56 protein-coding genes and 1 other RNA gene (2 of these 57 running past the window's edge) are annotated in these 55,765 nt (G+C 66.4%); 41 read left to right on the top strand and 16 right to left on the bottom strand.

What is annotated here, in order from left to right; genetic code table 11:
• The 3 genes from H1343_RS05905 to H1343_RS05915 all read left to right on the top strand — a co-directional run.
• Positions 1-76, top strand: the 3' portion of a protein-coding gene (locus tag H1343_RS05905) for an N-acetylmuramic acid 6-phosphate etherase (RefSeq protein WP_185984983.1). The gene continues 779 nt to the left of window position 1, outside the view; 76 of the gene's 855 nt are visible here — the last part of the coding sequence; its start codon lies off the left edge, out of view; its stop codon occupies positions 74-76.
• Positions 77-288: 212 nt separating this feature from the next.
• Positions 289-1,044, top strand: a complete 756-nt coding sequence (locus tag H1343_RS05910) for a cytochrome c oxidase assembly protein (protein WP_185984984.1) — start codon at positions 289-291, stop codon at positions 1,042-1,044.
• Between the two features lie 13 nt (positions 1,045-1,057).
• A complete protein-coding gene (locus tag H1343_RS05915) occupies positions 1,058-1,579 on the top strand; it encodes a CopD family protein (protein ID WP_185984985.1) in 522 nt (173 codons plus the stop codon).
• Here the strand turns inward: H1343_RS05915 and H1343_RS05920 are convergent.
• Positions 1,543-2,046 carry a DUF2231 domain-containing protein gene (locus tag H1343_RS05920; RefSeq protein ID WP_185984986.1) on the bottom strand — a complete coding sequence of 168 codons (504 nt, stop codon included), beginning with the start codon at positions 2,044-2,046 and terminating at the stop codon, positions 1,543-1,545. The genes H1343_RS05915 and H1343_RS05920 overlap by 37 nt on opposite strands.
• Before the next feature lie 15 nt (positions 2,047-2,061).
• On the opposite strand from H1343_RS05920, the gene coxB reads away from it, so the two are divergent.
• Genes coxB through H1343_RS05935 form a run of 3 tightly spaced genes read left to right on the top strand, consistent with a single transcriptional unit; the run spans position 2,062 to position 5,689 of the window.
• Entirely contained in the window at positions 2,062-2,784 is a 723-nt protein-coding gene (gene coxB / locus H1343_RS05925; protein ID WP_246333366.1) for a cytochrome c oxidase subunit II, read from the top strand.
• 5 nt (positions 2,785-2,789) lie between these two features.
• Complete coding sequence (ctaD, locus tag H1343_RS05930; RefSeq protein ID WP_185985513.1) at positions 2,790-5,339, top strand: cytochrome c oxidase subunit I; 2,550 nt, start codon at positions 2,790-2,792, stop codon at positions 5,337-5,339.
• Positions 5,336-5,689: a hypothetical protein gene (locus H1343_RS05935; protein ID WP_185984988.1), complete on the top strand. Its 354-nt coding sequence runs from the start codon at positions 5,336-5,338 to the stop codon at positions 5,687-5,689. The genes ctaD and H1343_RS05935 overlap by 4 nt, the downstream gene beginning before the upstream one ends.
• A gap of 39 nt (positions 5,690-5,728) precedes the next feature.
• On the opposite strand, the gene H1343_RS05940 is transcribed toward H1343_RS05935, so the two are convergent.
• A complete protein-coding gene (locus H1343_RS05940; protein WP_185984989.1) occupies positions 5,729-6,682 on the bottom strand; it encodes a choline ABC transporter substrate-binding protein in 954 nt (317 codons plus the stop codon).
• A gap of 224 nt (positions 6,683-6,906) precedes the next feature.
• Here H1343_RS05940 and betB point away from each other — a divergent pair, with 224 nt between their 5' ends.
• The 4 genes from betB to H1343_RS05960 all read left to right on the top strand — a co-directional run bounded on the left by betB (position 6,907) and on the right by H1343_RS05960 (position 14,175).
• Positions 6,907-9,030 carry a betaine-aldehyde dehydrogenase gene (gene betB / locus H1343_RS05945; protein ID WP_185984990.1) on the top strand — a complete coding sequence of 708 codons (2,124 nt, stop codon included), beginning with the start codon at positions 6,907-6,909 and terminating at the stop codon, positions 9,028-9,030.
• An 11-nt stretch (positions 9,031-9,041) separates the two neighbouring features.
• Entirely contained in the window at positions 9,042-10,703 is a 1,662-nt protein-coding gene (betA, locus tag H1343_RS05950; RefSeq protein WP_185984991.1) for a choline dehydrogenase, read from the top strand.
• A 102-nt stretch (positions 10,704-10,805) separates the two neighbouring features.
• On the top strand, positions 10,806-13,367 hold the full coding sequence (locus tag H1343_RS05955; protein ID WP_185984992.1) for a GcvT family protein: 2,562 nt from the start codon (positions 10,806-10,808) through the stop codon (positions 13,365-13,367).
• A 238-nt stretch (positions 13,368-13,605) separates the two neighbouring features.
• A complete protein-coding gene (locus H1343_RS05960; RefSeq protein WP_185984993.1) occupies positions 13,606-14,175 on the top strand; it encodes a hypothetical protein in 570 nt (189 codons plus the stop codon).
• 203 nt (positions 14,176-14,378) lie between these two features.
• Here H1343_RS05960 and H1343_RS05965 read toward each other — a convergent pair whose 3' ends face one another.
• Positions 14,379-15,119: an SDR family NAD(P)-dependent oxidoreductase gene (locus H1343_RS05965; RefSeq protein ID WP_185984994.1), complete on the bottom strand. Its 741-nt coding sequence runs from the start codon at positions 15,117-15,119 to the stop codon at positions 14,379-14,381.
• 83 nt (positions 15,120-15,202) lie between these two features.
• On the opposite strand from H1343_RS05965, the gene H1343_RS05970 reads away from it, so the two are divergent.
• Entirely contained in the window at positions 15,203-15,853 is a 651-nt protein-coding gene (locus H1343_RS05970) for a TetR/AcrR family transcriptional regulator (protein ID WP_185985514.1), read from the top strand.
• A gap of 13 nt (positions 15,854-15,866) precedes the next feature.
• On the opposite strand, the gene H1343_RS05975 is transcribed toward H1343_RS05970, so the two are convergent.
• The 6 genes from H1343_RS05975 to H1343_RS06000 all read right to left on the bottom strand — a co-directional run bounded on the left by H1343_RS05975 (position 15,867) and on the right by H1343_RS06000 (position 23,566).
• Complete coding sequence (locus tag H1343_RS05975; protein ID WP_185984995.1) at positions 15,867-16,973, bottom strand: FAD-binding oxidoreductase; 1,107 nt, start codon at positions 16,971-16,973, stop codon at positions 15,867-15,869.
• Between the two features lie 22 nt (positions 16,974-16,995).
• The gene (locus H1343_RS05980; RefSeq protein WP_185984996.1) at positions 16,996-18,279 is read right to left on the bottom strand and encodes an aromatic ring-hydroxylating oxygenase subunit alpha; all 1,284 of its coding nucleotides are present in this window, start codon (positions 18,277-18,279) and stop codon (positions 16,996-16,998) included.
• A 120-nt stretch (positions 18,280-18,399) separates the two neighbouring features.
• A complete protein-coding gene (locus H1343_RS05985; protein WP_185984997.1) occupies positions 18,400-18,969 on the bottom strand; it encodes a sarcosine oxidase subunit gamma in 570 nt (189 codons plus the stop codon).
• Positions 18,962-21,949: a sarcosine oxidase subunit alpha family protein gene (locus tag H1343_RS05990; RefSeq protein WP_185984998.1), complete on the bottom strand. Its 2,988-nt coding sequence runs from the start codon at positions 21,947-21,949 to the stop codon at positions 18,962-18,964. Before H1343_RS05990 ends, H1343_RS05985 begins: the two co-directional genes overlap by 8 nt.
• Positions 21,946-22,299 (bottom strand): sarcosine oxidase subunit delta, encoded by a 354-nt coding sequence (locus H1343_RS05995; protein WP_185984999.1) that lies wholly within the window; start codon positions 22,297-22,299, stop codon positions 21,946-21,948. Before H1343_RS05995 ends, H1343_RS05990 begins: the two co-directional genes overlap by 4 nt.
• 10 nt (positions 22,300-22,309) lie before the next feature.
• Positions 22,310-23,566 (bottom strand): sarcosine oxidase subunit beta family protein, encoded by a 1,257-nt coding sequence (locus H1343_RS06000; RefSeq protein ID WP_185985000.1) that lies wholly within the window; start codon positions 23,564-23,566, stop codon positions 22,310-22,312.
• 196 nt (positions 23,567-23,762) lie between these two features.
• On the opposite strand from H1343_RS06000, the gene H1343_RS06005 reads away from it, so the two are divergent.
• The 6 genes from H1343_RS06005 to H1343_RS06030 all read left to right on the top strand — a co-directional run bounded on the left by H1343_RS06005 (position 23,763) and on the right by H1343_RS06030 (position 29,647).
• Positions 23,763-24,503 (top strand): CoA transferase subunit A, encoded by a 741-nt coding sequence (locus H1343_RS06005; RefSeq protein ID WP_185985001.1) that lies wholly within the window; start codon positions 23,763-23,765, stop codon positions 24,501-24,503.
• Positions 24,503-25,165 carry a 3-oxoacid CoA-transferase subunit B gene (locus H1343_RS06010; protein ID WP_185985002.1) on the top strand — a complete coding sequence of 221 codons (663 nt, stop codon included), beginning with the start codon at positions 24,503-24,505 and terminating at the stop codon, positions 25,163-25,165. The genes H1343_RS06005 and H1343_RS06010 overlap by 1 nt, the downstream gene beginning before the upstream one ends.
• A gap of 42 nt (positions 25,166-25,207) precedes the next feature.
• On the top strand, positions 25,208-26,428 hold the full coding sequence (locus H1343_RS06015) for an MFS transporter (RefSeq protein WP_185985003.1): 1,221 nt from the start codon (positions 25,208-25,210) through the stop codon (positions 26,426-26,428).
• A gap of 145 nt (positions 26,429-26,573) precedes the next feature.
• Positions 26,574-27,290 carry a GntR family transcriptional regulator gene (locus H1343_RS06020; RefSeq protein ID WP_185985004.1) on the top strand — a complete coding sequence of 239 codons (717 nt, stop codon included), beginning with the start codon at positions 26,574-26,576 and terminating at the stop codon, positions 27,288-27,290.
• A gap of 116 nt (positions 27,291-27,406) precedes the next feature.
• Positions 27,407-28,741, top strand: coding sequence for a hypothetical protein (locus H1343_RS06025; protein ID WP_185985005.1), 1,335 nt, complete (start codon positions 27,407-27,409; stop codon positions 28,739-28,741).
• A gap of 21 nt (positions 28,742-28,762) precedes the next feature.
• The gene (locus tag H1343_RS06030) at positions 28,763-29,647 is read left to right on the top strand and encodes a COG3904 family protein (protein WP_185985006.1); all 885 of its coding nucleotides are present in this window, start codon (positions 28,763-28,765) and stop codon (positions 29,645-29,647) included.
• On the opposite strand, the gene H1343_RS06035 is transcribed toward H1343_RS06030, so the two are convergent.
• Positions 29,545-30,543, bottom strand: a complete 999-nt coding sequence (locus H1343_RS06035) for an alpha/beta fold hydrolase (RefSeq protein ID WP_185985007.1) — start codon at positions 30,541-30,543, stop codon at positions 29,545-29,547. The two genes, H1343_RS06030 and H1343_RS06035, sit on opposite strands and share 103 nt — an antisense overlap.
• Positions 30,544-30,757: 214 nt before the next feature.
• Here H1343_RS06035 and H1343_RS06040 point away from each other — a divergent pair, with 214 nt between their 5' ends.
• The 4 genes from H1343_RS06040 to H1343_RS06055 are packed head-to-tail and all read left to right on the top strand — an operon-like array spanning position 30,758 to position 34,442.
• Entirely contained in the window at positions 30,758-31,786 is a 1,029-nt protein-coding gene (locus H1343_RS06040) for an ABC transporter substrate-binding protein (RefSeq protein WP_185985008.1), read from the top strand.
• Positions 31,787-31,797: 11 nt separating this feature from the next.
• Complete coding sequence (locus H1343_RS06045) at positions 31,798-32,583, top strand: ABC transporter ATP-binding protein (RefSeq protein ID WP_185985009.1); 786 nt, start codon at positions 31,798-31,800, stop codon at positions 32,581-32,583.
• Positions 32,580-33,407: an ABC transporter permease gene (locus H1343_RS06050; RefSeq protein WP_185985010.1), complete on the top strand. Its 828-nt coding sequence runs from the start codon at positions 32,580-32,582 to the stop codon at positions 33,405-33,407. The genes H1343_RS06045 and H1343_RS06050 overlap by 4 nt, the downstream gene beginning before the upstream one ends.
• 39 nt (positions 33,408-33,446) lie before the next feature.
• Positions 33,447-34,442, top strand: coding sequence for a ribonuclease T2 family protein (locus H1343_RS06055; RefSeq protein WP_185985011.1), 996 nt, complete (start codon positions 33,447-33,449; stop codon positions 34,440-34,442).
• Here H1343_RS06055 and H1343_RS06060 read toward each other — a convergent pair whose 3' ends face one another.
• A complete protein-coding gene (locus tag H1343_RS06060) occupies positions 34,443-34,733 on the bottom strand; it encodes a Dabb family protein (RefSeq protein ID WP_185985012.1) in 291 nt (96 codons plus the stop codon).
• A gap of 185 nt (positions 34,734-34,918) precedes the next feature.
• Here H1343_RS06060 and ettA point away from each other — a divergent pair, with 185 nt between their 5' ends.
• The 6 genes from ettA (at position 34,919) to H1343_RS17080 (ending at position 40,059) form a co-directional block, all read left to right on the top strand.
• Entirely contained in the window at positions 34,919-36,568 is a 1,650-nt protein-coding gene (gene ettA, locus H1343_RS06065; RefSeq protein ID WP_185985013.1) for an energy-dependent translational throttle protein EttA, read from the top strand.
• A 152-nt stretch (positions 36,569-36,720) separates the two neighbouring features.
• On the top strand, positions 36,721-38,196 hold the full coding sequence (locus H1343_RS06070; RefSeq protein WP_185985014.1) for an HWE histidine kinase domain-containing protein: 1,476 nt from the start codon (positions 36,721-36,723) through the stop codon (positions 38,194-38,196).
• Positions 38,186-38,578 carry a response regulator gene (locus H1343_RS06075; protein ID WP_185985015.1) on the top strand — a complete coding sequence of 131 codons (393 nt, stop codon included), beginning with the start codon at positions 38,186-38,188 and terminating at the stop codon, positions 38,576-38,578. Before H1343_RS06070 ends, H1343_RS06075 begins: the two co-directional genes overlap by 11 nt.
• Positions 38,579-38,625: 47 nt before the next feature.
• Positions 38,626-39,246, top strand: a complete 621-nt coding sequence (locus tag H1343_RS06080) for a DedA family protein (protein ID WP_185985016.1) — start codon at positions 38,626-38,628, stop codon at positions 39,244-39,246.
• Positions 39,239-39,832 carry an MOSC domain-containing protein gene (locus H1343_RS06085; RefSeq protein ID WP_185985017.1) on the top strand — a complete coding sequence of 198 codons (594 nt, stop codon included), beginning with the start codon at positions 39,239-39,241 and terminating at the stop codon, positions 39,830-39,832. The genes H1343_RS06080 and H1343_RS06085 overlap by 8 nt, the downstream gene beginning before the upstream one ends.
• Positions 39,833-39,924: 92 nt before the next feature.
• Positions 39,925-40,059 carry a hypothetical protein gene (locus tag H1343_RS17080; protein ID WP_281374787.1) on the top strand — a complete coding sequence of 45 codons (135 nt, stop codon included), beginning with the start codon at positions 39,925-39,927 and terminating at the stop codon, positions 40,057-40,059.
• 106 nt (positions 40,060-40,165) lie between these two features.
• Here H1343_RS17080 and H1343_RS06090 read toward each other — a convergent pair whose 3' ends face one another.
• Positions 40,166-40,492, bottom strand: a complete 327-nt coding sequence (locus H1343_RS06090) for a DUF2293 domain-containing protein (RefSeq protein WP_185985018.1) — start codon at positions 40,490-40,492, stop codon at positions 40,166-40,168.
• Between the two features lie 82 nt (positions 40,493-40,574).
• Between H1343_RS06090 and H1343_RS06095 the strand changes: the two genes are divergently transcribed.
• The 4 genes from H1343_RS06095 to H1343_RS06110 all read left to right on the top strand — a co-directional run bounded on the left by H1343_RS06095 (position 40,575) and on the right by H1343_RS06110 (position 44,848).
• Positions 40,575-41,573 carry an ArsR/SmtB family transcription factor gene (locus H1343_RS06095; RefSeq protein ID WP_246333367.1) on the top strand — a complete coding sequence of 333 codons (999 nt, stop codon included), beginning with the start codon at positions 40,575-40,577 and terminating at the stop codon, positions 41,571-41,573.
• A 13-nt stretch (positions 41,574-41,586) separates the two neighbouring features.
• Positions 41,587-42,495, top strand: coding sequence for a methylenetetrahydrofolate reductase [NAD(P)H] (metF, locus tag H1343_RS06100; protein WP_185985020.1), 909 nt, complete (start codon positions 41,587-41,589; stop codon positions 42,493-42,495).
• 515 nt (positions 42,496-43,010) lie between these two features.
• Complete coding sequence (locus H1343_RS06105) at positions 43,011-44,231, top strand: alanine racemase (RefSeq protein WP_185985021.1); 1,221 nt, start codon at positions 43,011-43,013, stop codon at positions 44,229-44,231.
• 158 nt (positions 44,232-44,389) lie between these two features.
• Positions 44,390-44,848: a methyltransferase family protein gene (locus tag H1343_RS06110; protein ID WP_185985022.1), complete on the top strand. Its 459-nt coding sequence runs from the start codon at positions 44,390-44,392 to the stop codon at positions 44,846-44,848.
• A 1-nt stretch (position 44,849) separates the two neighbouring features.
• Here the strand turns inward: H1343_RS06110 and H1343_RS06115 are convergent, their stop codons facing one another.
• The 4 genes from H1343_RS06115 to H1343_RS06130 form a co-directional block, all read right to left on the bottom strand.
• The gene (locus H1343_RS06115) at positions 44,850-45,377 is read right to left on the bottom strand and encodes a cytochrome b (RefSeq protein WP_185985023.1); all 528 of its coding nucleotides are present in this window, start codon (positions 45,375-45,377) and stop codon (positions 44,850-44,852) included.
• Between the two features lie 64 nt (positions 45,378-45,441).
• A complete protein-coding gene (locus H1343_RS06120; RefSeq protein ID WP_185985024.1) occupies positions 45,442-45,882 on the bottom strand; it encodes a DUF4112 domain-containing protein in 441 nt (146 codons plus the stop codon).
• 131 nt (positions 45,883-46,013) lie between these two features.
• A complete protein-coding gene (locus H1343_RS06125; RefSeq protein WP_185985025.1) occupies positions 46,014-47,192 on the bottom strand; it encodes a lytic murein transglycosylase in 1,179 nt (392 codons plus the stop codon).
• Positions 47,193-47,263: 71 nt separating this feature from the next.
• Positions 47,264-48,106, bottom strand: a complete 843-nt coding sequence (locus H1343_RS06130) for a glycoside hydrolase family 25 protein (RefSeq protein WP_185985026.1) — start codon at positions 48,104-48,106, stop codon at positions 47,264-47,266.
• Between the two features lie 167 nt (positions 48,107-48,273).
• Here H1343_RS06130 and H1343_RS06135 point away from each other — a divergent pair, with 167 nt between their 5' ends.
• From H1343_RS06135 to H1343_RS06180, 10 genes are all read left to right on the top strand, one after another.
• Entirely contained in the window at positions 48,274-48,474 is a 201-nt protein-coding gene (locus H1343_RS06135) for a hypothetical protein (protein WP_185985027.1), read from the top strand.
• Between the two features lie 185 nt (positions 48,475-48,659).
• On the top strand, positions 48,660-49,376 hold the full coding sequence (locus tag H1343_RS06140) for a molecular chaperone DjiA (RefSeq protein WP_185985028.1): 717 nt from the start codon (positions 48,660-48,662) through the stop codon (positions 49,374-49,376).
• Entirely contained in the window at positions 49,373-50,140 is a 768-nt protein-coding gene (locus H1343_RS06145; RefSeq protein ID WP_185985029.1) for an N-acetylmuramoyl-L-alanine amidase, read from the top strand. Before H1343_RS06140 ends, H1343_RS06145 begins: the two co-directional genes overlap by 4 nt.
• A gap of 183 nt (positions 50,141-50,323) precedes the next feature.
• A complete protein-coding gene (locus H1343_RS06150) occupies positions 50,324-50,836 on the top strand; it encodes a lytic transglycosylase domain-containing protein (protein WP_185985030.1) in 513 nt (170 codons plus the stop codon).
• 69 nt (positions 50,837-50,905) lie between these two features.
• An RNA gene (rnpB, locus tag H1343_RS06155) (RNase P RNA component class A) lies at positions 50,906-51,311 on the top strand.
• Between the two features lie 519 nt (positions 51,312-51,830).
• Complete coding sequence (gene mraZ, locus H1343_RS06160; RefSeq protein ID WP_185985031.1) at positions 51,831-52,292, top strand: division/cell wall cluster transcriptional repressor MraZ; 462 nt, start codon at positions 51,831-51,833, stop codon at positions 52,290-52,292.
• Positions 52,289-53,332, top strand: a complete 1,044-nt coding sequence (gene rsmH / locus H1343_RS06165) for a 16S rRNA (cytosine(1402)-N(4))-methyltransferase RsmH (RefSeq protein WP_185985032.1) — start codon at positions 52,289-52,291, stop codon at positions 53,330-53,332. Before mraZ ends, rsmH begins: the two co-directional genes overlap by 4 nt.
• Positions 53,332-53,691: a cell division protein FtsL gene (gene ftsL / locus H1343_RS06170; RefSeq protein WP_185985033.1), complete on the top strand. Its 360-nt coding sequence runs from the start codon at positions 53,332-53,334 to the stop codon at positions 53,689-53,691. Before rsmH ends, ftsL begins: the two co-directional genes overlap by 1 nt.
• On the top strand, positions 53,688-55,112 hold the full coding sequence (locus tag H1343_RS06175; RefSeq protein ID WP_185985034.1) for a penicillin-binding transpeptidase domain-containing protein: 1,425 nt from the start codon (positions 53,688-53,690) through the stop codon (positions 55,110-55,112). Before ftsL ends, H1343_RS06175 begins: the two co-directional genes overlap by 4 nt.
• Before the next feature lie 177 nt (positions 55,113-55,289).
• A protein-coding gene (locus H1343_RS06180) for a UDP-N-acetylmuramoyl-L-alanyl-D-glutamate--2,6-diaminopimelate ligase (RefSeq protein WP_185985035.1) crosses the window boundary here: on the top strand, positions 55,290-55,765 show its start. The gene runs 973 nt beyond the window's last position; the window shows 476 of its 1,449 coding nt (coding positions 1-476); its start codon is at positions 55,290-55,292; its stop codon lies off the right edge, out of view.

The raw sequence follows: 55,765 nt of genomic DNA on the forward strand, positions 1-55,765 counted from the left end.
CGCGGAGAACGCACTGGCCGAATGTGGCTACGACATCGCGACCGCGCTTCACGTCGTGCGGAGCGATACACCTTAACTGCGTGGCGCTGTGGCAACACCTGGCCTGCGCCTGTCTCTCTCCACCGAGCACGATCCCGAGAAAAGCCGTGCTCTCACTATGCTTTAGCCGGGCGGCCCCTATGCTTTCCCGATGTGCGCCTCAAGGGCAACGGCAGATTCGAGCCATGATGGCCGTCGGCCGTTGGCCGCGGGGAAGTCTGCCCATCGTCGCTCTCAAGAGGAACAGCCATGGACCAGGTCGTTCTGCCCTTCTGCGGCGCCGCCCCCCTGCCGTCCGAACTGTGGACACGCTGGACGCTCGATCCCGTGCTGCTGGGGCTGCTGGCGTTCCTGCCGGCGGGCTACCATCTGGCGCTTCGCCAGGCGCCGGCCTCCGGAAGGACCGGGCGCGAGAGGCTGTTTTTCTGGCTCGGCTGGGCGACGCTCGTCGTCGCCTTTGTCTCACCGCTCTGCGCGCTTTCGGCTGCGCTCTTCTCCGCGCGTGTCGCGCATCACGTCCTGCTCGTCGCGGTCGCGGCACCTTTCTTCGCGCTTGCCAATCCGTGGCGCGAGACGCGCCCGCTGCCCTGGCCGGGCCTCTGGCTCCTCGTCCATGCGGTCGCGCTCTGGTTCTGGCACGCACCCGTCCCCTACGATGCGGCGTTGCGCTCGGACACGCTCTACTGGCTGATGCAGGGAAGCCTCCTCCTCACCGCGCTGGGCTTCTGGTCGTCCATCCTCTCCACGCGCGAGGCCGCCGTCACGGCGCCCTTGATGCTCCTTGCGGCGATGATGCAGATGGGGCTCCTGGGCGCGCTCATCACTTTCGCGCCGCGCCCGCTTTATGTGGCGCACTTCCTCTCACCTGAGCCGTTCGGCCTGACCGCGCTCTCCGACCAGCAGCTCGCTGGCCTCATCATGTGGGCGCCGGGTGCGCTGCCCTATCTCGTCGCCGCACTCGCGGTGGCTGCGGCCGCGCTGCGCAAGCCGCTGACCGCGAACTGAACGGGCGCCCGGCGTGATCATCTGGCTTAAAAGCGCTCACATCCTGGCCCTGTGCGTGTGGTGCGCGGGGCTCATCACACTGCCCCTGATGCTGGCTCGCCGCGAGGTGGGGCTCGTGGGCCGGCCGCTCTATCACCTGCAACTGACGACGCGCTTCGTCTTCGTCACGCTCGTCTCGCCTGCCGCCTTCATCGCCATCGGCACCGGTACGGCGCTGATTTTTGCGCGCGAAACCTTCACCTTCTGGTTCGCGATCAAGCTCCTGCTCGTCGGGATTCTAGCCAAGCTACACATCCGCACCGGAGCGCATGTCGTTGAGGTTTTCAAGGAAGACGGCCACTACGCCCTGTGGCGCGCCGCCCTGAGCGTTTCGCTCGCCGCCCTTGTGACGACCCTGATCCTCATCTTCGTCCTCGCCAAGCCGACCATGGCCGAACTCGGCATTCCCGCCGACCTCGTCGAGCCCGGCGGGCTTGGCCGCTGGCTCGGCTTCGACGTTCAACCGTCCTCCGAAATGACGATTCCCACGCCATGATCGAAGACGAGCTTGCCGCCGTACCAGCCCGCAAGGCCCGTGACGCCCGCCGCGACGACCGACAGGAACAGCCCGAGCGGCAGAACCTGCGCCGGATCGATCAGGCGCACGCCCCAGTTGGCGCCGGCGATCGAGATCAGCGTCATGGCGGCTACGGCATGCGTCCAGCTCGCGGCGCGCACGCGGATGCCCTTCACGAGGATGAGCTCCGCGGTGCCGACCGCGCCCGCCGCAACGCCGGAGATGAAGGCGAGGCCCGCCGTCCACACGCCGGCGCGCAGGAAGAACGCATCGCCGCCGAACCAGTAGGCGAGGTCGCAGCCGAGCGTGGCGATCACGAGAACGATGGGGAAATGGACGCTCATGGCATGCAGCGGATGACCGGCGACCGCCACGGCCGACTGGACGTCGTGCTGCGCGATGTCGGCGATCACCGGGTTGGGATTGTCGGTCTTGATGTCGGACATGGCGCGCGATCCCTCGTGGTTCAGCGCAACCTATCGCGGCCGCTCCTCTTTGGAAGCCTCGGCCTCGCGGCCGTGAATCTTGCCGGTTGTGCCGGTCCTCTTTCGACGCTCGATCCGGCGGGCCCGGCAGCGGCCTCGATCGCCGAGATCTGGTGGGTGATGCTGGCCGGCGCCGCCGTCCTCTTCGCTTTCGTGATGGGGCTCTTCGCGCTCGCCTTCCTCAAGCCCGGCTGGCGCTGGCGCGAGAGCGCAGGGCGCAACTGGATGCTCTATGGCGGGCTCGTCATGCCGGTGATGGTCCTGGCGGCGCTCCTCGTCTTTGCGCTGACGCGTGGCGAGGGTCTGCTCGCCCATCCGCGCAGCGAGGGGCTGGTGCGCGTTTCGGCGGAGGGCCAGCGCTGGCAGTGGGTGTTCCGCTACCCCGGGACCGCCTTCGAGGGGGAGACGCGTGACGTCCTCCACGTCCCGGCCGGGCGGCCGGTGGACGTCGAGATCGTCTCCGCGGACGTCATCCATTCCTTCTGGGTGCCGCGTCTCGGCGGCAAGATGGACGCCATTCCCGGGCACACCAACACGCTGCGCATCGAGGCCGACGAAGAGGGCACATATGGCGGCATCTGCTCGGAATATTGCGGTTTCGGGCACGCCGTCATGAACTTCTCGGTGATCGCACACGCGCCCGAGGCATACGAAGCGTTGCTGGCCACCGGCTTCGAGACGGCGGAGGGCGGACAGTGAGCGAGATGGACCTTCCCGGCCGGATCCCGACCACCGCGCCGCCGCCGCGCCCGGATCCGATCGCCCTGCACCGCGAGCTGCACGAGATCTGGAAGACCGACAAGGGTTTCGGGCGGCTCGCCGCCGTCAACCACACGATCATCGGCCGCCGCTTCATCGTCGCCGCCTTCGTGTTCTTCGCGATCGGCGGCATTCTCTCGATGCTGATCCGCGCGCAGCTCGCGACGCCCGGAAGCGCGTTCCTCGGGCCGGACGTCTACAACCAGATCTTCACCATGCACGGCACGGTGATGATGTTCCTCTTCGCGATTCCGATGTTCGAGGGCATCGCGATCTATCTCCTGCCCAAGCTCCTTGGCGCACGCGATCTCGCCTTCCCGCGGCTCACGGCCTACGGCTTCTGGTGCTATGTCTTCGGCGGCTCGATCCTGATCGTCGCGCTTCTGGCGGGCGTCGCGCCGGACAGCGGCTGGTTCATGTACACCCCGCTGTCCTCGCGGGTGTTCTCGCCCGGCATCAATTCGGACGTCTGGCTCCTCGGAATCACCTTCGTGGAGATTTCGGCGGTGGCCGCGGCGGTGGAAATTGTCGTCACCATCCTGACGGTTCGCGCGCCCGGCATGTCACTCGACAAGATGCCGCTCCTGGCGTGGTACATCCTTGTCACTGCCGGGATGATGGTCGTCGGCTTCCCGCCTCTGATCCTCGGCTCGATCCTGCTCGAGGTCGAGCGCGCCTTCGACCTGCCGTTCTTCGATCCGTTGCGCGGCGGGGATTCGCTGCTGTGGCAGCATCTTTTCTGGCTGTTCGGCCACCCGGAGGTCTACATCATCTTCCTGCCCGCGGCGGGGCTGCTCTCGACCATGATCCCGGCGCTCGCGAGGCGCGAGATCGTGGGCTACACATGGATCGTCGTCGCGGTCATCGCGGTCGGGTTCCTCTCCTTCGGACTGTGGGTCCACCACATGTTCACGGTGGGCATCCCGCATCTGGCACTCGCCTTCTTCTCCGCAGCCAGCGCGATGGTCGCGATCCCGACGGCGGTGCAGATCTTCGCCTGGCTCGCGACGCTCCTCGACGGGCGGCCGCGTCTGTCGCTGCCGATGCTCTACATCTTCGGCTTCTTCTTCATCTTCGTCCTCGGCGGGCTGACCGGCGTCATGGTCGCGGTGGTGCCGTTCGACTGGCAGGTCCACGACACGCATTTCGTGGTGGCTCATCTGCACTACGTCCTTGTCGGCGGCTTCGTCTTCCCGATGCTGGCTGCGGCCTATTACTGGATGCCGCACATGACCGGGCGCGCGTCCTCGTTCGGGCTCGGTCACACGGCCTTTTGGCTGATCTTCGTCGGCTTCAACCTGACGTTCTTCATGATGCACCTGACGGGGCTGCGCGGCATGCCCCGGCGCATCGACACCTACCCGGCGGAGGCCGGCTGGACTATGCTGAACCTCCTGTCGTCCGTCGGCGGCTTTCTGATGACGATGGGCTTCGTCCTTTTCGTTGTCGACATGGTGGTGCAGATCCGTTTCGCGCGCCGCGCGCCGCGCAATCCGTGGGAGGCGAAGACGCTGGAATGGGCGATGCCGACGCCGCCGCCCTCCTACGCCTTCGCCTCGCTGCCGCATGTGCAATCGCGCGAACCGCTGCGCGAAGCGCATGATCTCGGCCGCCGGCTCGCGGCCGGGGAGGGCTATCTGGCGACACCGCGCAACGGCTGGCAGGAGACGCTGGGCGTCCACCCGGTCACCGGAGAGATCGAGCGCATTCTCGTGCTGCCGCGGCGCACCTTCCTGCCGCTCTGGACGGCGCTCGCCACTTCGACGATCTTCCTGACGCTGCTCTTCGGCCTTTACGCGCTGACGCCGATCGGCTTCCTCGTCACGCTCGGCTTCCTCCTCTCGTGGACGCGCAGCGAGGGGCAGCGCGTCGACTACGGCTTTCTGCCGATCGGACGCGGGCGCAGCGCCAAGGTCGCGGCCGAGACGAACGGCTCTCCGCCTGTCTGGGCGATGGGAGTGACGCTGATCGCCAATGCCGCTCTCTTCGCCTCGCTGATCTTCGGGGTCCTGTTCCTTTGGCTGGTCGCGCCCGCCTGGCCGCCGCCGGAGATGATGACGAGCGGGCGCCTGCTGCTCGTCGGCCTGGGTCTCGCCGCACTCTTTTCGGCGAGCGCGGGACGTCACGCGGAGGCCCTGAACCGGGCCGGCTCGCCGCGCCGGACCGTTTCGCTGATAGGAGCGATCGTCGGGCAGTGTGTCGCGCTGGCGGTGCTCGCGATCGTCATCGCCTATCATTTGCCGGACCCGACGGCGCACGCCTATGGCGCATCCACTCTGGCGCTTCTCGCCTACGCTGCGATGCAGGCCTTCGTCGGCCTCCTCCTCGCCGGGCTTTCGCTCCAGCGCTGCCGGTCCGGCAAGGTCGCCGACACGCGCGGGGCGATGATGACGATCGGGCGCTTCTGGTACGACTACACGGCCCTCACAACGCTGATCGTCGTCGCTCTGGTCATCGTCCTGCCGATGCTGGTGCGCATGGGGCCCGGCGCATGAGTCGGGTTTCGACGCGCGGCCGGCTCGCTGCTCTGCTGCTTCTCGGGGGCTTCACGGCGTGGAGCATCGCCTTCGTCGTTCTCTACGCCGTGCTGTCCGTCGGCTGCGCCTATGGTTGGGACGCGATGCAAGCAGGGCCGGTCAGTCTCAACCGTCTGGTCCTGACGCTCGTCTGGATCGGCTCCCTCGTCGCGCTCGCCATCATGCTGGCGGGGGTGGTGAGGGGTGCGGCCGGCCCCGGCCGGGTCTCTCGCTTCCTCCGCCATGCCGGCATCGCGCTGACCGCGCTCGCGCTCGCGGCGACGGCCGCGAACTTCTTCATGGTGACGACGATGTCGACCTGCCTCTGAGTGAGAAGGGCACCCAAGGGCGCCCTTTCTTCCTCGATCTCAGAGCCCGAGTTCGGCGCGCGCGGCCTCGAGCCCCGGCTCGCCGTCGGCGGTTGTGACGCCCTGCAGCCAGGCGTCGAGCGTTTCGGGATTGGCGGTCAGCCACTCGCGCGCGGCAGTCTCAGGTTCGGCGCCATCGTTGAGGATCGCACCCATGATCTCGTTCTCCGCCTGAAGCGTGAATTCGAGATTGGCAAGGAAGGCTCCGACATTCGGGCAGTCCTGCGAGAAGCCGGCGCGGGTAACGGTGTCGACACGCGCGCCGCCGAGGTCGGGGCCGAACACATCGTCGCCGCCTGGCAGATACTCGATGTCGAAGTTCGAATTCATCGGATGGGGCTCCCAGCCGAGGAATACGATCGGCTGCTCCGCGCGCTCGGCGCGCGAAACCTGCGCGAGCATGCCCTGCTCGGAGGATTCCACCACCTCGAAGCCGGCAAGCCCGAACTGGTCCGCCTCGATCATGTCGAGGATCAGCCGGTTGCCGTCGTTGCCCGGCTCGATCCCGTAGATGCGACCGCCCAGTTCTTCCCGGAAATCGTTGATCTTGGAGAAGTCGTTCAGGCCTGCCTCGAACAGGTAGCGCGGCACGGCCAGCGTGTATTTCGCGCCTTCGAGATTGGTGCGGATCACCTCGATCCGGCCATCGTCGCGATAGGCCGCGATGTCGTTCTCCATCGTCGGCATCCAGTTGCCGAGGAAGACGTCCATGTCGTCGTTGGCGAGCGACTGGAAGGTGACGGGCAGCGCGAGGATGCTCGTCTGCGGCGTGTAGCCGAGCGCCTCGAGAACGACGGAGGCCGTCGCGGTCGTCGCGGTGATGTCGGTCCAGCCGACGTCGGCGAACCGCACCGTGCCGCAGCTGTCTGCCTCCTGTGAGAGTGCGGGCGAGGCGAGAAGCGTCGTCGCAAGGAGTGCCGTGGCGGCGAGGGGGGCGGTGCGGAAGTTCGGCAAGGTTCATCGTCTCCGAGCGTTGGTTGGGTCGAGGCCAGCCGTTCTGACGGCGTCTCATCTCGCATCAGTCTTGCCATCTTGTCGTCAAAGTCAAATCGGTCGTTGAACGATCATTCACCATCAGTCATGAAGGAGAAGGTTCGTCCGAGAGGCGGGAGCTTCACTCTACCGGTTTAACGTGATCGAAGGTTGAATGATCATTCAATCATGGTTATCCTCCGGTCATGAACACGATTGATGCCAAGCTCGTCCGCCAGAACTCCGTCTCTGCCAGCGAGGAGCAGCGACGCAGGCAGCTCATCGAGGCCACCATTGCTGCGTTGGGCGAAATCGGCTTCGCCGCCTCCAGCCTGTCCGAGATCGCGGGCAGGGCCGGCGTCGCGCCCAGCCTTGTCTCGCATTACTTCGGCGACAAGGACGGGCTTCTGGAAGCAACCATGCGCTACCTCGCAAAGCGGGTGGGCGACGCGGCGCGCACGCGCCTGCGGGATGCGGACGGTCCGCGCGAGCGGATCCAGGCGATCATTGACGCCAATCTCGCGCCGGAGGAGTTCGACGCGCACACGGGCGGCGTCTGGCTCGCCTTCTGGGGGCAGGCGCTGCATTCCGCGCGCCTGCGCCGCGTGCAGGACGTTTATCAGGGCCGCACGACCTCCAATCTGCGGCAAGCGCTACGCCAGCTCGTCGGCGACGACGATGCGCGGCGCATCGCGATCGGGATCGCGTCGCTGATCGACGGGCTCTGGCTGCGGGCCTCTCTCTCGCAGGACTTTTCCGGCTCGCGGGCCGCCGAAGCACGCCGCATCGCAACGAGCTTCGCCGAACTCGAGATCGGCGCCGCCAAGCCGCGCCCGGTCGAGGCGAAGCCTGCGCGCCCGGCCGTTCGTTCCGGCGCGCCGCGCCTGACGAGCCATGTCGGCGGACGCTTCGTCGAGGCCGCGGGTGCCGAAACCTTCGAGACGATCGACCCGGCAACCGGCGAGGTGCTGGCCGAGGTTGCCATCGCAAAGGAGGCGGAGATCGACGCCGCCGTCGCCGCCGCGAAAAAGGGCCAGGCCGTCTGGGGCGCGATGACGGGCGCCAAACGCGGGCGCATTCTCCACCGCGTCGTGGCGATCATGCGTGAGCGGAACGAGGAGCTGTCGCTTCTGGAGACGCGCGACACCGGCAAGCCGATTCAGGAGACGCTGGTCGCGGACGCCGCTTCGGGCGCGGACTGCCTGGAATATTTCGCCGGTCTCGCTGCCGGACTTTCCGGCGAGCAGGTCGACCTCGGCCCCTCTGCCTTCGGCTACACGCGCCGCGAGCCGCTCGGCGTGGTCGCGGGCATCGGCGCCTGGAACTACCCGATCCAGATCGCCTGCTGGAAGGCGGCGCCAGCGCTCGCCGCCGGCAATGCGATGATCTTCAAGCCCGCCGAACTCACGCCGCTGACCGCCGCGAAGCTCGCCGAGATCATGACGGAAGCCGGCGTGCCGGACGGCGTCTTCAACGTCGTGCAGGGGCCGGCCTCGACCGGGCGCCTTCTCTCGCGGCACCCGGAGATTTCCAAGATTTCTCTGACCGGCGAGGTCGGCACGGGCAAGCGTGTGATGGCGGACGCAGCCTCCACGCTGAAGCAGGTGACGCTGGAGCTCGGCGGCAAGTCGCCGCTCGTCGTGTTCGACGACGCCAGCCTCGACGATGCGGTGGGCGCGGCGATGCTCGCCAACTTCTATTCGGCCGGCGAGATCTGCTCGAACGGCACCCGCGTCTTCGTCCACGAGGCGGTGAAGGCAGTCTTCCTCGAAAAGCTCAGCGAGCGCACGCGCGCTCTGATCGTCGGTGATCCACAGGACGCGAGGACCCAGATCGGCGCGCTGATTTCCGAGGATCACATGCGCAAGGTGCTCTCCTATCTCGACATCGCGAAGCGCGACGGTGCGCGCGCGATCGTGCAGGGCGGGCGGGTCACCGAAGGGGCGCTCGGCAAGGGCTTTTTCGTCTCGCCGACGATCTACGAGGCGGGCGACGAAATGCGCATCGCGCGCGAGGAGATCTTCGGGCCGGTGATGAGCGTCCTGTCCTTCCGCGACGAGGACGAGGTGATCGAGCGCGCCAACGCCACCGAGTTCGGCCTCGCGGCCGGCGTCTTCACCCGCGACATGGCGCGCGCACACCGCGTCATCGCCAGGCTCCACGCGGGCACGACGTGGATCAACGCCTACAATCTGACGCCGATTGAGCTGCCCTTCGGCGGCGTGAAGCGCTCCGGCATCGGGCGTGAGAACGGCCGCGCGGCACTGGAAGCGCATACGCGCGTGAAGAGCGTCTACGTCAATCTCGGTGCCGTCGACGCCCCCTACTGAGGAGACCAGCGATGAGCGAACGTGAATTCGACTACGTCATCGTCGGCGCCGGCTCGGCCGGCTGCGTCCTCGCCAACCGCCTGAGCGAAGACGGCAAGAGCACGGTGCTGGTGCTCGAATACGGCGGTTCGGACCGCTCGGTGCTGATCCAGATGCCGAGCGCGCTGTCGATCCCGATGAACATGAAGAAGTACAACTGGGGCTACACGTCTGAGCCCGAGCCGTATCTGGGCGGCCGGCGCATGAACCTGCCGCGCGGCAAGGTTCTGGGTGGTTCGTCCTCCATCAACGGCATGGTCTATGTGCGTGGCGCGCCGCAGGACTTCGACCGCTGGGAGCGCGAGGGAGCGGCCGGCTGGTCCTACGCCGACGTACTTCCCTACTTCAAGAAGGCTGAGAACCGGGCGACGGGCGGCGACGATTATCGCGGCCACGAAGGCGCGCTGCACACGAGCTACGGCACGATGCAGAACCCGCTCTATCAGGCCTTCGTCGACGCGGCGAAGGAGGCCGGCTACCCGGAGAACCCGGACTACAACGGCGCCACTCAGGAGGGCTTCGGCCGCATGGACATGACCGTCCATCGCGGGCGCCGCTGGTCCACGGCGAACGCCTATCTCAAGCCGGCGATGGATCGGCCGAACCTCGAGGTCGCCACCCAGGCCTTCGTCGAGCGCGTCGTCTTTGAGGGCAGGCGCGCTGTCGGCGTCGCCTATCGCCATGGCGGGCAGGAGGTGATCGTCAAGGCGCGGCGCGAGGTGATCCTTTCGGCCGGATCGATCAACACGCCCAAGCTCTTAAAACTGTCCGGCATCGGCCCGGCGGGCGAACTCGCCAGCCACGGCATCGAGATCGTGGCGGACCGGCCGGGCGTCGGCGAGAACCTGCAGGACCATCTGGAATTCTACTTCCAGGCCGCCTGCAAGGAGCCGATCACGCTGTTCTCGGCCCAGTCCCTCGTGCAGAAGGGGCGTATCGGCGCGCAATGGCTCCTGATGAAGAGCGGGCTCGGCGCGACCAACCATTTCGAGAGCTGCGGCTTCATCAAGTCGCGACCCGATGTCGAGCATGCCGACATCCAGTACCATTTCCTGCCGCTCGCCGTGACCTATGACGGCAAGTCGCTGGCGAGCGAGCACGGCTTCCAGGCGCATGTCGGGCCGATGCGCTCCAAGTCGCGCGGCCATGTGCGCCTCGCCTCGCCCGATCCGGCCGAGGCGCCGACGGTGCGCTTCAACTACATGAGCCACGAGGACGATTGGCGGGAGATGCGCGCCTGCGTGCGGCTGACGCGTGAAATCTTCGCGCAGCCCTCGTTCCAGCGCTGGCGTGGCCGCGAGATCGCGCCGGGCGAGGGCGTGCAGAGCGATGAGGAGATTGACGCCTTCGTGCGCGAGCACGCCGAGAGCGCCTACCACCCCTCCTGCACGGCGAAGATGGGGGCCGAGGACGATCCGATGAGTGTCGTGGACGCAAAAGCCCGCGTGTTCGGTGTCGAGGGGCTTCGCGTCGTCGATTCCTCCATCATGCCGTCGATCACCACGGGCAATCTGAACGCCCCGACGATCATGCTGGCCGAGAAGGCCGCCGACATCATCCGTGGCCGTCCAGCGCTGCGGGCGGATCTTTCCGGGCAAAAGCGCGCTCGGCAGCTGGAGGTCGCCGCCATCTGAAGCCTGTCGGTCGCGTCGCCAATCCATAATGTCGCAACAAGACTGTTTCAGGAGGTCGGCGAGTTCGTAAGCTTTAGCCGCAACATGGATCGGAGTGCAGTTTTGGCCGGCTTCCCAACCCAAGCGAAGGTCGTCATCGTCGGTGTCGGGGGGATCGTGGGCGCGTCGGTGGCGCACCATCTCGTCGAGCGCGGCTGGGACGATATCGTCGGCATCGACGCCTCCGGCATCCCGACAGACGTCGGCTCCACCGCCCACGCGTCCGACTTCTGCTACACGACCAGCCACGACTTCCTTTCCTGCTGGACGACGCTCTACTCCATCGATTTCTTCGAGAAGATGGGCCATTACGCGCGCGTCGGCGGCCTCGAGGTCGCGCGCGTCGGCGACGATGCCCGCATGGACGAGATCCGCCGCAAGGTCGCTTCGGCCAAGGCCTTCGGCACGCGCGCGCGCCTGATCGAGCCGGCGGAGATCAAGGAGAAGTTCCCGCTCATCGAGGAGGAGATGGTGCAGGGCGGCCTGTGGGACCCCGACGCGGGGCTCGTGATCCCGCGCTCACAGACCGTCGCGGGCAAACTCGTGGACGAGGCGGAGAAGTCCGGCAAGCTGCGCGCCTTCGCCAACACCGCCGCCACTTCGCTCGTCATCGAGGACGGCCGGATCAAGGGGGTCGTTACCCCGCGCGGTACGATCATGGCGGATCGAGTGGTCGTCTGTGCAGGCATCTGGGGCAGGCTGATCGCGGAGATGGCGGGCGAGGACCTTCCGGTTATGCCGGTGGACCACCCGCTGACCTTCTTCGGCCCCTATGACGAATTCGCCGGCACCGGCAAGGAGATCGGCTTCCCGCTGATGCGCGACCAGGGCAACTCGGCCTACATGCGCGACACGGGCGATCCGAAGACCGCCGAGGGCGGGCAGATCGAGTGGGGCTATTACGAGGAGGAGAACCCGCGCCTCTGCCACCCGCGCGACATCCTGTCGAAGCAGGAGGCGCGGCTTTCGCCCTCGCAGCGCGACCTCGACATAGAGGAAATTCTTGCGCCGCTCGAGCGCGCCATCGAGCTGACGCCGATCCTCGGCGAGCTCGGCTACAACGAAAGCCATTCCTTCAACGGCCTGTTGCAGGTGACGAGTGATGGCGGCCCCTCCTGCGGCGAAAGCCGCAAGGTGAAGGGCCTGTGGTACTGCGTCGCCATCTGGGTGAAGGACGGCCCGGCTTACGGCAAGCTCATCGCCGACTGGATGACGGACGGGCGCACCGAAGTCGATCATCACGCCATCGACGTCGCACGTTTCTATCCGCATCAGACCACCGAGGAGATGATCCACGAGCGCTGCACGGAAACGGCCAAGAAGATCTATAATCCGGCCGTGCATCCGCGCGAGCCGTTCTCGCTCGGCCGCAACGTGCGGCGTTCGCCGTTCCATGCGCGCGAGAAGGAGCTCGGCGGCTACTTCATGGAGCTCGGCGGTTGGGAGCGTGCCCATGGCTACGCCTCCAACGAGCATCTTCTGGAGAAGTACGGCGACCGGGTGCCCGTTCGCGAGAACGAATGGGACGCGCGGCATTTCTGGCGCGTCTCCAACGCCGAGCAACTGGCCATGAGTGAAGACGCCGGCATCATCAACCTCTCGCACTTCGCCATGCTGGAGGTCTCCGGTCCAGACCATGTCGAGCTGATGGAATGGCTGTGTGCGGCCAGGATCGGCGGCGACGCCAACATCAACAAAGGCATTTACACCCACTTCCTCGACGACGAGGGCATGGTTCGTGCGGATCTGACGGTGTTGCGTTTTGCGGATCGTGTGCGCGTCGTCGACGGCGCGGACGCGGCCCCGCGTGACTTCCACTACATCGCTCGCGTCGCGGAGGAGAAGGGCTTCGACGTCACTCTTGCGGACCGCACCGAGGAGATCGTCACCGTCGGCATCTGGGGGCCTAACGCGCGCGAAAAGCTCAAGACGATCGTCGAGGAGCCCGACGCGCTGGACGCCGCCAACTTCGCCTTCACCGCGCTCAAGCCCGTTCGCATCGCCGGCAAGGACGTGACGGCCTTCCGCATCTCCTATGTCGGCGAGCAGGGGTTCGAGCTGCATGTCGCCTACGACGACGCGCCTGCGGTCTGGGCGGCGCTGGAATCGACGGGCGCGACACCCGTCGGCGTCGAGACCTATGCGAACTCGCGCCGGCTCGAGAAGAGCCTGCGCCTGCAGAACGCCGACCTTCTGACAGAGTATAATCTCCACGAGGCGAGCCTCGCCCGACCGAAGGTCAAGGAGGCGGATTTCCGCGGCAAGGCCAAGCATGTGGAGTATCGCGCGCGGCCGCACCAGCCGGCGATGCTCTGTACGCTGGCGATGACGCAGAACGTCGATTCGAAGGGTGTAGCACGCTATCCGGTCGGCATCCTGCCAGTGATGGACCCGAAGACCGGCGAAACGCTGGTTGACGAGCTCGGCCGCCGGTCCTTCACGACCTCGATCGCCTATGGCCCGAGCGTCGGCAAGAACATCGCGCTCGCCTACCTGCCGCACGGCCATGCCGAAATCGGCAAGGTTTTCGAGGTCGAGTATTTCGACGAGCGATATCCGGTGGAAGTGGCGGCCGTCGGCATGAACGCCCTCTACGACCCGGAGAATCTTAAGCCACGGAGCTGAGGCGAGGGAGCGGGCACGCGTCGCGGTCATGCGGCGCTTCCGTTATGCCGTCACCATCGAGAGGGGACCTCGGGGTGAAGTCAGGGAAAGGGGAGTTCAGAGCTCACATTCGTGAGGCACATCGACGATTTCTTTAGATCGGCATGGCTTGCTTCCGTGCGCTGAGCATCGTGACGGCATCGGCCGGGCGCCGATACCCTCCGGAATGCTTCGCGAAAATCCTGTGCGAGGATCTCGGATGGACGCTTACGGCCACCTCAGGGTGCTAATAAGCCTAATCATCGGATTGGCGATCACCCGCCTGCTTTCGGGTCTGTCGCGTAGGCTGCAGGAGCCAGTGCAGACCGATTGGATGCATGCGCAGGTCGTATGGTCGGTCGTCGTCCTGCTCAACGCCGTTCACTTCTGGTGGTGGGAATTCTCTCTGCGTTTCATCACGGATTGGAATTTCTGGCTCTACGTTTTCATCCTATCCTACGCGTCGCTGTTCTTCCTGATGTCCACCTTGCTGTTCCCGGACAATGTTCAGGAACGAGCGGAATCGGAAGCGTTTTTCATCCGCCGCAGACAGGTTTTCTTCTCGATCTTCGCCGCCTCGTTTGCCTTTGATCTCGTGGATACTTTGATCAAGGGCGTGCAGCATTTTCAATCTCTGGGCGTCTGGTATGTTGCTCGGCTCGCGGGCGGTGCGACGATCGCCCTGATCGCGATGCGCGTGAGAAGCAGCCGGAAACTGACTTGGCTCGGCGTGCTGTGGCTGTGCGTCAACATTGTCTGGATCACCGCGCTCTACAGCGAGCTTTTGTAGAAGATCGCATCAGCGCCGGCCGACGAGCTTACTGCCTCGGCTTTGCACAAGGCCAGCGAATGGCATTGCGAACGACGTCCCCGGCGATGCCATCCATACCTCTTTCGCCATATCCCTTCGGGACGCGGCGGATTTCGATCCAGAGTGTCGCGAAGCCCTGAAACCAGGCACGCGCCTCGTCTCAGCCTGAATGTCGATCGGCCCTAGGTCAGCTGACCACCGTCGACCGTGAGAATGGTGCCGGTAATATGGCGAGCCGCCGGGCTCGCCAGGAACGCGACCGCAGCCGCGACGTCTTCGGGCATGCCGTATCGGCCGAGCGGGATGAGACTGCGCTGGAAGTCGGAGAACTCGCCATCGGCCGGGTTCATGTCCGTATCCGTCGATCCCGGCTGCACGAGGTTGACGGTGATGTCGCGGGGGCCGAGTTCACGGGCAAGGCCGCGCGTGAACGAATGCAGCGCGGACTTCGTCATGTAGTAGATCGCGCCCGTGTCGCCGACGATGCGCTCGGCTCCGCCCGAGCCGATCGTCACGACGCGTCCGCCTGCGGCCAAATGCGGAATCGCAGCCTTGGCCGCCAGAATCGGCCCGCGCACGTTCACCGCGAACATGGCGTCGATCACATCAACCTCCGCATCGGCGAAGGTCGTATAGATCGCGATCGCGGCGTTGTTGACGAGGATATCGAGACCACCCAACGACTGTACCGTCTCGTCGACGGAGCGCTTGATCGCGTCCGGATCGGCGCTGTCAGCCTGGATTGCGACGGCCCTAGGGCCCTTCGCCTCTACGGCTCGCACCACCTCGGCCGCTCGATCGGCCGAGCGCTCATAGGTGATCGCGACGTCTGCGCCCTTGTCCGCGAGAGCGAGAGCGATCGCCGCTCCGATGCCGCGCGAGCCGCCGGTGACGAGAGCGCGCTTGCCTGCCAGTTCAGTCATCTGTCTGTACCAATATCTAGTGATTGATACAAATTCAACTATGGTCGTTGTCCTGGAGTGTCAATGCCGATATATATCGATCAATGCAAAATAAGTTGCCGACAGCAGATGCGCAGGAAGCGCGCCCACGCGCGCGCGGGCGTCCGCGCGCGTTCGATCGCGACGCCGCCTTGGACAGGGCGACCCTCCTGTTCTGGAAGAAGGGCTTCGAGGCGACGTCGATCGTTGATCTGACGCACGCCATGGGCATCGGTGCGCCGAGCCTCTATGCCGCCTTCGGATCGAAGGAAGAGCTCTATGCCGAGGCGCTGCGCCATTATGCGGAGAGCAATCAGAGCTACGTCTGGGCCGGCTTCGACGCCGCCCTCACCGCGCGGGAAGCGGTTCGCTCGTTCCTGATGGAGTCAGCCATGGCGCTGACCGGCTGCGTGGCCGATATTCCGCGAGGGTGCATGGTCGTGCTGTCGTCGGTGGGCAGCGAGGATCATGCGCGGTTGAACGAGCTCTCCCGGTCGACACGAGCCGTGACCTTCGAGCGCCTTCGAAAGCGCCTCGCCCGTGCGAAGAGCGAGGGCGAGATTCCAACCGGCACCAATGTCGAAGGGCTCGCACGCTTCGTCCAGACCGTACAGAGCGGCATGTCGATCCTGGCGCGCGACGGGGCGAGCGGAGCCGACCTCGAATCCGTCGCCGATGTGGCCATGGCCGGCTATGATGCCCGCACGACGGGTTGACGACCACGCCGTCCTAGCGCTCGACGACCACGTCCGAGCGCGGCTTCGAACAGCAGATCAGCATCATACCGGCATCCACCTCGCGCTGGCGGATGCCGCCCTGGTGGTGCATCTCGACGGTGCCGGACACCTTCTTCGACTTGCAGGTGCCGCACATGCCCTTCGAGCAGGAGGAGGGCAGGCGCATGCCGGCGCGGCGCGCGGCCTCGAGGATCGTCATCGTCTCCGGGCACTCGACGACGCGCTTGGTCTTGGCGAACTCGATCTTCCAGCTCCTGACCTCGCTTTCCAGCGCGGCGGCCGCTTCCTCGACTGCGGCCTGCTCCTGAGGGGCAAGCTCCTCGAAGTTGAAGCTCTCCTCGTGATGCCGGCTCATATCGAAGCCGGCCTCCTTCAGGATGGCGCGAACGGCCGCCATGAAGGGGGAGGGGCCGCAGACGAAGATCTCGCGCTCGCGGAAGTCGGGCGCGACGGCCTCGATCGCGGCGCGCGAGATGCGCCCCCGAAAGCCGGGCCAGGCCTGGAGCGGGCTGTCGCCTTCAACGATGTGCGCCGCGCGGATCGAGCGGTTGCGCCGCGACATGACCGCGATCTCGTCGTCGAAGACGATGTCGTCCGGTGAGCGCGCGGCGTGCAGGAAGATCGTGTCGCGAATCTCGGCCAGATCGTATGCCGTCCGCGTCATCGACATCATCGGCGTGATGCCCGAGCCGCCGGAAATCAGCAGGTACTTGCCGGTGCGCGAGGGGTGATGGGTCCACGAGAAATCGCCCATCGGCCCCGCGGCCTTGAGCATCTGGCCCGGACGGAAATGGTCATGCAGCCAGTTCGAGACGGGTCCGCCGGGCACGCGCTTGACCGTGATCGAGACCGTGTCGGGCCGCGAGGGCGCTGACGAGATCGTGTAGCAACGGTGGATCGCCTCACCCTCGATCTCGAACTCGAAGGTCAGGAACTGGCCGGGTGTAAAGGCGAACCGGCGCTGGGAGCGCGGCGCGAAGATGAAGGACTTGACGTCGTGCGTCTCCTCGCGGACCGCGCGACAGATGAGGACGTCGTCCTCTTCCGGGTTCCATTCGTAGAACCCGGTCGAGGTCGGGGCAGGCGATGCGGCATCCATCAGAGCGTCGGGCTTTCTGGCTTCAGGCCGCGACCGCCGCGACCGGCGCGGGATCGAAGCGAGCACGCATGCGCTGGACGTACCAGTTGCAGAACTTGTCGACGAGCATCTCGGTGTAGGGCGAATAGGGACCCGGCTCGTAGCCGGCCGTGCGCGCGCCGTCCTGGCAGAAGCCGACGAGCTCGGAATCCTGCACGTTGGTCGTCATCCACACGTCGATGAGGTTCTGCAGATCGTAGTCCACCCCCTCGACTGCATCCTTGTGGACGAGCCAGGTGGTGCGCACGAGCGTGCGCTCGGCATCGAGCGGGATCGCCGAGAAGGTCACGGCATGGTCGCCCATGAAGTGATGCCAGGAGTTCGGCTGCGTCCAGAAGTGCAGGCCGCCCATCTTGGCGGACGGGAAGGCGCCGAGCGGGATGCGGCAGGCGGCCTTGGTGTCCATCGTGTGGCTCTCGCCCTCGCCATCGAGCGGCAGGCGTTCGGTGCGGTAGCCCGTCACCATGTCGTCGAGATGCTCGCGCATCCGGCTCGGAATGCCCGCGCGCTCCCAGTCGTCGTGGCTGTCGGTCACCAGACAGCCGTAGCGCTCGGCCTGCGCGCGCTCGGTCTCGTCGAGGTCTTCAGGCGCGAATCCGAAACCGTAGGCGAAGAGCGGGACGGTCAGCTCGGGATGGTTGGCACCGCAATGATAGCACTCGCGGTTGTTCTCCATCGTGAGCTTCCAATTGCCCGGCTCGATCAGGTCGTGCTGGTGAGCAATCTTCGCATTCTTGATGTTGTGCGGGGCGATGTAGGGCCCCATGACGGCGGCCATCTCGTCGAAGTCGGCCGGCGGCTCGTCTGCGAGGCAGATGAAGATCAGCCCCTCGAGCGAGCGGATGTGGACGGGCTTCAGTCCGTGGCACGAGGCATCGAAGCCTTCGCCCATGTGCTCGGCGTGGATCAGCGAGCCTTCGAGGTTGTAGGTCCAGGTGTGGTAGCGGCAGACGAGGTTGCCGACCGTGCCCTTCTCCTCGTGGACGAGGCGCGCGCCGCGATGGCGGCAGACATTGTGGAAGGCGCGAACCTGCATGTCGTCGTCGCGGACGATGAGGACGGCGTTGCGGCCGATGTCCACAGTCATCACGTCGCCCGGCTCGGGCACGTCCGGCTCTACAGCGACGAAGAGCCAATGCCGCTCGAAGATCGCGTCCATGTCGGCCGCGAAGATCTCCGGGCTCGTGTAGAAGGGAGCCTCGAGCGAGTAGCCCGGCCGCCGACGGCGCAACAGGCTGGTCAGCGAGGTGTCGGTGCGGTCGAGCATGACGTCCACTCCTGTGGCGGCGCCTTCAATTGGGAAAGTCTGGAGCGCCAAGGCCCTCCATTTCCTTCTTCCAAGCGACAGATTTCGTCGATTTTACGCCATCGGACGGCGCGCAAACGATCATGCCGAAAGTTCGCGCGCCGCCTCGGCCAGATAGCTTGAAACATAAGGCGCGAAGGAGCACCAGACGTCGAGCTCGAAACGCACCGCTTCCGTGCGCGAAAGCACGATTTCGCTCTTGGCGAAGACCGTGCGGGAGACGAAGCCGACCGGCGTCGCCGCAGGCGAAAGGTCGAGCGGGCAGCCGGCGGCGAGCAGCGTTTCCGCCTGCGGGCCGGACACTGCCAGCGAAACCGATCGCTCCGACACGTCCACCAGTGAATGCGGCGTGCCGTGAAGGCTGTCAGCCAGGCTCTCGCCGAGAGCGCCGGCTTCCTCGCCGGGCGCGACGAGCGTCCACTCGTCGGGCCCGAGCCAGAGCGCCCGGCGGGTGCCGTTTTCGGTGAACCGGCAGGCCTCGCGGGGCAGGGACGTCCCGAAGGCTTCCCCGACGCGCGCGATCGCGGCCTCGTCGCGGCAGCGTAGCGAGAGGCGCGAGGCGGGGCCGAGGGGTTCGATCGTGACAGCGTCGGTGCGGCGGGTCCTGAACGTGTCGAGCGGAAAGCGGCGGCGGATCGCGGTCTCAGACATTCAGTCGCTCGTTCTCTTTGTCGTGGAAGACCGGATCGACGATGGTGACGGCCACGCGACCGCCCGGCATCGGCACGTCGATCGTCTCGCCGTGTCGGGAGCGGCCGCCTTTCACGAGGGCCAGTGCAATGGAGCGACCGAGCGTCGACGAACGGTAGGAGGAGGTGACGTGGCCGAGCGCCGCGCCGGACGCCGGTGCGTTGGCCTCGGCCGTGTGCTCGACGAGCTGCGCGCCTTCTTCCAGGACGATTGTCGGGTCCTCCGTGAGAAGCCCGACCATCTGCTTGCGGCCCGCCGCGCGGAAGGCGTCGCGGTCTAGTGACCGCATGCCGACGAAGTCCCGCTTCTTTTTCGACACCGCCCAGGAGAGGCCCACATCGTCCGGGATCGCGGTTCCGTCCGTCTCCTGCCCGACGATGATGTAGCCCTTCTCGGCGCGCAGGACATGCATCGTCTCGGTGCCATAGGGCGTAATGCCGACATCCTCGCCCTCGTCCATCAGCGCCTCCCAGACGTGACGGGCGGCCGACGGCGCGACGTTGATCTCGAAGCCGAGCTCGCCAGTGAAGGAAACGCGCCAGATCCGGGCCGGAACCCCCGCGACCGTGCCGTCGCGCCAGCTCATGTGCGGCATGGCTTCCTTCGAGAGGTCGATGCCCTCGGTCAACGGCTCCAGCACTTCACGGGCCTTCGGACCCTGCAGGGCGATGACGGCCCACTGCTCGGTGGTGGAGGTCAGCCAGACGTCGAGATCGCTCCATTCGGTCTGGAGATAGTCCTCCATATGGTTGAGGACGCGCGGCGCGCCGCCGGTGGTCGTCGTCACGTGGAAGCGGTCGTCGGCGAGGCGCGCGATGACGCCGTCATCCATCACGAAACCGTCCTCGCGCAGCATGATGCCGTAGCGAAGGCCGCCCGGCTTCAATGCCAAGAACGGGTTCGTGTAGATGCGATTGACGAATTCGGCCGCGTCCGGCCCTGCCACCTCGATCTTGCCGAGAGTGGAGGCATCGAAGATACCGACAGCGCTGCGCACCGCGAGGCACTCGCGCGCCACCGCCGCGTGCATGTCCTCGCCGGCCTTCGGGAAGTAGTGCGCGCGCTTCCACAGGCCGACATTCTCGAAGGCCGCTCCCCGCTCGGCCGCCCACTCGTGTAGCGGCGCGCGGCGCACCGGGTCGAAGAGCTCTCCGCGCGAGGGGCCGGCGAAGGAGCCGAAGCTCGTCGGGGTGTAGGGCGGGCGGAAGGTCGTCAGGCCGATCTCGGGCACCGCCTTGCCGAGCGCCTTCGAGACGATCTCGAGCGCGTTGATGTTGGAGATGCGGCCCTGATCGGTCGCCATGCCGGTCGTGGTGTAGCGCTTCACATGCTCGATCGAGCGGAAGCCCTCCTGCGTGGCGAGGCGCACGTCCTTGGTCGTCACGTCGTTCTGGAAATCGACGAAGGCCTTCACGTTGTAGGACTTGCGCTCGTGCGGCGTGGCGCCGCGGAAGCCCTCGTTTCCGACCGGCGTCGCCGCGACCGTGAAACCGCGCGTCGCAGAGCCCCCGGCGGCCTCGGCTCCCCTGGCGAAGCCGTCCTCCAGCACCTCGGCGAGGTCATGAAGGCCCCGGCAGGCGCCGGCGGAGCGCTCGCGCTCGGCCGAGGTGCCCGGCAGATAGGCGCCGAGACCTTCGTCCCAAGCCAGCTTGCCGCGAGACTGCGAGAAGAGCGAGACGTTCGGCGTGAAGCCGCCGGACATAAGGAGTAGATCGCAGATCACCGTCTCGCCGCTCGTCCAGCCGAGGCGGCCAAGGATGGCGGATGCGATCCGCAGGCGCCCGCGCGTACCGATCACGGCTGTTTCGTCGTAGACGGGTATGCCGGCCGCCCGCGCCCGCTCGACATAGGGGCCGGTGGGCTTGGAGCGAAGGTCCGCGATGGCCGCGATCTGCGTGCCCGTCGCCATCACGTCGAGTGCGGCACGGTAGGCTGAGTCGTTCGTGGCGAAGACGACCGCGCGTTCGCCCGGCTTCACGCCGTAACGGTTGGCGTAGATGCGCGCGGCTTCCGCCATCATCACGCCGGGCCGGTCGTTCTCCGGGAAGACAAGCGGCCGCTCGATCGCGCCCGTCGCGATCACCACTTCGCCCGTACGCACCATCCACTGGCGCTCGCGCGGCAGGTCGGGCGAAGGGGAGGCGAGGTGGTCGGTAACGCGCTCGGCGAGGCCGATCAGATTGTGCGGATAGTAGCCGAAGGCGGTGGTCCGCGGCAGGAGAACGACGTTCCCGCGGGCGGCCAGCGTCGCCAGCGCCTCCGCCAGCCAGACGTCCGCCGGCTGGCCGTCGATCGTCACAGCATTCTCGTGGAGAAGCGAGCCGCCGAGTTCGGCCTGCTCGTCGCAGAGGATGACGCGCTTGCCGCTTTCGGCGGCCGCCAGAGCCGCCGCAATGCCGGCGGGGCCCGCGCCGATCACAAGCACCTCGCAATGGGCGAAGCGTTGCGCGTAGCGCTCCGCGTCCGGCTTCAGCGGAGCGCGGCCGAGACCAGCCGCGCGGCGGATGAAGGGCTCGTAGAGCTTGTCCCACGCGCCCTTCGGCCACATGAAAGTCTTGTAGTAGAAGCCGGCCGAGAGGAAGCGGCCGAGCCCGTCGTTGATCTCGCCGATGTCGTGGCGCAGCGAGGGCCAGCGGTTCTGGCTTTCGGCCTTGAGGCCGGCGTGCAGTTCCACCTGCGTCGCGCGAAGGTTCGGCGTGTAGTGCCCCTCGTCGCGGCCGACGCCGACCAGTGCGTTCGGCTCCTCGGAGCCCGCCGTCACGATGCCGCGCGCGCGGTGATACTTGAAGGAGCGCCCGACAAGGTGAACGCCGTTCGCCAGTAGCGCAGAGGCGAGTGTGTCGCCCTCGCAGCCGGTGAAGTCCTTGCCGTCGAAGGTGAAGGAAACCGGGCGCGCGCGGTCGATGCGGCCGCCGGTCGGCGTGCGGAACGCGCCGGTCATCGCTCGCCCTCCGTCGACCAGGTTCCGAGATTATCGCCGGACAGGGCGGGAGCCTGCGCCTCGACAGCAGCCCCCTCCAGTTGTGGCCGTGCCTCGCCGACCTTGTAGGTCGCCTTGAAGCTGTCGTCGCGCGTGTCTCGCACGGCGTTGAAGAAGCGCGCGCAGCCATGGATGTGCCGCCAGCGCTCGGCGTGCAGGCCGCGTGGATTGGAGCGATGGTAGAGGAAGTCCGTCCAGTCGTCCGTGCCGACCTCGGAGGGCGTCTCGGCGCGCACGACATGGGCCTCGCCGGCATAGCGGAACTCCAGCTCGGAGCGCGGGCCGCAATAGGGGCAGTGGATCAGCAGCATGTCGGTGGCCTCAGTGCGCGACGGCGGCCGCGGCCGCCTCGTCGATGAGCACGCCGTCACGGAAGCGCTCGATGGTGAAGGGCGCATTGATCGGATGTGGCTCGTCCCGCGCGATCGTGTGGGCGAGAAGGTTGCCCGCGCCCGGCGTCGCCTTGAAGCCTCCGGTGCCCCATCCGCAATTGACGTAAAGCCCTTTGACCGGCGTCTTGGCGATGATCGGCGAGCGGTCGGGCGTCACGTCGACGATGCCGCCCCAGTTGCGCAGCATGCGCATGCGCCGGAACTGCGGGAAGAGCTCGCAGATGGCGTCGAGCGTATGGTTTGCGATGTGGAGCCCGCCGCGCTGGGTGTAGGACGTGTAGGCGTCCGTGCCCGCGCCGATGACGAGTTCGCCCTTGTCGGACTGCGAGATGTAGGCGTGGATTGTGTTGGACATCACCACGCAGGGGAAGATCGGCTTGATCGGCTCGGAGACGAGCGCCTGCAGCGGGTAGCTCTCAAGCGGCATGCGCACGCCCGCCATCGACATGACGACGGAGGAGTTGCCCGCGGCGGAGACGCCGATCTTCCTCGTGCGGATCGGCCCGCGCGATGTCTGGACGCCCGTTACCGCGCCGGACGCATCGCGCTCGATGGCCGTCACCTCGCAGTTCTGGATGATGTCGACTCCGCGATCGGAGGCCGCGCGCGCATAGCCCCATGCGACCGCGTCGTGCCGCGCCGTGCCGCCGCGCCTCTGGAGTGCGCCGCCCAGCACCGGGTAGCGCATCGTCGATGCGTCGATGTTCAGCGGCGGGCAGAATTCCTGGCACTCCTGCGCGCTCAGCCACTCGTTGTCGACGCCGGCCAGCCGGTTGGCGTGGACGTGGCGCTTGAACACCTGCACGTCGTGGATGTTGTGGGCCAGCATCAGCACGCCGCGCGCCGAATACATGACGTTGTAGTTAAGGTCCTGCGACAGGCCCTCCCACAGCTTCACCGCGTGGTCGTAGAGCGCGGCGGACTCCTCGAACAGGTAGTTCGAGCGGATGATGGTGGTGTTGCGGCCCGTGTTGCCGCCGCCAATCCAGCCCTTCTCCAGCACCGCAACGTTGGTGATGCCGTGTTCCTTGGCGAGATAGTAGGCGGCCGCCAGCCCATGGCCGCCGCCGCCGATGATCACGGCGTCGTACTCTGCCTTGGGCGCAGCGTCCCGCCATTGCGAGCGCCACTCGCGATTGCTCTTGAGCGCCTTGGCGACGAGCTGGAAACCGGAAAATCGCTGCATCGTGATCCTGTCGCAAACCTGCGGCTGCGAGCTTTGCATTCCCGGTGCGGCGGCACGATGATCATCGCGTGCCGATTGAGTATGAATGCGACATGACGCTCGCGCAGCCACTACAATGCTGCGGGCGCGAGGGTGCCGCTTGCAAGAGGCTGCTCGTCTTAGTAGGTCGAGCGCGACAGGTTGGAGGACCCCGCTGATGAAGAAGCTGTATTCCGACGCCACTGAGGCCCTGGCGGGCCTTCTGCACGACGACATGACGATCATGGCCGGCGGCTTCGGCCTTTGCGGCATGCCGGGCGTCCTTATCGAGGCTGTTCGCGAATCGGGCGTGAAGGGCCTGACGGTCATCTCCAACAATGCCGGCATCGACGGCGCGGGTCTCGGCCTGCTCCTCGAGACACGCCAGATCCGCAAGATGATCTCGTCCTATGTCGGCGAGAACAAGCTCTTTGCCCAGCAGTATCTGGCGGGCGAGCTGGAGATCGAGTTCAACCCGCAGGGCACGATGTCGGAGCGCATCCGTGCCGGCGGCGCAGGTATTCCCGCCTTCTTCACGCGTACCGGCGCCGGCACGATGATCGCCGAGGGCAAGGAAACGCGCGAGTTCGACGGTGAGAGCTACATCATGGAGACCTGGCTGCAGGCCGATCTCGCGCTCGTCCATGCCTGGAAGGCGGACCCTGAAGGCAACCTTGTCTACCGGAAGACGGCGCGCAACTTCAATCCGATGATGGCCACGGCGGCCAAGGTGACGGTGGCGCAGGTCGAGCATTATGTCGGAGCCGGCGAGATCGACGGCGACGCGGTCCACACGCCTGGCATTTACGTGAAGCGGATGATCGATCTCGGCGAGGGCTTCGAGAAGCGCATCGAGCGCGTGACGACGCGCCCGCGCGAGACGGCCGGTGCCGCTGCCGGCGCAGGGGAGGAAATCTGATGGCCTGGACGCGTGAAGAGATGGCGGCGCGTGCCGCCAAGGAGCTGAGGGACGGCTTTTACGTCAATCTGGGCATCGGCATCCCGACGCTCGTGTCCAACTACATTCCCGAGGGCATGAGCGTGCAGCTCCAGTCCGAGAACGGCATGCTCGGCATGGGGCCGTTCCCCTATGAGGGCGAGGAGGATGCGGACCTCATCAATGCCGGCAAACAGACGGTGACGGAACTGCCCTCGACGAGCTACTTCTCCTCGTCGGACAGCTTCGCGATGATCCGCGGCGGGCACATCAATCTCGCGATCCTCGGCGCCATGCAGGTGGCGGCCAACGGCGATCTCGCCAACTGGATGATCCCCGGCAAGATGGTGAAGGGGATGGGCGGCGCGATGGACCTCGTGGCCGGCGTGAAGCGCGTCGTCGTCGTGATGGAGCACGTCGCCAAGGCCAAGGACGGGACGACAAGCCCCAAGATCCTCAACGAATGCACGCTGCCGCTGACGGGGGCGGGCGTCGTCGACATGATCATCACCGATCTCGGGGTGTTCGAAGTGGCCGAGGACGGCTCGGGCCTGACGCTGGTCGAACTGGCCGAGGGGGCGAGTCTCGACGACATCAGGGCGAACACCGAGGCTCCATTCGCGGTCGCTCAGGGCATCGCCTGAGGCCGGGCGGCCGGCGTTCCCGGCCGCCCATCGAGGTTTTTGATGGCTGAGAGCGCGCGGGGCGCAAATCCCGGACGTCTGCTGGCGGGCGGGGGCGGCCTTCTGGTCCTGACGTATCTCGGCTTCGTCAGCCTCGGGCTGCCCGATGCCTCCTACGGGGTCGCGTGGCCCTCGTTGCGCGACAGTTTCATGCTGCGCGAAGGTGCTTTCGGCCTTGGCCTTGCGGCCGTCGGCATCGGTTTCCTGTGCTCCAGCCTTTCGGCGGGGTCGCTTTTACGCCGCTTCGGCGTCGGGCGGCTTCTGGGCGGCTCGACCCTTATCGCGGGCCTCGGACTGGCCGGTTTCGCCTTCGCGCCATCCTGGCCGATCTTCCTCGCCTTCGGCCTTGCGGTCGGTCTTGGTGGCGGCGCGATCGATTCCGGCCTGAACGCCTATGCGGCGGGACATTACTCGGCCCGGCAGATGAACTGGCTGCATGCGGCCTTCGGGCTCGGTGCCGCGCTCGGGCCGCTGGCGATGACGGCGGCTGTCGCGGCCGACCAATGGCGCATCGGCTACGGTGCGCTCTCCGCGACGATGATCGCGCTGTCGGTCCTTTTCATCGCGACGCGGCGGCTGTGGGCGGCGGCAGGCGGCGTCTCGGCCGCTCATGACAGCGCGACGGCGCCGGCTCCCGTGCGAGAGGCGATCCGCCACAAGGGGGTGCAACTCCAGACCCTCGCCTTCTTCGTCTATGCGGGCCTGGAGATCGGCCTCGGTCAATGGGCGTTCGCCGTCCTGTCGCAGACGCGGGGCCTTTCGGTGGAGGCTGCGGGTTTCTGGACGGGCGTCTTCTGGTTCATGCTTTTCGCCGGGCGCGTTCTCCTCGGCTTCGGGGCGGACCGCATCGGACCTGCGCGCCTTGTCGGCGGCGGCGCCGCCGTGTCGCTCGCCTCGGTCCTCTGGTTCGTGATCGATCCGGGAGGCAGCGGCGTTCTCGGTCTCGCACTGGCGGGCTTCGCGCTGGCGCCGATCTTCCCGATGCTGATGCACATGACGCCCGAGCGCGTCGGCCGAGAACTCGCCGGCCACGCTGTCGGCTTTCAGGTTTCGGCCGCGATGACGGGCGGGGTGGTCATTCCGTCACTGGCGGGCTTCGTCGCAGGCTGGTGGGGCCTCGGCGCGGTGCCCACCTTCTTCCTGATCGTGGCGGTAATCTATTTCGCGCTCTCGTTGCGACTTTCGGCCATCTCAGTCAAAGATTATGCAATCAAAGATAGATGATGTCGTTCGTGTTAATACAGAAAGGCGTTGGATAGCGGGTTAAATCAGTCGGAAGGCGGAGCCTGACATTCTTAAGATCGCTTGAATGCGCCTTAAAGTTGTGCCACTCAAGGTTGTGACGATGTCCACGCCTGGGAGTGCGCCGATGTCCTTGAGCAAGCCATTCAACACCCGCCCGCTTTATCAACAGGTGGCCGACGAGTTCATCTCGCGCATCGTCTCCAGGCAATGGGCGCCGGGGCAGGCGATCGAGAACGAGACGGAGATCGCCCGCTCTCTGGGCATCAGCCTCGGAACCGTTCGAAAGGCGTTCGACATCCTGACCGAGCACAAGCTCCTGGAGCGGCACCAGGGCAAGGGCACGGTGGTCTGCGATCCGGAAGCGGGGGCGATGCGCAGCCGCTTCTCCAACATCTTCGACCGGGCGGGCCGCCGCGTTGCCGGCGAGGTGACCATCCACGACGTCTCGCTCGATCTCGCCGAACCCGCCGTCGCGGAACGGATGGGGCTCACCCCCCGCACGCCGGTGATCCGCTTCGGACGGCGCCGCACCCATCTCGGCCGGTGTTTCATGCACGAAACGGTCAGCCTGCGTGTGGGCGCGGCCTCGCAGTCGATGACCCAGGCCGAACTCGACATGGCCGCGGCGAGCCGCTGGATCGGCCACGACCTCGCGACGCACAAGGTGGAGGAGGTGGGCTGCGAGCCTGCCGACGAGGCCGATGCGGCGCTGTTCGGCATCGCTCCCGGCGCGAGCGTGATGACGTTGAAGCGGCTCGTCATGTCCTACCAGCGGCGGCCGCTGGAACTGCGCGTCGCGCGCTGCCATCTCGGTCCCGACCTCGCCTATCTTTCGCAGTAGATGGCTATCGCGCGGCGTTCGCGGTTAACCACGCGTTAACGTGATCGCACTGGAGGCGGCACGCCGTGCTACGACCGCGCGTTCAACGCGGTCTTGGCCGCACAGGGATCCCGCCGATGTCGCAATCGCATTCCTACACGCTTCGCGGTCAGATCGGCCGGCTCGACCTAATGACGCGTATGGTGCTGGCGATCCTGTCCACGGGGTCGGGTGTCTTCACCTATATCGGCGTGCGCGACCTCATCGACGGATCGCCGACGACGGTCTTTCTCGGCGCGATCATCTATTCGGTGGCGGTTTCCGTCGCGATCTACGGCTTCTGGACCTATCTCATGCGCATCATGCCGCATGTGCGCCAGCGCGCCGGGCGCGGGATGCTTTATCTCGCGATGGCGGTCGGCGCGGTGATGATCATGGCGATGTCGGCCTGGCTGAACGCCGCCGCGCTCGCCGGCGGCGCGGCGCTGGAACAACACCTTTCCGTCACCACCGAGGAGTATCAGCAGCGGCTGAACGAGGCTCACGAGAACGCGCTCGCCGCGCAGAGCCTGATCCCGGACATCGAACTCGCCTCCCAGCGCTTCTCGCGCCTTGCCGACGAGGAACGGTCTTCCGGCGCGCTGACCGGTACGTCGGGCCTCGGCACCGTCGTCCAGCTTCTCAGCCAGATGTCGACGCAACTCGACGGGCTCGCCGCCGAAATCCGCTCCTCGCGCGAGCGGGTGCAGACGCTTTTCGACGAAGGCGGTACGCGGCTGGCCGAGATGCGCCGACTCGTGGCGGGCGAGGGGCCTGTCGCCGATCGCTCCACCCAGTTCGCCGAGCAGGCGACGGCGCTGTCCGGCATTGTCGCCTCGCTCCAGCAGACCTCGGTTGCGCCGGCCGTTCGCCGCGCCGCCGAGGACCTCGGCCGCTCCTTCATCGCGCCGGTCGCCGGCGGGCTGGAGCCCGGCCTGCGAGACCGCCAGAGCGAGGTGCTGGCGCGGGTCGAGCAATCCGTCCGCCAGCAGAGCGCCGCGCTCGCGGCCGCGGCTGACGATATCCTCGCGCGTCCGCCCGTCGCGGCGATGCGCTTTACGCCGCTCTCCAAGCCGGATGCGGTGATCCGTTATGCGGGAGACTTCCTGCCCTCCTGGGCGGGCGCCATCGCCATCGACCTGATGCCGGCCGTGCTGGTGCTCATCCTCGTCATCACGCAGGACCAGATTCGCCGGGAGGAGGGCGAGGCCGGTTTCGTCGATATGAGTGCGGCCGACATGATGCGGGCCTTCGAGATACAGCGCCGCCTCGCGGCCGCCCAGGCACCCGTTCCAGGCACGGCCGACGGGGTCGCCGCGCCAGCGTCACATTTGTCCGAGTCGCCACCGGGGCCCGCCCCGTCTCCAGACGAGATCGTTCAGCAGAATCAGCCGACACCCTTCCACGGGCGCCGCGGCGCCGGCCCGGCCTGATCCTTCGAGCACGAGACCCCGATGATCGGTGAGGAGCCTTCCCCCTCTCGCTTCGAGCGCTTCGTCCTGTCGATCCCGGACGGGGCGATCCTGCGAGGCCTGTTCGTCGGCGTGATCGGCTTGACGGGCTGGGTGCTCTCGCAGGATGTCGTGTCGATCTACCGTGCGGAGAGTGACCGGGCGCGCACGATGCGCACACAGCCGATGCCGCTTTCGCGGCCCATTCCGGGGGACCAGATCCGCCCCTATCTGCCGCGCACCATTCCCGTCGGGCCGGATCGCGGCGAGCCGGAGTTGCCGGGCTATGACGGGCCGGCGGGTGGCGAGGCGATGAGCCAGCCGATGCGCTTCGCCCGTGAGCCCGGCTCGGAAATCATCACGGCCGTCGGGCGGATCGATCCCGGCACCGCATCCCTTCTGGAGAGCTTTCTCGAGGGCGAGGGGCAGGGGGCCGCGACGCTCTATCTCCATTCGCCCGGCGGTTCGGTGCAGGATGCGATCGCCATGGCGCGCGCGGTGCGCGACGCCGAGATGGACACTGTGGTGCCGGACGACGGCTATTGCGCTTCGGCCTGCCCGCTGCTCTTCGCCGGCGGGGTCGAACGCACGGCCGGCGAAAACGCCTGGGTCGGATTGCATCAGGTCTATGCCGTCGAGATCCCTGGCATGGACACGACGCGCGATCTCGATCGCTCCATTGCCGACATTCAGTCCACGACGGCCGATTGCCAGGAACTGCTGGTCGACATGGGAGTCGATCCGCGCGCCTGGATCCATGCCATGCGCACGCCCTCCGAGGAGCTCTACGTGCTGACCCCGGAGGAGCTTTCCGAACTCGCCTTCGTCACGACGGATGTGGGCGACGCGGAAGAAGAGGACTCGGAAGCTTCGCCAGCGGCGGGGTGATGCGGCGGAGCGATGCCGTCCATCCATTCGCTGAACGAGCGGGTGGCCGCGGAGCGATAGGGCGCGATCTCGTGCAGCGTCTCGTGGCGTGCGCCTTCGACGACCGTCAGCGTCACCGGGAGCCCGACCGCGCGTGCGCAGTCGGCAAGCCGCCGGACCGCGGCGCCGCCGGCCGTCGCCGGATCCTGCGTGCCGCACAGAAGATGCAGCGGCAGGTCGCTTGGAAGAGCGCGCAGCCCGCGGCTTCGTCCGCCCTCGGCTATCAGCGTGACGAGGTCCGAAAACAGGGAAATCGTCGGGCTCCAGCCGCAGAGCGGATCGACGATATAGCGATCGACCGCCTCCTCGTCGTGGGTCAGCCAGTCGAACTCCGTGCGGCGGCCGGGGACGCTGCGCCCCCATGTCTCGAATGTCGCGTGCGTGAGCGTCGGGCTCGGAACGTCGGACCCCATAAGCGCGCGTTCGACGGCCAGGACGAGATGTGCGGTCAGCCGCGGGGCGAGGCGAGCGCCATCGAAATTGGCGTTCCACACGCAAAGGCCGGCCAGATCGCGCCCGTATCTGCGGGCGAAAGCCATGGCGATAAGCCCGCCCATCGAGTGACCTAGAACCACCATCGGCAGGTTCGGATGGCGCGCCCTGGCGTGGTCGAAGACCGCCCGGCAATCCTCGACGACGAGGCGTGCGCCATCCTTCTCGGCAAAGCGCCGGGGTGAAGCATCGGGTGCGCTGGTTCGTCCATGCCCGCGATGGTCGTGTGCGTAGACATGAAGGCCGATAGCGGACATCTCGGCCGCGAAGCGCTCGTAACGGCCCGAATGCTCGGCCAGACCGTGAAAAACGAGGAGAACGGCGCGGCCTTCACCTGTTGCCGGCTGATGGCGGAGCCAGACCATGGCGCCCGTCGCCGTCCGCAACCCCTCACCTTGCGCGAACATCCCGCCTCCCATTTCGCCCGAATCCTGTCCAGCTCACGGCCCTCAAAGGTGCAGATCGCACAAACATTGTACATCGCTTACGAGAGGCTTGGATAAGAGGCAGTTTCGGCTTGCGAGCCGACGAGGTTCCGTCGAACAATGGCGGATCGCTGCCCTCTCGACGGACTATTCGATGCTTCGCTTTCCTTGCCGCGCCATGCTCGCGACATCCTTCCTGGTCGCCTTTGCACCTGCGATCGCGTCCGCGCAGGAGCTCACGCCCGTGCGCTTCACGCTGGACTGGCGCTTCGAAGGGCCGTCGGCAGGCTTCCTGCTTGCGCAGGAGCGCGGCTATTTCGAAGAAGCAGGCGTTTCGGTCTCTATCGATGTCGGCAACGGCTCCCTGGAGGCGATCCCCCGGATCACGACCGGCACCTACCAGATGGGATTCGGCGACATTAACGCGTTGATCAAGTTCCTCGACGAAAACCCGGACGAGCCGATCGAGGCGGTCCAGATGGTCTACGAGAAGCCGGCCTTCGCGATCGTCGGCCGCGCCGACAAAGGGATCACGCAGGAACCGTCGTCGCTGCAGGGCAAGACGCTGGGCGCACCGCCGCCGGACGGCGCCTTTGCGCAATGGGCGGCCTTTGCGGAGGTCAACGAGCTCGACACCTCCGCCATCACGATCGAAAGCGTCGGCTTCCCTGTGCGCGAGCCGATGCTGGCACAGGGCAATGTCGACGCCGTCTTCGGCTTCGCGTTCTCGGTCGTCCTCAATCTCAAGGCACAGGGCGTTGCCGAGGACAACATCGTGCCGATGCTGATGGCCGATCACGGTCTCGACCTCTACGGTAACGCCGTCTTCGTCAACACGGACTGGGCCGAGGAAAACCCGGACGCGGTGCGTGGCGTGCTCGAGGCCGTGACGCGTGGCTTCAAGGATGCGGTGGCCGACCCGCAGGCTGGCGCAGAAGCGGTGCTGCGCGCCAACAACATCCTAACGCTGGAGACGGAGGTCGAGCGGCTGGAAATGGCGAACGCCATGAACATCGCCACCGATGCTGTGCGCGAGAACGGTTTCGGCGGCGTCGAGGAAGCCAAGCTCGCCCGCTCGATCGAGCTCCTGAAGCTGTCGGTCGGTCTGTCCAACCCTCCCACGCCCGATCGCGTCTTCGACGCGCAGTACCTGCCGCCGCAGGCAGAGCGCATGCTAGACTGAGGGGCACCGCGATGTCTCTCGTCACGCTCGACAAGGTGGCGCTCAGCTATGGTGGCGAGGGCGGAACGCTGGCCGTCGACGATCTGTCGATCGACGTGAAGCGCGGGGAGTTCGTCGCCGTCGTCGGGCCGTCCGGCTGCGGCAAGTCCACGCTGATGAAGCTCGTCACCGGCCTCCAGAGCCCGAGCGCGGGGACGATCACCGTCGGGGGCGAACGGGTGACGAAGCCGGTGTCGATCGTTGGAATGGCCTTCCAGAACCCGACGCTCCTGCCCTGGCGCACGACGCTCGACAACATCCTCCTGCCGCTGGAGATCGTCGACCGTCACAAGAAGCGGCTGCGCCGCAACAAGGCCGAGTATGTCGCCAAAGCCGAGGCGCTGCTGGCGCTCGTGGGGCTTGCCGGCTTCGGTGACAAGTTCCCGTGGCAGCTCTCCGGCGGTATGCAGCAGCGCGCCAATCTGTGCCGCGCGCTGATCCACGAGCCGGACCTCATCATGCTGGACGAGCCCTTCGGCGCCCTCGACGCCTTCACGCGTGAGGAGTTGTGGGGCGTCATCCGTGACATCCACGCGCAGAAGGGCATCACTGTGGTGCTCGTGACGCACGATCTGCGCGAGGCAGCCTATCTCGCCGACCGCGTCTTCGTGATGACGGCGCGGCCGGGCCGGGTGAAGCTGGAGCGCGAGGTGCCCTTCGCGCGTCCGCGTCCGCTCGATCTGATGTACGAGAAGCGCTTCGTCGACCTCGTCCACGAACTGCGGGCGGAGATCGCCGAGGCGAGGGTAGCGGCATGAGCGAGCTTCCCGCCGACATCCGCGCCGTGGAGTCCGCCCCTGCCAAGCCGCGCGCCGGAGGCGGGATCGACTGGATCCGGCTCGCGCCCTGGCTCTACACGATCGGGCTTTTCGTCCTGTGGGAAGCGGCGGTGCGCATCTTCGCGATGCCCGTCTACATCCTGCCGGCGCCCTCGGTCGTCTTCGGCGCGGTCTACCAGTACTGGCCGGCGATCTGGACCAATTCGCTGCAGACGCTCTTCACCACCACGGCAGGCTTCGCGATGGCCGTCGTCTTCGGCCTCGGCCTCGGGCTCCTCGTCGGCTGGTCGCGCACGATCTATGCCGGCCTCTACCCGCTGATGATCGGCTTCAACTCGATCCCGAAGGTCGCCGTCGTTCCGATCCTGGTGATCTGGTTCGGTACGGGCTCCGTACCGGCGATCATGACGGCGTTCCTCATCGCGTTCTTCCCCATCGTCGTGAACGTCGCGACTGGGCTCGCGACGATCGAGCCGGAGATGGAGGACGTTCTGCGCGCGCTCGGGGCCTCCAAATGGGAGGTGATGACGAAGGTCGGCATCCCGCGTTCGATGCCGTATTTCTTCGGCTCGCTGAAGGTCGCGATCACGCTCGCCTTCGTCGGCTCAGTCGTCTCGGAGACGGTGGCCGCCAATGCGGGGCTCGGCTTCATGATGCTCGGCGCGCAGTCTCAGTTCAACGTGCCTCTGGTCTTCGCCGGCCTCCTGATGCTCGCCATCGAGGGTATCGCGATGTATGCGCTGATGGCGCTCCTTGAGAAGCGGATGACGGGCTGGGCACATCGCTCGGGCGAAGCGCGCTGATCGGCTGGCGCTCGGGCGTCCGTCATGTATGGTCCGGCTATGAAGCGCCTCCTCGTTCTCCTCGTCCTTCCCCTTGGTCTCGCAACGTCGCCCTCCGCCGGTCAGGTGCCGATGGTCGGTGTCTTCACCGCGGAGGCGACCTGCTCCGCCACGCCCTCGATCCGCGAGCCGGACCGCAACCCCGGAGACATCGCGACGGAAGCGGGACGGACCTACGAGCTGATCGGGCGCAACGCGGTGCCGGGCAGCCACTACATGATCGTCGTGCCGGGTGCCGAGCCGGAGCGCCGCTGGGTCGCCTATGGCTGCGGACGCGTGGAGGACGACGGCGTGAGCGGGCCTGTTCAGGCGAGCGCACCGCCATTGGGCGGGGCCTCGCCGGTGCCCGTCGCTCCCGCGGACGATTATGTCCTTGCCGTCAGCTGGCAGGCGGCCTTCTGTGAAACGCGGCCGCGCGTCACGGAATGCCGGTCGGGCGGGCGCGATGACGTGGGCTTTGCGCTGCACGGCCTCTGGCCGGAGCCGCGCGGGCGCGAATATTGCGGCGTGCCGGCGCGGATCGTCGCGACCGACGAGGCTGGGGACTGGGAGCGCCTGCCCCCCGTCGCGCTGACCGCAGCGCTCGAGCGCGAACTGTCCGTGGCCATGCCCGGTGTCGCCTCGGGCCTCGACCGCCACGAGTGGTGGAAGCACGGCACCTGCTTTTCCGGCGACGAGGAAGCCTATTTCGCGCTTTCGCTGGACCTTCTCGAGGCGCTGAACGCGAGCGAGGTTCGCACGCTTTTCGAGGAGACGATCGGCGAAACGCTCGAGGCACGCGAAATCCGCGCCGCTTTCGACGAAGCTTTCGGACGCGGCGCGGGCGCACGGGTTCTGGTAGATTGTGTCGAGGTGGAGGATCGCCGCCTTATCCGCGAGCTGCGGCTTTCGCTCAGCGGGCGCCCGGACGACGGGCTTGCCGCGATGCTTCTCGCGGCCGATCGCTCCGCGCAAGGCTGCCGTTCCGGCGAGGTCGATCCCGCTGGCTTCTCCTGATCAGATCGTCGATTCGAAGTCGGCCGAGAGGCGCAACTCGCGCAACGGGCGCACGGCAGCCGTCGTGCGCGCGTAGATCGGATCGGCCTTGTAGGCCGCAAGCGCCTCCCAGCTCGCGAACTCCGCATAGACCACGACGTCGACGTCGTTGCCCATCGGATCGACGCGTCCGTTTTCGCACACCTCGAACCGGTCGTGATGCGCGATTTCGCCGAGCGCCTTGAGCCCGTCGCGAACGCGCGCGAGGTCTGCCTTGTCCCGGGCGCTGAAGAAGACGATGTGGCGGATCATGGCTCTCTCCGGCGAAGGGGTCTTCGCGCACGGATCGGCCGTCACGGCCTGAAGGTCAAGCGCCCGGACGCCGACCGCGTGCAATGCGATAAAATCCGCGCGCACTTTGTTGCCCATGAACACGTCATGGCTTACCTGTGCCGCAACCTTTTTCGATATCGACGAGCCCGGAGACGCGCCCCGCGATGGCACGCCAGTTCATCTACCATATGTCCGACCTGACCAAAGCCTACGGCAACAAGAAGGTCCTGGAGAACATCAACCTGTCCTTCTACCCCGATGCCAAGATCGGCATCCTCGGGCCGAACGGTGCGGGTAAGTCGACCCTCCTGAAGATCATGGCGGGCGTCGACAAGGAGTTCACCGGCGAGGCCTGGGCCGCAGAGGGCGCGACCGTCGGCTACCTGCCGCAGGAGCCCAAGCTCGACGAGACGAAGACCGTCTTCGAGAACGTGATGGAAGGCGTCGCCGACAAGAAGGCGATCCTCGACCGCTACAACGAACTGATGATGGACTACTCCGACGAGACCGCGGAGGAGGGCGCCAAGCTTCAGGACGTCATCGACGCACAGAACCTGTGGGATCTGGAAAACCAGGTCGAGATGGCCATGGACGCGCTGCGCTGCCCGCCGGGCGATGCGCAGGTCGGCCCGCTTTCAGGCGGTGAGAAACGCCGCGTCGCGCTCTGCAAGCTGCTCCTGTCCAAGCCCGACATCCTGCTCCTCGATGAGCCGACCAACCATCTCGATGCCGAGACGATCTCCTGGCTCGAGAAGCACCTGCGCGACTACACCGGCTCCGTGCTGATGATCACGCACGATCGCTACTTCCTGGACAACGTGACGGGCTGGATCCTCGAGCTCGATCGCGGCCGCGGCCTTCCCTACGAGGGCAACTACTCGGCCTATCTGGAGAAGAAGGCCAAGCGCATGCAGCAGGAGGGCCGCGAGGAAGACAGCCGCGCCCGTGCGCTCTCGCGGGAGCGCGAATGGATGCTTCAGGGCGCAAAGGCGCGCCAGTCGAAGTCGAAGGCCCGCATCAAGGCCTATAACGAGCTGGTGGAGCTCGCCGAGAACCGTAAGCCGGCGGACGGCAAGATCGTCATCCCGACCTCCGAGCGCCTCGGCAACCGGGTTATCGAGGTCGAGAACCTGACCAAAAGCTATGGCGACCGGGTTCTGATCGACGGCCTGTCCTTCCGACTGCCGGCGGGGGGCATCGTCGGCATCATCGGACCGAACGGCGCCGGCAAGTCGACGCTGTTCAAAATGCTGACCGGCGCCGAGAAGCCGGATTCGGGCGAGATCAAGATCGGCGAGACCGTCGATCTCGGCTATGTCGACCAGAGCCGCGATCATCTCGACGGCTCCAAGACCGTCTGGGAGGAGATTTCCGGCGGCGTCGATATCATGAAGCTCGGCAAGTACGAAATGAACTCGCGCGCCTATGTCGGCAACTTCAACTTCAAGGGGCCGGACCAGCAGCAGAAGGTCGGTACGCTTTCCGGCGGCCAGCGCAACCGCGTTCACCTCGCCAAGATGCTGAAGTCGGGCGGCAACGTCATCCTGCTCGACGAGCCGACCAACGATCTCGATACCGAAACGCTTGCCGCGCTCGAGGACGCACTGGAAGAGTACGCCGGTTGCGCCGTCGTGATCAGCCACGATCGCATGTTCCTGGATCGGCTGGCGACGCACATTCTTGCCTTTGAAGGCGACAGCCACGTCGAGTGGTTCGAGGGTAATTTCGAGGACTATGAGCAGGACAAGATCCGTCGCCTCGGCCCCGACAGCGTGAACCCGAAGCGTCCGACCTACAAGCGTCTCACGCGCTGACCTGCGATCAGGCGCAAGCGCCAGCCACGCGGACTATTCCGCGTGGCATGACGCTTGAGCTTGCCGGACCCTCCGCTACGTTAAGTCGCGAGCGGGATGGGATGCTCTTCTCGCCCACGTTGCAGTGAGTTCGCATCGAGCCGCCCTGGACCATGGATCGTCTGTCCTTCCGCCAACTCTTCCGTGCTCTCCCCGGCCCGCACATGATGCTGGACCGGGATTTGCGTTTTGCTGCCGTCAATCAGGCCTACGAAATCACGGTCGGTCGAACGGAGGCCCAGCTTCTCGGATGGCGGGTCGAGGAGGCTTTTCCGAACACCGACGAAAGTGGGCGCCGACTGGTCGCCTCGCTCGATCGTGTCCTCGAGACGGGCGAGCCGGACGTTCTAGCCTACATCCCCTATCCCATCGCGATGGAGGAGAACGGCGAGACGCGCATGGTCGAGCGCTTCTGGACCGCCGTTCACACGCCTCTCTTTTCTGACAAGGGTGAACTCCTCTACATTCTGCAGAACACGGTGGACGTGACGGAGCTGGTCAAGCTTCGCGAGAACACTTCGGTGCCGTTCCGCATCCTGCCGGGCGAGCTCGATCTCGTGCAGCGTGCCCGCGAGGCGGATGAGGTCGCCCGCCAGTCGCGCGACAACTCGACCGATTTCCGGCGCCTGTTCGAGAACGCACCGGGCATGATCGCCGTGCTGCACGGCCCGAACCACCTCTTCACCTACGCCAACGAGGCTTTCGTGCGGTTCGTCGGCCACGACGTCGTGACACGAAGCGTTCGCGACGCATTGCAGGAGATGGCAGGGCAGGGCCTTCTGCGCATACTCGAAGAGACGTTCAGAACTGGCCGCGCCTTCACCGAAGAGGCCAAGCGCATCGTTCTCAACCGGGCGAGCGGTATTTGCGAAGCTTATCTCGACATTTCCTTTCACCCGATCAGTGATCGGGCAGGGCGCATAACCGGTGTCTTCGTTCAGGCTTATGACCGCACGGATTCGGTCCTTCACGAACAGCGCCAACGGCTCCTTCTAGACGAACTGAATCACCGCGTGAAGAACACGCTGTCAACGGTCCAGTCGATCGCCCGGCAGAGCCTGCGAGGGGGGCACAGCCCCGCGGTTGCACAGGCGACCTTCGATTCGCGCATCAGGGCTCTCTCCAAGGCTCACGACGTTTTGAGCGATCGGCATTGGGAGTCTGCGGAGCTGAACGCAATTCTCGCGCAGGAACTTGCCGTCTACGGAGCCCGTCGCGTGACGACGCATGGCACGTTGACGCGCCTGCGTCCGAAGGCTGCGATCGCTCTCGCGATGGTGTTGCACGAACTGGCCTCGAATGCCGCCAAATACGGCGCCCTCTCGGTGATGGAAGGCGAGTTGAATGTCTCGTGGCGTCACGCCCACGTGCAGGGGCGCGCTGCTCTTCAACTGGAATGGCGTGAGCACGGGTTCGCGACGGACACGCTGGAACTCGCCGAAGGCTTCGGGATCAGGATGTTGCACAGGATCATCAACGGCGAACTTGATGGCCGGCTCGATCTTGCCATCCAGCCCGGCGAACTCATCTGGCGGATCGAGGTGCCACTTTCGGAGGTTGAGGCCGTTGCAAGTGCCGATGCGCATTGACGAAAGCGTGCCGAGCGGCACGCGCGTTTTCATCGTAGAGGACGAAAGCCTCGTGGCCATGCAGCTCGAGGATATGCTGCTGGAGATTGGTTGCGACATCGCGGGCATGGCGATGCGCGTGGCGCGGGCGAAGGAGATGCTGGCCGCTGGCCTGCCCCTCGATGTCGCGATCCTCGACGTCAATCTGGGCGGTGAGCAGGTCTATCCCGTCGCCGAGATGTTGCGCGAGCGCGGCGTCCGCATCGTCTTCGCCACGGGATACGGGCGCAGTGGCGTCAGCGAGGAATGGCAGACCTGTGAGGTTCTTCAGAAGCCCTATACGGAGAACCAGGTCGCGGCCACATTGAGCGCTGCATTGAAGGCGCCGGCGCCGCTCGACTAAGCTTTCGACGACGCTCCCCGCTTTCGCTTCGCGGACAAGGATGGACGGTGGACGAATTCGTCAGATCGCTGATGGAGAATTTCGGTCCCTACGGGATCGCGCTCCTGATGTTCCTCGAGAACATCTTCCCGCCAATTCCCTCCGAGATCATCATGCCGCTGGCCGGCTATCAGGCCGCGAGCGGCGAGATGTCGATCATCACGGTGATCATCGCCGGCACGATCGGTTCACTCCTCGGCATCATCCCCTGGTACTGGCTCGGGCTCGCTTTCGGTGAGAAGCGCATCGAGAAGCTGGCGGCACGGCACGGCCGCTGGCTGACGATGACGCCTGACGACGTTCGTACGGCGCAAGTCTGGTTCCATCGTTACGGCGTATGGGCCGTCTTCCTCGGGCGTCTCGTACCGACTGTGCGCACGCTGATCTCCGTTCCCGCCGGCCTCTCGCGCATGCCGTTCCCGGTCTTCATCGGCTTCTCCGCCATCGGCACCGCGATCTGGACGGCGGGGCTTGCCCTCGCGGGCTATATCCTCGGGCAGAATTTCTCCGAGGTCGACGCCTATGTCGGACCGGTGTCCAACGTCGTCATCGTGGGCATCGTCATCGTGTACGTCTACCGGGTCGCAACCTTTCGGACGCCGGAGGGGGCGAGCGACCGTGATGGATGATGCGACGCCGACGCGCCATCGCGCCCGGAAGATCTTGGGCCGAGCGAGCGCTCTCTACCGCTCCCGCGGCAAGGACTTCGTCACCGAGGCGGTCGATGCGCTGGAACTCGGCTTCGACGGCATCGCGCAGGACCGACATGGCGGCCAGACGCGCCTCAGCGGCGGCCGCGAGCCCTGGTATCGGCGCGGGACGGAAATTCGCAACGAACGCCAGCTTTCGCTCCTTTCACCCGCCGAACTCGATGAGATCGCCGAGAGCCTGGGCATCGCGGAGCTTCGGGCAGAATGGATCGGCGGCAACATGCTCGTCGAAGGAATACAGCGGATGACATGGCTGCCGCCGCGCACCCTTCTCTTCTTCGAGGGCGGCGTCACCCTGAAGGTGGACGGCGATAACGCACCTTGTCGCCTTGCCGGGCGCTCGGTCGCCGCACACTGCCCTGGGGAGGAAGGCCTCGACCTGCGCTTCGTTTCCGCAGCGCGCCATCGCCGGGGCCTTGTCGCCTGGGTCGAGAAGCCGGGTGTTATCAAGCGCGGAGAGAGCTTCGAGGCTCGCTTGCCGGAGCAGTGGATCTACTCGGCCTAGCGCTTCCGACATGGCTGCCATGCGATGAGATGCCTAACGAACGGGCGCTGCACCGAATAACCTCCGTGAACGTAAAGTACGGAGTTTGAACCATGATGACCCGCCTCAAGTCCGCCGGCAGCCGCGCCTTCGACCGTCTGATCCAGGCTCGTGAAGAGCAGGCACGCCGCATCATCGCCCTGCACGCGCAGGACCCGCAGACCCGCGTCCGCCTGTTCCGCGACTAGTCGCACACCGGCCGGCGAAAGCCGGCGGCACGCTGGCCCGATGGGCTCGGCCAGCTGGTATGTCATCGCGCGCTACACGTCGTGCCCGCGATGTCATGCCGGCATTTCAGTCCGGCCAAGCCTCTTCCGGTCCCGGCTCTGACACGAGCCTGCGGCCGGCGCCCCAGCGGTCCAACACCGCGTTGACCTCCTCCACCACGAAAAAGCGCGCTTCCTCGCGTCCGTACCCCTCGTCGCGCAGCGCATCGTATTCGGTATGCGCATGACGAATATGGGCGAGCGTCGCCAGCCAGAGCGCGGCGTCGACGGAAAGCTCGCGCATATGCCGGCGGCCAGTCGCCGCGCGGATCGCTTCCGCATCAAGGTAGGGCACGCGCGGCAGGAGCGCTGTCAGCGCCCTGTCTATCGCCCGTCTTCGTCCCGTCGCCGCCATACTGCCTTGCACCGCGCCCGGCACCGCCTTGTCAATGCGAAGAGGGGAATATAAGGATATCCTTATATGTGAGGACGTGCCGGTGACGAAGTCAATTTCCTTTGACCTGACGGTCGAGCGCCTGAAGGCTCTCGGCGAGCCGACGCGTCTGCGTCTGGCCCTTCTGCTCTCACGTCAGGACCTGACCGTGAGCGACCTCGTCTTCGTGCTCGGACAGTCGCAGCCGCGGATCTCCCGCCATCTCAAGCTCCTGATGGAGACCGGCATTCTCTTGCGTTACCAGGAAGGCGCCTGGGCGTATTTCCGCGTTTCGGACGAGCCTGGAGTCGCTGACCTTCTGGCAGCCGCATGCGAACCGCTGTCGGCCGACGATGCTGTTCTGGCGCGCGATGTGGAGCGGCTCGAGGCGGTACGCCTGCGCCGGGCCGAGCATGCCGCACGCTACTTTGCCGAGAATGCGGAGAGCTGGGATCGCATCCGCTCGCTGCACGTCCCTGACGCCCAGGTCGAAGCCGCGCTCGTGGAGGCTCTCGGCCCGGACGATTTCGAGTCCATCCTTGATGTCGGCACCGGCACGGGGCGGATGCTGGAACTTCTTGCGGGCCGTGCACGCCGTGCGGTCGGCATCGACGCTTCCCGCGAGATGCTGGCGGTCGCGCGGGCCAAGCTCGACGCGGCCGAGCTTTCGCGTGTCTCGGTGCGCCAAGGCAACGCCTATCATCTTCCGGTGGAGCCGCGCGCCTACGACCTCGTCACGCTCCATCAGGTCCTGCACTATCTCGACGATCCGCAAGCCGCGGTGCGCGAGGCTGCTCGGGCGCTCGCGCCCGGCGGGCGGCTCGCCGTCGTCGACTTCGCTCTGCATGGCCACGAGTTCCTGCGCGAAGACCACGCCCATGTCCGGCTCGGTTTCTCGGCGGACGCGATCGAGGGCTTCCTGCGCGCGGTCGATCTCGAAGTCGAGACGATCCGCCTTCTCGAGCCGACAGCCGAGGGCGGCGATCAGTTGACGGTTCTCGTGGCGATCGGCCGCGACTGCGGCGCGGCCAGCGAGCCGGCGGCCCTGAAGATAAGCGCCTGAGGAGAGACGCGAGATGGTTCAGAAGCGAGCCGGCGGGATCGAGGTCTCGTTCGAGTTCTTTCCACCCAAGAGCGAGGCGATGGAAGCCTCCCTCTGGACGGCGATCCAGCGGCTGGCGCCGCTCGGCCCGCGCTTCGTCTCCGTCACCTACGGTGCGGGCGGTTCGACGCGCGAGCGCACGCATCACACCATCCAGCGCCTCCTCGGCGAGACGGATCTGGACCCGGCGGCCCACCTCACCTGCGTCGATGCCTCGCGCGCCGAGGTCGACGAGGTCATCCACCAGTACCGCCAGACCGGGGTGAAGCATTTCGTGGCGCTGCGCGGCGACGGGCAGGGCGGTGCCGGTAGCGCCTTCGTGCCGCGCGATGACGGCTATCGCAACGGCGCGGACCTGACGGCCGGCCTCAAGGCGATCGATCCCGAATTCGAGATCTCGGTTTCGGCCTATCCCGAGAAACACCCCGAAAGCCCGGATTTCGCGACCGACATCGATCTGCTCAAGCGCAAGGTCGACAACGGCGCGACGCGCGCCATCACCCAGTTCTTCTTCGACAACGACGTCTACGAGCGGTACGTGGAGCGCGTTCGCCGCGCAGGCGTGTATGTACCCATCGTGCCCGGCATCGTGCCGATCCACGACTTCGTGAAGATCGCTCGCTTCAGCGAGGCGACGGGCGCAAACGTGCCGGCCTGGCTCGCCCGGCGCTTCGAGGGCCTCGAGAACGATCCTCAGACCCGCGCGCATGTCGCCGCGGCCGTCTGCGCCGAGCAGGTGCTTGATCTGACGCAGCGCGGGGTCGGCGAGTTCCACTTCTACACGATGAACCGGGCGGACCTCGTCTACTCCATTTGCCACATTCTCGGCTTGCGGCCCGGGCCGATGGCCGTGGAAGGGAACGAGGGCGCTGCCGCAGCCTGATGCCGGCGGCGGCGTCCGAAAACCGTGCCGAACTTGTACTCCGGAAAAGAAAAAGGCCGACCCGAGGGCCGGCCTTTCTTATGCCGTGTGTTCCTTCATGTCCGTCCGGATCAGACGGGCATGATCGTCAGGAGATGACGCCAGCCACGAGGGCGCCGACGAACACAAAGGCCGCGCCGGCGAGCAGAAAATTCAGCGAACGCGTGATTTCCATAATGCGACCTCCTCGTCACGAGATGTTACAGTGTTAATCAGTCTTTCAACTTCGTAAAGAGAGAAAAGTTGCAGACTGGTGGCGAACTTGTGACCGATGCCCTCAACCCGTTGAGAATTAAGGTTCCTCTCGTCCAAAGCTTGTCACCAAATTTTCGCAAATGTTGACGAATTGGAGGCGTACGCGCCCCCGGGTCGCTGTGCAGCGTGATCAGGGAGGGGATACGCGAGGCTCATCATCGTCATGTCGCGCAGTCGACCTATCTCCCCGCATCAACGCGAAATCCCCGGAGCGCTATTCCTTGCAGACCTTCAATACCGCGACAGAGGCGGCACTGGCGCTTCGACCGGATGTGCCTGTCTACTGCTTTCGACCTCAGGTCCTTTCTGCCGATGCGCGGTCCTTCATGGAGAGCTTTCCCGGCCGCACCGCCTATGCCGTGAAGACCAACGGCGAGCCGATGGTGCTCGAAACGCTGTCGAAGGCCGGCGTGGAAGCCTTCGACGTCGCCTCGCCCGGCGAGTTCGCGGCGGTGCGCGCGGTCGCGCCCCACGCCGAGATGCTCTACATGCATCCGATCAAGGCGCAGTCCGACATTCGCCTCGCTCTGGAGACCTACGGCATCCGGGTGATGAGCCTCGACCATGAGGACGAGGTGGCCAAGATCCTGCGTGTGGTCCGGGCGCTCGATCTCGACCCCGCGACAATCACCATCTTCGTGCGCATCCAGACGAAGGGGCATGCCGCTTACGAACTCTCCAAGAAGTTCGGTGCGACGCCCGCCCACGCGGTCGAGCTTCTGCAGCGCTGCCACCGCATCGGCTTCAAGGTCGGGCTCTGCTTCCATGTCGGCTCCCAGATCGAGGACCCCGAGACCTACGAGCGCGCGCTCGCCTCCGCGGACTGGGTGCGCAACCGGGCCGACGTGCCGCTCGCAGGCCTCGACGTCGGGGGCGGCTTTCCAGCCGAATATGGCCACGACCCGCGCCGCAAGAAGCCCGTCATGCCGGGTCTCGGGCAGATCATGTCGCGGCTACGCTCCGATCTCGATGAGTGGGGCTTCACCGACATTCCGCTCGTGGCCGAACCGGGGCGCGTGGTCGTGGCGCGAGCGTTCTCGCTGATCGTGCGCGTCCTCCTGCGCAAGGGCCGGCGCCTCTACATCAACGACGGGATCTGGGCCTCCCTGTCCGACAGCTGGACGGGCAAGATCACTCTGCCGGCACGCTTCATTCCCGATCCGGCGCGCACACGTCGCACGGGCGACGCCAAGACGATCAGCGCGTTCCGCGTCTGCGGGGCCACCTGTGACTCGGTCGATATCCTGTCTCGGCCCTTCTGGCTGCCGGAAACCGTCGATACGGGGGACTGGATCGAGATCGGCCATATCGGCGCCTACTCGCTTTCGCTGCGCACGCGCTTCAACGGCTTTTACCCCGACACCTTCGTAGAGGTGACGACGCCTTTCGACGAAGGCGGTGCGGCCGAAGGGTACGCCAGCCTCGAAACGATGGCCGACTGAGCCTCCAGAATCGGCCCGAAATCCGCGTCCGGCTTTCGGAACACCTGATGTGTAAATACAAATGTCATAGCGACCTTTGCGCATCCGATAGGACGCGCGGCGCCCTAGTCGGTGCGCATGGGAAACTGCTGGAGTAGTCACGAGCCGAGGTTCCGATCATGCGCGCTGTGCGAAGGGAATTTCCCGATCTTCCGCCGATCTGGGCGCTGGGGACGGCCATCCTCGCATGGCTCGCCGGACTGATCCTGCCGATCTGGTCGTTCGGCGGGACGGCGGTTACCGCGATCGGTGCGCTCTTCGTGGCTGCCGGTGTCGGCCTGATCGCATGGTCCGCAATGTGGTTCCACCGCAAGTCGACATCGATCGAGCCGCGCGACGTGCCGAAGACGTTGATCGTGGAAGGGCCGTTCCGGCTGAACCGCAATCCGATCTACACCGGCATGGCGCTTTCAGTGTTCGGCGTCGCCCTCCTGACAGGCGCGCTTTCCGCGCTGTTCATCGCTTTCGCTTTCCCGCCTATCGTGACCAGCCGCTTCATTGCAGGAGAGGAGGAGACACTCCGCCAAACCTTCGGGCCGGAGGCCGAGCGGTACATGGCCGGCACTCGACGCTGGTGACTTAGGCCATCCTCCGCAGCGTCCCGTCCCGCCGCAGAAGCGTGTGATAGAGGACACCGGCCATGTGCAGCACGAAGAGTGCGAGGATCGTGTAGCCGAGCGCGACATGCACGCCCATCAGGATAGGGGCCAGCGCATGGTTCTCGCCGACTGGGCTCGGCAGCGGTATCGTCCAGAACCAGTCCAGGGGGAAGCCGAAGGCGTTAGTGGCAAGGAAGCCGAAGATCGGCTGCAGGATCAGGACGGCGTAGAGCGCCCAGTGAACGGTGTTGGCGAGTCGCTTCTGCCAGCGCGGCATCGGCAGGAGTTCAGGGGGCGGGCGCAGCAGACGGAAAGCGAGCCGTGCAAGCATCACCCAGAGGATCGCCATTCCAAGCGACTCATGCAGCATGTAGAGCGTCAGCTTGCGCGCCTCGTCGGTCGTGAAGCCGATCGCCATTCCCATCGGCCACACGACGAGGACAAGGAACGCCGCTAGCCAGTGCAGGAGCCGGGCCGCCGGCGAGTAACGCGCAACCCTGGCGATCATGGCGGCTCTCCGATCTGCGTTCGAGGGTAAGGCTAACGCATGGTTCGGCACGGCCGCAATCGTATCAGAGGCGGGGTGTGACGTCCTTCATGTCCGTCTTCAGGTCGTGCTCGTCATACTCGAAATGGTCGAGGATGATGTCGATGTTGCGCAGGTGGGCCTTGAAATAGACGTCGAAGAACGTGCCGGCGATGGGTACCGCGCCGAACACCGCGTCGATGCCCAGATTGCCGATCATGCGCGCCATCTTGTGGTAGGGTAGCCCGAGCTTGCGCGCCTCATTGACGATCACGAGGCCCATCAAGGCGGCCGCCCCGTCGCCGAGGCCGGGCACGAGGCTTATCACCGCGTCGGCACCGAAGCGGATGTTGGTGCCGGGGATGCGCACGGCGGTGTCCATCATGCGCGCGAACCGTGCCATCCGTTCGAGGCGGCGGGTCCTGTCGGCGAGAGAAAGGGCCTCTTCCTCCTGCTCGTAGCGGGACATGAAGTCGGTCGCGGTCATCGTGCCGTCATCCTTCGCGCTGGCATCCCCGTCTGATGACGAGGTCTGCTCAGGATATGGTGGCGGCCGCTCGTCGGTGTAAGTGGCCGGCGCTCCGCGCCTCGGAAGGTGCGGAACGCGCGCCATCGAAGTCAGTTCAGCGCCGTGAGGAGTTCGCTCGTCGGCCAGGCGTCGGCCGGCATGCCGAGGCGAATCTGCTCGGCGCGCACGGCCGCGCGCGTGCCGGCGCCGAGAATGCCGTCGATCTTGCCGACGTCATGGCCGCGCGCCTGGAGGCGCTGCTGGAGGCGAACCATCTGGTCGGCATCGAGGCCGGGGCGCGGATTGCCTTCGCGCACACGGGGCGCGCCGTCGAGGCGGGTCGCGAAATAGGCGGCCGAGAGCGTGTAGACGAGCGAGTTGTTCCACTCGATGTAGATGTCGAAATTGGCGAAGGTCAGGAACGCAGGGCCGCCGCGGCCCTGCGGCAGCACGATGGAGGCCTGCAGGCCGTCGGTCTCCAGCGGCGAACCGTCGGCCTTCGTGACGCCGAGCGCAGCGAACGCGCTGCGCGGCTCGCGCGCATAAACGCCGGCGCGGTCGAAGGGAAAGTCGTCGGGCACGCGCACTTCCTCGATCCAGGGCTCGCCCCGGCGCCAGCCAAGGTTCTGGATGAACTTGGCGGTGGTGAAGAGCGCGTCGGCCGAATCGCGGATGAGGTCGATGCGTCCGTTGCCGTCCGCATCGGTGCCGAAGCGGATGTAGTCTTCCGGCAGGAGCTGGGTCTGGCCGAGCTCGCCGGCCCAAGCGCCGCGCATCTGCTCGGGCTCCAGATAGCCCATGTCGACGAGTTGGATGGCGGCGAGGAGATGCGGGCGGAAGAGCTCCGGCCGCCGGCAGTCATGGGCAAGCGTCGCCAGCGCCGGCAGCGTCTCGAAATCGCCGAGGAAGCCGCCGAAATCGGTCTCGAGGCCCCAGAAGGCGGTGAGCACTGCGCCGGGAACGCCGGTCTCGGCCTCGATGCGGCGGAAGAGCGCGGCGTTGCGCTGGAGTTCCTGACGGCCGCGATCGAGCCGGTTCTGGCTGATCATCCGGCCGGCGAAGGTGAGCCATGCCTGTTGGAAGACGCCCTGCGCGCGGTCGCGCTGGAGGACGCGCTGGTCGATGCGAAGACCGGACGTGGCACGGCGCACCGCGTCCTGCGACATGCCCTGTGCGATCGCCTCCTGGCGCACGCCTTCGACGAACTGGCCGAAATCTCCGCCGCAGCTCTGGGCATGGGCGCCGGCGGTGCCGGCAAGGAGAAGGGCGGCGGCGAGGGCGGCTTTCATCGGCGTTCGGGCTCCGGGTGCGCGTGAGGTGCGGGACATGCGTAATCGCGCCATGATGGCAGTTTGATGGATCATCGTCTCGCGGTGCGCAGGTGCGGGCGATGCGCCTCCAGCCACCGTTCCCAATCGCGGGCGGAACCGGAAAAGGCGTTGCGGTCCACCGGCCCGCGCACGCCATCCACCGTGCCGGATTCGGTGTACTGCCAGAAGCGGAACTCGCGATCCTCGTAGTTGACGTCCGGGTGGTCCCGCACGCCGCGCAGCCAGAACTGGTGCTCCGGGAACGTCCCGACCAGACGGTCGCGGTGGATGTCGATCGGCGCGTAGATGATCGGGCGCACGCCATAGTGCTGCTCAAGCGCATCCATGAAGGCGCTCATCTCGCGCACCATTTCCGCCCGCTCGGGGCGGCGCGTGCAGGTCGGCGAGAAGGGCGTCCACTCGACGTCGAGGACCGGGGGAAGGGCGTAAGCGTCACGCGGAACGTTCTCGATGAACCAGCGCGCCTGCTCGATGCCCGGCCGGCACCAGTAGAAGAAGTGGTAAGCGCCGCGCGGCACGCCGGCGGCTTTCGCTCCGTTCCAGTGTTCCTCGAAGCGGTCGTCGAGCATGTCGCCGCCCTCCGTCGCCTTCAGATAGGCGAAGGCCGTGCCGCTCTGGCGCACGGCCGCCCAGTCGATCGAGCCCTGGTATTTCGAGACGTCGATGCCGTGGACCGGGTAGTGATGAGGGCGGGTGCCCTCGATCCGGCTCATGCGAAAGGGCTGGGAGGGCGCTACGGAACCGGTCACGCCGAGATCGCGCATGTCGAGCGAGGCCGTGGTGCAGGCCGCCAGAAGCGGGAGCGCGACGATCACGGCGAGCGCGCACGCCTTGCGCAGTCCTTCGCGGACGTTCACTTGCAACACGTTCATCGTTCCCCCGATCCGTTCGTGGCGCGGACCTTTGAGATCACGCCTTTCCCCAGCCTTGAGATGCAACGCGAAAACGGCGCGATGTCGACGATGTGACCGGTAATGAACGGATTGGCCGCTCGCGCGTTATGGGATCGGAAACGAAACAGTTTCAGGGAAAAGCATCGATGAAGATCATCGCACTCGCCGCCGGTACCGCCGCCCTTCTGACGCTCGCCGCCTGTGGGGACGACGCCGCCGAGACCAACGCGCCGGCCGAAACGCCGCCCGCGGCCACGACGACGACGCCTCCTGCGGCCGATCCGGCGACGCCTCCGGCAACCGAGCCTGCTCCGGCGACGGGCGGCGGCACGACGACGCCGCAGTAAAAGCGACCGCGTTCATCGGTCCGAAGAAAGACCCTGCGGATGGTAGTCCGCAGGGTCTTTCTCGTTAGCCTCGGAGTACGTTGCGGCAGCGCGAGGTTCGAACGGCGGGTTTCGTTCCTCGCGCGCGCGGGCTATTAATATGCCCAGAGCCGGCCCGCCGGCCCACTGTGGATTCTATGCAGCTCATGGCCGTTCTGGCACAACTAGGCGCCCTGATCCGCGATCTGGCGAGCCAGGGCATGGCGACGCTCGACGCGCTCTTCGAGCGGGTGCGCGCCTTATACGGCGGGGACAGGGAGACGCGCCGCCGCGTCGCCTTTTCCGTCGCCATGATTGCCCTTTCCGCCAAGATGGCCAAGGCAGACGGCATCGTCACACAGTCCGAGGTCGACGCTTTCCGGCGTATCTTCGCGATTCCGCCCGAAGAGATCAGCAACGTTTTCCGCCTCTATGACCTCGCCAAGCAGGACACGTCCGGTTTCGAGGCCTATGCGCGCAAGATTGCCGGGCTCTGCGAGGCGACCGATTGCGAGCAGGGCATGCTGGTCGATGTCCTCGACGGCCTCTTCCAGATCGCGGGAGCGGATGGTGTTGTTCACGAGCGCGAGATGGAATTTCTCCGTCGGGTCGCGAAGATCTTCCGTCTCAGTGAAGCAGCATTTGCGCGTGTCGAGGCGCGGCACGTGCGCGGCGGTGCACTGCAGGCTTACGCCATTCTGGGCGTGAGCCCGGACGATCCGCCCGAGACGATCCGCAGGAGCTATCTGCAACTCGTACGCGACAATCATCCCGACCGTCTCCTCGCCCGCGGCGTGCCCGACGAGTTCATGGCGATCGCAACGGAGCGGATGAAGGCGATCAACGCCGCCTGGGACAGCGTGTCGAGAGCGCCCGCCGCGTGACACCCGATAGTCTTCTCGTTCAGGAGGTGGCGCCGTCGCCCAATCACGACGCGCGCGCCGACGGCGCCGAGCCCTGCATCCTGCTCCTTCATTACACGGGCATGCGCGATGGAGCGGCCGCGCTCGCCCGCCTCCGCGACCCCCAATCAAAAGTGTCGTGCCACTACCTCGTCGAGGAGGATGGGCGCATTATCCAGCTCGTGCCGGAGGCGCGACGGGCGTGGCACGCGGGCGCCGGCTCGTGGCGCGGGCGGGAAGATGTCAATTCCCGCTCCATTGGCATCGAGATCGTCAATCCCGGCCACGAGCATGGCTACCGCGCCTTCACGCCGGCGCAGATCGCCGCGACGATCGAATTGTGTAGGGATTGTGTCGCTCGCTGGCCGATTACGCCCGATCAGGTGCTCGCGCACTCCGATACAGCGCCTTCGCGCAAGCGGGATCCCGGTGAACTCTTTCCGTGGGATCAACTCTTCAGCGCCGGGATCGGGGTGTGGGTCGAGCCGGCGCCGATCTCCGGTGGTCGCTTCCTGTCGACCGGAGATCGAGGGCAGCCTGTGGAGGCCTATCAGGCCCTTCTGGCGACCTTCGGGTACGGTGTGGTGATCGACGGGATCTTCGATGACAGAACGCGTGCAGCGACGATCGCCTTCCAGCGGCACTTCCGGCCGGCGCGTGTCGACGGGGTTGCCGACGGTTCCACGATCGACACGCTCTACCGGCTGACGATCCTGCAGAGCGAAGGCCGTTCCTGGACCCGGTAGACGGTTCTCCTGCACCATCAATATTTCATGCTGTAATGCTGCGTGATCGCAACGACACATTGCCGGTCGCTTCGGCCGCCATAAGCCGCGGTCGCCGCAGCCGGCCGTGTATGGGCCGGCGACAACGAACCGGGTGGCCATAGGGGACTGCGTAGGCCGCCGCCTGCCTTTGACGGAACTTCGATGACACGACTGCCTGCCGTGGCTCTCGCCGCGACGATCTCGCTCGCCCTCATTCCGGCCGCATCGGCCGAAACCGCTTCCTCCACCTCGACCGCACCTGTCGGAGCGCCGTCCGCCAAGGTCGCCGGGCCGTTCGACGACACGCCCTACGCCGACCTCATCGAAGCGGCGGCCACGGCTGAGGGGGTTCCGGTGGAACTGGCCCATGCGGTGGTCTTCATCGAAAGCACCTACCGGGCGGATGTGACGGGCGGAGCGGGCGAGATCGGGCTGATGCAGATCAAGCTCGGCACCGCGCGCGACATGGGCTTTCGCGGCACGCGCAAGGAACTCTACGATCCGGCGACCAATCTCAGATACGGCATGAAGTATCTGGCGGGGGCCAAGGCGCGCGGCGGCGGCAGCGTCTGCGGCACGATCCTGAAGTACAATGCCGGTCACTACGCCAAGCGTTCGAACCCCGTCTCGCGCCGCTATTGCGAGCGTGTGAAGGTACAGCTCGCCAAATACTGACCGGCCGGTGTTCAACCGGGCTCGGCGCGCCTTGACAGTGGCGCGCCGAGCCGCGAAGGGTCCGCCCCGTCAGCCGGCTGGGCGACCGCTCTCGCAAGCGCCGAAAGGCCGCGGGGGAGGAAAGTCCGGGCTCCACGGAGAAACGGTGCCGGGTAACGCCCGGCGGGGGCGACCCCAGGGAAAGTGCCACAGAAAACAGACCGCCCGCCGCGATGCGCCTCGCGCGCTTCGGTGACGGCGGGTCAGGGTGAAACGGTGGGGTAAGAGCCCACCGCGCGACTGGCAACAGGAGCGGCACGGCAAACCCCACCGGGAGCAAAACCGAATAGGAACGACGCGGCGGGTGACCGCCAGCCTCTCCGGGCCGGTCGTTCGGGTGGGTTGCTCGAGGCGCGGTGCGAGCCGCGTCCCAGAGGAATGGTCGCCGCGCATCCCCGGATGCGCACAGAACCCGGCTTACAGGCCGGCTGACGCTCTTCTCGAATTTTGCCGTCTTCCGGCCGCTGCTCGTTGGTCCGCGAGCCGGAGAGGGGTTTCCGAAGCGCTCGATGGCGTGTGGCCGAGCCACTGTGGCGTGGGACGGCGGCCCACCGCGTGGAGCAAGGGGCCACCCCTGCTTGGCAATCCACGCGCAAGCCTAGACGTGGCAGGCCCGACGCGCGAAGCGGGCGGCGGAAAATCACCCATTCGCGTCTCTAACTAAGCTATTGATTTCTCTTATTTATGACGAGGGCGGATAACCCTGCGTGCCGCCAATAGTGCGCAGCCTGTGGGAGTAAATCCCATTGACCCCCATGAGTGCCCATGTTAGCCCTTTATTCATAGACGGCGCGCCCATCCGGGCGTGGAATCAGCAGGCATCGCAGCGATGAAGTCCGCCTTCGGGCGGTCGTTCGAGCCTCCCTCGGGAGGTCGGGCGCGGTCGTGCGCGCCCATCTGGCGGGGACGGGGTCGATGACATGCGGCGGGGCGAGGGGAGCGAGAGAGACGGTTGATGGACCGCTTCCTTTCCAGCGCCGTCAATGCAATCGACGCCAAGGGCCGCGTCTCCGTGCCGGCGTCCTTCCGTCAGATCCTCGCCCAACGCGGCTTCCGCGAACTCTACGCGCTTCAGTCGATAGGCCATCCGGCGATCGACGTCGGCGGCATGGATCTTCTGGAGCGATACGAGACGCGCATGGCGCAGGAGGACCCGTTCGGGGAGGCGTTCGCCGACATGAGTCTGTTCGCCTACGGCGACGGGGCGTTCCTGAAATTCGACGGGGAGGGGCGCATCACCGTCACCGATTTCATCCGTTCGCACACGGGCATCACGGACAAGGTGGTGTTCGTCGGGCGCAACGACTTCTTTCAGCTCTGGGAGCCCTCGCAATTCGAGGCGCATCGGGCGGAGGCGCGCCAGCGTCTCCTCGCGATGCGTGCGGGCGGCTCGTCGCAGCGGAGCGCACCGGAATGATGGCGAACAACGGCGAGGGCGAAGGCCCGGCCGATGGCGGACCTGTCCGCCACGTTCCGGTGCTCCTGCGGCAGGTTCTGGAAGCGCTCGCGCCGAGCGTCGGCGAGACGGTGGTCGACGGCACCTTCGGTGCGGGCGGCTATTCGCGCGCCATCGTGGAGGCGGGCGCCAACGTCATCGGCATCGACCGCGATCCGACGGCGATCGCGGCGGCCGGGCCGGTCATCGCAGCCTCGCACGGTCGTCTCAGCCTTATCGAGGGGCGCTTCGGCGACATGGCCGAGATCGTCGACGAGGCGGTCGGTGGGCTGGTCGACGGCGTCGTCCTCGATATCGGCGTCTCTTCCATGCAGATCGATACGGCGAGCCGCGGCTTCTCCTTCCAGAAGGACGGCCCGCTCGACATGCGCATGAGCGGCGCGGGCCCGAGCGCGGCCGACGTCGTCAACATGCTCAAGGTCGGCGATCTGGCGCGTGTCCTGTCCTTCCTTGGCGAAGAGCGACAGGCGGGGCGTATCGCGCGCGCCATTGAGGCGCGCCGCACCGAGCGACCCTTCGAGACGACGCTGGATCTCGCCGCGGTGGTCGGACGTGTCGTCGGGCGCAAGCCTCAGGACAGGATCGACCCCGCCACGCGCACCTTCCAGGCGCTGCGGGCCTACGTGAACGACGAGCTGGGCGAACTGGCGCGCGCGCTGGTGGCGGCCGAGCGCATTCTGAAGCCGGGCGGCCGGCTCGTCGTCGTCACCTTCCATTCGCTCGAGGACCGGATCGTCAAGCGCTTCATCCGCGAGCGTTCGTCGGCTCCCTCCGGCTCACGACATTTACCGGATGTTCAGCACGTTCCGGCAACCTTTTCAGCACGCAACAAGGCGGAAGCGGGCGACGAGGCGGAGATCGCGGCCAACCCCCGTGCCCGCTCGGCCAAGCTGCGTGCCGCCACCCGCACCGATGCGCCTGCGCGCACAGGCCCGGACGCGGAGGATTTCATCGAACTACCCGCCCTTGCCGATCTGCCGCGCTCCGGAGTGACCCGCTGATGCTGAAGACGCTCGACATCGTTCTCGTCGCCCTCGTGCTCTTCGCGACCACCTGGACCTTCGGCGTGAAGCACGAGGCGGAAATCCTCGAGGAGCGCCTGCGGGTCGTCGAGCGAGGCATCGCGCACGAGAACGAGACGATCTCTCTTCTCGAAGCCGACTGGAGCCTTCTGAACAGGCCCGAGCGCCTCCAGCGCCTCGCGACCACCTTCGAGGGCGACCTCGGTCTTCGCCCGCTCGAGCCGCGCCAGATGGTGACGGCGCAGGAGCTGCCGGCCGAGCCCGCGCGATTCGAGGTGACGCCGGACGCCGCTCTCGAGAGCTTCGCAGCCAACACCGCGCAACGGGCGGTGAGATGAAGGCGGGATCTGCCCCAAAAGCCACTTTCGCCGCCAAGGCGCGCGCCTCGCTCCTGCGCCTTGCTGCCCGGCGCGCTGCGAGTGAGACGCCGAGCGTGCCGGTCACCGGCTTCGGACGCCGTCGACGTGCCGAGCGCCCGCGCCACCGGCCGCGTCACATCATGGCGATCGGCCTGTTCTGCACTGTCTACGCCGTGATCGGCGGCCGGCTGCTCCTGTGGGGCGCGGAGACCGAAATGGCGCCCGAGACCTTCGTCGTCACGCAGGCGCAGATCCCGCGGCCGGATCTTCTGGATCGCAACGGCGAAATCCTGGCGACCGACATCCGATCCGCCTCGCTCTTTGCCGAGCCGCGCCGCATTGCCGACGCGGACGAGGCCGCCGAGCGCCTTCTCACGGTGCTGCCGGACCTCGATCGCTCGACACTCCTGGCGCGGCTTTCCAGCGAAGCGGGCTTTGCTTGGCTACGCCGCGAGATCAGCCCCCGCCAGCAGCGGGCGATCCATGCGCTTGGCATCACCGGGATCGGCTTTCGCACCGAAAAGCACCGCTTCTATCCGGGCGGAAACGCCACCGCCCAGGTCCTGGGCCGTGTCGATGCGGACAATCAAGGCATCGCCGGCATCGAGAAGTATCTCGACGAGGCGGGTGCGGTCGCGGTTCGCACGGCCGTCTTCTCGGCTCTCGCCGAGCCGGCCCCCGTGAAGCTTTCACTCGATCTGCGCGTCCAGCATATTCTGAGTGATGAACTCGCGGCGGCGATGGAGCGCTACAAGGCGTCGGCGTCCGGCGGCATCATCCTCGACGCACGCACCGGCGAAGTCATTGCGATGGCGTCCCTGCCGCATGAGGAGGCGAACGATACGGTTCGCGCGGCCGAAGCCGGAACCGGCTCCCGGGTGCCCGACCGGGCCGCTTTGCCGCGTGACTGGAACGACATCGACGCCATCGCTTCGGCACGCGGCCCTTCGGCGCTGCGTGCGGTTGCGGCGGCGGCCGCGCTGGTGAACGGCGGCGATTATCTGACGCCGACCTTCCTGCCGCGCACGCTCAACGAGGCCGATGCGCTCAAGGTGCCGGTGATCGACGCGAGCGCGTCCGACGAGATGCGCCGGATCATGAGCCTCGGCGGAGCGTGGGATGCCGCCGTTCCGGGATACGATGTCGGCGGAAGGGCGCAGGTGGCCGATCGCGACGGCAACAGCGTCAGCTCTTATCTTGGTGCCTTCCCGATGAGCCAGCCGCGATACGTCGTCCTCGTCACGCTGGACGAGCCGAGGAGTGCCGCCGGTCGGGCAGCGCGGGCGGCGGGCCGGCACGCGGCCTCGACGACCGGTGCGATCATCCAGCGTGCGGCGGCCTTTCTCGGCGTGCGCCCAAGCTTCGGCGACGAGGGTCGCTCTCTTCTCGTCTCCTACTGAGGGGCGTGCGGCTGTGGCACGCTTGCGTCCCTTGCGGACAACCTCCGGAGCGGGCGGCGGGGGCAGCTTCAACCGGGCGCCTTCATGATCTAGAAGGCTGAAAACGCCCGACCTTCGAGCGACCGCAGCACTTGCGGCTGCCCGCCGTGCGACGAACGTGAAGCCAGGGATGCTGCGATGAAACTGGGGGCCTTGGCGGACGGGACGGGAGCGAGCGGCGCGGCGGCCGACGTCGAGATCGCGGGTCTCACCGCCGATTCGCGCGCCGTGCGCCCCGGTTTCCTCTTCGCCGCCCTGAAGGGCTCGCGCGCCGACGGGACGCTTTTCGTGCCGCAGGCCAGGGAGATGGGCGCCGCCGCAGTGCTCGCGGCCGACAACGCGGTTCTTGAAACGAGCCTGCCGGTTCTTCGCGCCGCCGATCCGCGCCGCGCGCTCGCCCTGATGGCAGCGCGGCTGGCGGGGCCGCAGCCTGCCGACATCGTCGCCGTCACGGGCACCAGCGGCAAGACTTCGATCGCCGCCTTCACCCGGCAAATCTGGGCGCGCGCAGGTCATGCCGCCGCCTCGATCGGCACGACAGGTCTCGTCTCGCCGAACCGCACCGAATACGGCTCCCTGACGACGCCCGATCCCGTCGCCTTGGCTGCGCTCAT

This window comes from Aureimonas mangrovi, assembly GCF_014058705.1.
GTDB lineage: Bacteria > Pseudomonadota > Alphaproteobacteria > Rhizobiales > Rhizobiaceae > Aureimonas > Aureimonas mangrovi.

Bases quoted from the DNA above. Each gene is read 5' to 3' on its own strand.
- H1343_RS05995 (WP_185984999.1), bottom strand. From the start codon at position 22,299: ATGCTGCTGATCCACTGCCCCTATTGCGGCCCGCGCTCCGAGCTGGAG.
- H1343_RS06085 (WP_185985017.1), top strand. From the start codon at position 39,239: ATGGATGATGCGACGCCGACGCGCCATCGCGCCCGGAAGATCTTGGGC.
- H1343_RS05935 (WP_185984988.1), top strand. From the start codon at position 5,336: ATGAGTCGGGTTTCGACGCGCGGCCGGCTCGCTGCTCTGCTGCTTCTC.
- H1343_RS06130 (WP_185985026.1), bottom strand. From the start codon at position 48,106: ATGAACGTGTTGCAAGTGAACGTCCGCGAAGGACTGCGCAAGGCGTGC.
- betA (WP_185984991.1), top strand. From the start codon at position 9,042: ATGAGCGAACGTGAATTCGACTACGTCATCGTCGGCGCCGGCTCGGCC.
- H1343_RS06005 (WP_185985001.1), top strand. From the start codon at position 23,763: ATGAAGAAGCTGTATTCCGACGCCACTGAGGCCCTGGCGGGCCTTCTG.
- rsmH (WP_185985032.1), top strand. From the start codon at position 52,289: ATGATGGCGAACAACGGCGAGGGCGAAGGCCCGGCCGATGGCGGACCT.
- H1343_RS06040 (WP_185985008.1), top strand. From the start codon at position 30,758: ATGCTTCGCTTTCCTTGCCGCGCCATGCTCGCGACATCCTTCCTGGTC.
- H1343_RS06035 (WP_185985007.1), bottom strand. From the start codon at position 30,543: ATGGTCTGGCTCCGCCATCAGCCGGCAACAGGTGAAGGCCGCGCCGTT.
- betB (WP_185984990.1), top strand. From the start codon at position 6,907: ATGAACACGATTGATGCCAAGCTCGTCCGCCAGAACTCCGTCTCTGCC.
- H1343_RS06070 (WP_185985014.1), top strand. From the start codon at position 36,721: ATGGATCGTCTGTCCTTCCGCCAACTCTTCCGTGCTCTCCCCGGCCCG.
- H1343_RS05960 (WP_185984993.1), top strand. From the start codon at position 13,606: ATGGACGCTTACGGCCACCTCAGGGTGCTAATAAGCCTAATCATCGGA.
- H1343_RS06120 (WP_185985024.1), bottom strand. From the start codon at position 45,882: ATGACCGCGACCGACTTCATGTCCCGCTACGAGCAGGAGGAAGAGGCC.
- H1343_RS06055 (WP_185985011.1), top strand. From the start codon at position 33,447: ATGAAGCGCCTCCTCGTTCTCCTCGTCCTTCCCCTTGGTCTCGCAACG.
- H1343_RS06010 (WP_185985002.1), top strand. From the start codon at position 24,503: ATGGCCTGGACGCGTGAAGAGATGGCGGCGCGTGCCGCCAAGGAGCTG.
- ettA (WP_185985013.1), top strand. From the start codon at position 34,919: ATGGCACGCCAGTTCATCTACCATATGTCCGACCTGACCAAAGCCTAC.
- H1343_RS06000 (WP_185985000.1), bottom strand. From the start codon at position 23,566: ATGCAGCGATTTTCCGGTTTCCAGCTCGTCGCCAAGGCGCTCAAGAGC.
- H1343_RS06150 (WP_185985030.1), top strand. From the start codon at position 50,324: ATGACACGACTGCCTGCCGTGGCTCTCGCCGCGACGATCTCGCTCGCC.
- H1343_RS05990 (WP_185984998.1), bottom strand. From the start codon at position 21,949: ATGACCGGCGCGTTCCGCACGCCGACCGGCGGCCGCATCGACCGCGCG.
- H1343_RS06045 (WP_185985009.1), top strand. From the start codon at position 31,798: ATGTCTCTCGTCACGCTCGACAAGGTGGCGCTCAGCTATGGTGGCGAG.
- H1343_RS06125 (WP_185985025.1), bottom strand. From the start codon at position 47,192: ATGAAAGCCGCCCTCGCCGCCGCCCTTCTCCTTGCCGGCACCGCCGGC.
- H1343_RS06140 (WP_185985028.1), top strand. From the start codon at position 48,660: ATGGCCGTTCTGGCACAACTAGGCGCCCTGATCCGCGATCTGGCGAGC.
- H1343_RS05910 (WP_185984984.1), top strand. From the start codon at position 289: ATGGACCAGGTCGTTCTGCCCTTCTGCGGCGCCGCCCCCCTGCCGTCC.
- H1343_RS06090 (WP_185985018.1), bottom strand. From the start codon at position 40,492: ATGGCGGCGACGGGACGAAGACGGGCGATAGACAGGGCGCTGACAGCG.
- H1343_RS05975 (WP_185984995.1), bottom strand. From the start codon at position 16,973: ATGGATGCCGCATCGCCTGCCCCGACCTCGACCGGGTTCTACGAATGG.
- H1343_RS06050 (WP_185985010.1), top strand. From the start codon at position 32,580: ATGAGCGAGCTTCCCGCCGACATCCGCGCCGTGGAGTCCGCCCCTGCC.
- H1343_RS06075 (WP_185985015.1), top strand. From the start codon at position 38,186: ATGCGCATTGACGAAAGCGTGCCGAGCGGCACGCGCGTTTTCATCGTA.
- mraZ (WP_185985031.1), top strand. From the start codon at position 51,831: ATGGACCGCTTCCTTTCCAGCGCCGTCAATGCAATCGACGCCAAGGGC.
- H1343_RS05985 (WP_185984997.1), bottom strand. From the start codon at position 18,969: ATGTCTGAGACCGCGATCCGCCGCCGCTTTCCGCTCGACACGTTCAGG.
- H1343_RS17080 (WP_281374787.1), top strand. From the start codon at position 39,925: ATGATGACCCGCCTCAAGTCCGCCGGCAGCCGCGCCTTCGACCGTCTG.
- H1343_RS05970 (WP_185985514.1), top strand. From the start codon at position 15,203: ATGCAAAATAAGTTGCCGACAGCAGATGCGCAGGAAGCGCGCCCACGC.
- ftsL (WP_185985033.1), top strand. From the start codon at position 53,332: ATGCTGAAGACGCTCGACATCGTTCTCGTCGCCCTCGTGCTCTTCGCG.
- H1343_RS06015 (WP_185985003.1), top strand. From the start codon at position 25,208: ATGGCTGAGAGCGCGCGGGGCGCAAATCCCGGACGTCTGCTGGCGGGC.
- ctaD (WP_185985513.1), top strand. From the start codon at position 2,790: ATGGACCTTCCCGGCCGGATCCCGACCACCGCGCCGCCGCCGCGCCCG.
- H1343_RS06175 (WP_185985034.1), top strand. From the start codon at position 53,688: ATGAAGGCGGGATCTGCCCCAAAAGCCACTTTCGCCGCCAAGGCGCGC.
- H1343_RS06115 (WP_185985023.1), bottom strand. From the start codon at position 45,377: ATGATCGCCAGGGTTGCGCGTTACTCGCCGGCGGCCCGGCTCCTGCAC.
- H1343_RS05980 (WP_185984996.1), bottom strand. From the start codon at position 18,279: ATGCTCGACCGCACCGACACCTCGCTGACCAGCCTGTTGCGCCGTCGG.
- H1343_RS06110 (WP_185985022.1), top strand. From the start codon at position 44,390: ATGCGCGCTGTGCGAAGGGAATTTCCCGATCTTCCGCCGATCTGGGCG.
- H1343_RS06025 (WP_185985005.1), top strand. From the start codon at position 27,407: ATGTCGCAATCGCATTCCTACACGCTTCGCGGTCAGATCGGCCGGCTC.
- metF (WP_185985020.1), top strand. From the start codon at position 41,587: ATGGTTCAGAAGCGAGCCGGCGGGATCGAGGTCTCGTTCGAGTTCTTT.
- H1343_RS06135 (WP_185985027.1), top strand. From the start codon at position 48,274: ATGAAGATCATCGCACTCGCCGCCGGTACCGCCGCCCTTCTGACGCTC.
- H1343_RS05920 (WP_185984986.1), bottom strand. From the start codon at position 2,046: ATGTCCGACATCAAGACCGACAATCCCAACCCGGTGATCGCCGACATC.
- H1343_RS06060 (WP_185985012.1), bottom strand. From the start codon at position 34,733: ATGATCCGCCACATCGTCTTCTTCAGCGCCCGGGACAAGGCAGACCTC.
- H1343_RS06020 (WP_185985004.1), top strand. From the start codon at position 26,574: ATGTCCTTGAGCAAGCCATTCAACACCCGCCCGCTTTATCAACAGGTG.
- H1343_RS05965 (WP_185984994.1), bottom strand. From the start codon at position 15,119: ATGACTGAACTGGCAGGCAAGCGCGCTCTCGTCACCGGCGGCTCGCGC.
- H1343_RS06030 (WP_185985006.1), top strand. From the start codon at position 28,763: ATGATCGGTGAGGAGCCTTCCCCCTCTCGCTTCGAGCGCTTCGTCCTG.